The 57,671-nt window shown below is 36.9% G+C and carries 51 protein-coding genes, 1 pseudogene and 1 other annotated feature (2 of these 53 only partly in view); of the genes and pseudogenes, 39 read left to right on the plus strand and 13 right to left on the minus strand.

All coding sequences use genetic code 11. The features are described from left to right. From OR571_RS02970 to OR571_RS02985, 4 genes are all read left to right on the plus strand, one after another. A protein-coding gene (locus tag OR571_RS02970) for a DNA translocase FtsK (RefSeq protein ID WP_282241355.1) crosses the window boundary here: on the plus strand, window positions 1-1,774 show its 3' portion. Its footprint begins 1,178 nt before the window's first position; only the last 1,774 of its 2,952 coding nucleotides appear in the window; the start codon falls outside the window, past its left edge; the stop codon is at window positions 1,772-1,774. 136 nt (window positions 1,775-1,910) lie between these two features. Continuing rightward, window positions 1,911-3,212 (plus strand): UDP-N-acetylmuramate--L-alanine ligase, encoded by a 1,302-nt coding sequence (murC, locus tag OR571_RS02975; protein WP_282241356.1) that lies wholly within the window; start codon window positions 1,911-1,913, stop codon window positions 3,210-3,212. Window positions 3,213-3,358: 146 nt separating this feature from the next. Next, complete coding sequence (locus tag OR571_RS02980; protein WP_282241357.1) at window positions 3,359-3,823, plus strand: DUF948 domain-containing protein; 465 nt, start codon at window positions 3,359-3,361, stop codon at window positions 3,821-3,823. A gap of 14 nt (window positions 3,824-3,837) precedes the next feature. After that, window positions 3,838-4,416 (plus strand): YtxH domain-containing protein, encoded by a 579-nt coding sequence (locus tag OR571_RS02985; protein ID WP_282241358.1) that lies wholly within the window; start codon window positions 3,838-3,840, stop codon window positions 4,414-4,416. A gap of 38 nt (window positions 4,417-4,454) precedes the next feature. On the opposite strand, the gene OR571_RS02990 is transcribed toward OR571_RS02985, so the two are convergent. Next, on the minus strand, window positions 4,455-6,590 hold the full coding sequence (locus OR571_RS02990; protein WP_282241359.1) for a cell division FtsA domain-containing protein: 2,136 nt from the start codon (window positions 6,588-6,590) through the stop codon (window positions 4,455-4,457). 166 nt (window positions 6,591-6,756) lie between these two features. On the opposite strand from OR571_RS02990, the gene OR571_RS02995 reads away from it, so the two are divergent. Together OR571_RS02995 and ccpA are read left to right on the plus strand one after the other, a co-directional pair. Beyond that, entirely contained in the window at window positions 6,757-7,842 is a 1,086-nt protein-coding gene (locus OR571_RS02995; RefSeq protein WP_282241360.1) for a bifunctional 3-deoxy-7-phosphoheptulonate synthase/chorismate mutase, read from the plus strand. A gap of 129 nt (window positions 7,843-7,971) precedes the next feature. Then, the gene (gene ccpA / locus OR571_RS03000; protein WP_282241361.1) at window positions 7,972-8,970 is read left to right on the plus strand and encodes a catabolite control protein A; all 999 of its coding nucleotides are present in this window, start codon (window positions 7,972-7,974) and stop codon (window positions 8,968-8,970) included. A gap of 168 nt (window positions 8,971-9,138) precedes the next feature. Here the strand turns inward: ccpA and OR571_RS03005 are convergent, their stop codons facing one another. From OR571_RS03005 to OR571_RS03015, 3 genes are read right to left on the minus strand one after another with little or no spacing between them, the layout of a single operon-like run. Beyond that, entirely contained in the window at window positions 9,139-10,314 is a 1,176-nt protein-coding gene (locus tag OR571_RS03005; protein ID WP_481900353.1) for an acetoin utilization protein AcuC, read from the minus strand. Beyond that, complete coding sequence (locus OR571_RS03010) at window positions 10,311-10,958, minus strand: acetoin utilization AcuB family protein (protein WP_282241363.1); 648 nt, start codon at window positions 10,956-10,958, stop codon at window positions 10,311-10,313. The genes OR571_RS03005 and OR571_RS03010 overlap by 4 nt, the downstream gene beginning before the upstream one ends. A gap of 35 nt (window positions 10,959-10,993) precedes the next feature. After that, entirely contained in the window at window positions 10,994-11,626 is a 633-nt protein-coding gene (locus tag OR571_RS03015; RefSeq protein WP_282241364.1) for a GNAT family N-acetyltransferase, read from the minus strand. Window positions 11,627-11,810: 184 nt separating this feature from the next. On the opposite strand from OR571_RS03015, the gene acsA reads away from it, so the two are divergent. Continuing rightward, the gene (gene acsA / locus OR571_RS03020) at window positions 11,811-13,532 is read left to right on the plus strand and encodes an acetate--CoA ligase (protein ID WP_282241365.1); all 1,722 of its coding nucleotides are present in this window, start codon (window positions 11,811-11,813) and stop codon (window positions 13,530-13,532) included. Window positions 13,533-13,585: 53 nt separating this feature from the next. Here the strand turns inward: acsA and OR571_RS03025 are convergent, their stop codons facing one another. Then, entirely contained in the window at window positions 13,586-16,504 is a 2,919-nt protein-coding gene (locus tag OR571_RS03025; RefSeq protein WP_282241366.1) for a transglycosylase domain-containing protein, read from the minus strand. A gap of 100 nt (window positions 16,505-16,604) precedes the next feature. Further along, window positions 16,605-16,805: a binding site (T-box leader), on the plus strand. A 49-nt stretch (window positions 16,806-16,854) separates the two neighbouring features. Between OR571_RS03025 and tyrS the strand changes: the two genes are divergently transcribed. Continuing rightward, complete coding sequence (tyrS, locus tag OR571_RS03030) at window positions 16,855-18,120, plus strand: tyrosine--tRNA ligase (protein ID WP_282241367.1); 1,266 nt, start codon at window positions 16,855-16,857, stop codon at window positions 18,118-18,120. Between the two features lie 99 nt (window positions 18,121-18,219). On the opposite strand, the gene OR571_RS03035 is transcribed toward tyrS, so the two are convergent. Next, the gene (locus OR571_RS03035) at window positions 18,220-18,384 is read right to left on the minus strand and encodes a hypothetical protein (protein ID WP_282241368.1); all 165 of its coding nucleotides are present in this window, start codon (window positions 18,382-18,384) and stop codon (window positions 18,220-18,222) included. 222 nt (window positions 18,385-18,606) lie between these two features. On the opposite strand from OR571_RS03035, the gene OR571_RS03040 reads away from it, so the two are divergent. Continuing rightward, entirely contained in the window at window positions 18,607-18,855 is a 249-nt protein-coding gene (locus OR571_RS03040; protein WP_142538810.1) for a DUF3006 family protein, read from the plus strand. 201 nt (window positions 18,856-19,056) lie between these two features. Here OR571_RS03040 and rpsD read toward each other — a convergent pair whose 3' ends face one another. After that, window positions 19,057-19,659, minus strand: a complete 603-nt coding sequence (rpsD, locus tag OR571_RS03045) for a 30S ribosomal protein S4 (protein WP_282241495.1) — start codon at window positions 19,657-19,659, stop codon at window positions 19,057-19,059. Between the two features lie 358 nt (window positions 19,660-20,017). Between rpsD and OR571_RS03050 the strand changes: the two genes are divergently transcribed. Beyond that, a complete protein-coding gene (locus tag OR571_RS03050) occupies window positions 20,018-21,880 on the plus strand; it encodes a sensor domain-containing diguanylate cyclase (protein ID WP_282241369.1) in 1,863 nt (620 codons plus the stop codon). A gap of 71 nt (window positions 21,881-21,951) precedes the next feature. Beyond that, window positions 21,952-23,136 carry a methionine gamma-lyase gene (gene megL, locus OR571_RS03055; protein WP_282241370.1) on the plus strand — a complete coding sequence of 395 codons (1,185 nt, stop codon included), beginning with the start codon at window positions 21,952-21,954 and terminating at the stop codon, window positions 23,134-23,136. Window positions 23,137-23,178: 42 nt separating this feature from the next. Here the strand turns inward: megL and OR571_RS03060 are convergent, their stop codons facing one another. Together OR571_RS03060 and hisJ are read right to left on the minus strand one after the other, a co-directional pair. After that, window positions 23,179-23,658 carry a GAF domain-containing protein gene (locus OR571_RS03060; protein WP_282241371.1) on the minus strand — a complete coding sequence of 160 codons (480 nt, stop codon included), beginning with the start codon at window positions 23,656-23,658 and terminating at the stop codon, window positions 23,179-23,181. A gap of 14 nt (window positions 23,659-23,672) precedes the next feature. After that, complete coding sequence (gene hisJ / locus OR571_RS03065; protein WP_282241496.1) at window positions 23,673-24,452, minus strand: histidinol-phosphatase HisJ; 780 nt, start codon at window positions 24,450-24,452, stop codon at window positions 23,673-23,675. 166 nt (window positions 24,453-24,618) lie between these two features. Between hisJ and ezrA the strand changes: the two genes are divergently transcribed. From ezrA to OR571_RS03115, 10 genes are all read left to right on the plus strand, one after another. Further along, window positions 24,619-26,319, plus strand: coding sequence for a septation ring formation regulator EzrA (ezrA, locus tag OR571_RS03070; RefSeq protein ID WP_282241372.1), 1,701 nt, complete (start codon window positions 24,619-24,621; stop codon window positions 26,317-26,319). Between the two features lie 116 nt (window positions 26,320-26,435). Continuing rightward, window positions 26,436-27,569 (plus strand): cysteine desulfurase family protein, encoded by a 1,134-nt coding sequence (locus tag OR571_RS03075; RefSeq protein WP_282241373.1) that lies wholly within the window; start codon window positions 26,436-26,438, stop codon window positions 27,567-27,569. A 5-nt stretch (window positions 27,570-27,574) separates the two neighbouring features. Continuing rightward, the gene (gene thiI / locus OR571_RS03080) at window positions 27,575-28,777 is read left to right on the plus strand and encodes a tRNA uracil 4-sulfurtransferase ThiI (protein ID WP_282241374.1); all 1,203 of its coding nucleotides are present in this window, start codon (window positions 27,575-27,577) and stop codon (window positions 28,775-28,777) included. A gap of 82 nt (window positions 28,778-28,859) precedes the next feature. Next, window positions 28,860-29,069, plus strand: a complete 210-nt coding sequence (locus OR571_RS03085; RefSeq protein WP_282241375.1) for an alpha/beta-type small acid-soluble spore protein — start codon at window positions 28,860-28,862, stop codon at window positions 29,067-29,069. Between the two features lie 800 nt (window positions 29,070-29,869). After that, window positions 29,870-31,441: an acyl-CoA synthetase MbcS gene (mbcS, locus tag OR571_RS03090; protein WP_282241376.1), complete on the plus strand. Its 1,572-nt coding sequence runs from the start codon at window positions 29,870-29,872 to the stop codon at window positions 31,439-31,441. 198 nt (window positions 31,442-31,639) lie between these two features. Next, window positions 31,640-32,536, plus strand: coding sequence for an EamA family transporter RarD (rarD, locus tag OR571_RS03095; protein WP_282241377.1), 897 nt, complete (start codon window positions 31,640-31,642; stop codon window positions 32,534-32,536). A 78-nt stretch (window positions 32,537-32,614) separates the two neighbouring features. Next, a complete protein-coding gene (gene sppA / locus OR571_RS03100) occupies window positions 32,615-33,628 on the plus strand; it encodes a signal peptide peptidase SppA (protein ID WP_282241378.1) in 1,014 nt (337 codons plus the stop codon). 12 nt (window positions 33,629-33,640) lie between these two features. Next, window positions 33,641-34,222 carry an RDD family protein gene (locus tag OR571_RS03105; protein WP_282241379.1) on the plus strand — a complete coding sequence of 194 codons (582 nt, stop codon included), beginning with the start codon at window positions 33,641-33,643 and terminating at the stop codon, window positions 34,220-34,222. A gap of 36 nt (window positions 34,223-34,258) precedes the next feature. Continuing rightward, a complete protein-coding gene (gene tpx / locus OR571_RS03110; RefSeq protein ID WP_282241380.1) occupies window positions 34,259-34,765 on the plus strand; it encodes a thiol peroxidase in 507 nt (168 codons plus the stop codon). 112 nt (window positions 34,766-34,877) lie between these two features. Further along, window positions 34,878-35,807: a class I SAM-dependent methyltransferase gene (locus OR571_RS03115; RefSeq protein WP_282241381.1), complete on the plus strand. Its 930-nt coding sequence runs from the start codon at window positions 34,878-34,880 to the stop codon at window positions 35,805-35,807. Between the two features lie 69 nt (window positions 35,808-35,876). Here the strand turns inward: OR571_RS03115 and OR571_RS03120 are convergent, their stop codons facing one another. Next, a complete protein-coding gene (locus OR571_RS03120) occupies window positions 35,877-36,329 on the minus strand; it encodes a universal stress protein (RefSeq protein ID WP_282241382.1) in 453 nt (150 codons plus the stop codon). A 378-nt stretch (window positions 36,330-36,707) separates the two neighbouring features. Between OR571_RS03120 and ald the strand changes: the two genes are divergently transcribed. From ald to crcB (OR571_RS03135), 3 genes are all read left to right on the plus strand, one after another. Beyond that, window positions 36,708-37,823, plus strand: a complete 1,116-nt coding sequence (gene ald, locus OR571_RS03125) for an alanine dehydrogenase (protein ID WP_282241383.1) — start codon at window positions 36,708-36,710, stop codon at window positions 37,821-37,823. A 64-nt stretch (window positions 37,824-37,887) separates the two neighbouring features. Continuing rightward, window positions 37,888-38,259, plus strand: coding sequence for a fluoride efflux transporter CrcB (gene crcB, locus OR571_RS03130; RefSeq protein WP_282241384.1), 372 nt, complete (start codon window positions 37,888-37,890; stop codon window positions 38,257-38,259). After that, a complete protein-coding gene (crcB, locus tag OR571_RS03135) occupies window positions 38,256-38,609 on the plus strand; it encodes a fluoride efflux transporter CrcB (protein ID WP_282241385.1) in 354 nt (117 codons plus the stop codon). Before crcB (OR571_RS03130) ends, crcB (OR571_RS03135) begins: the two co-directional genes overlap by 4 nt. A gap of 28 nt (window positions 38,610-38,637) precedes the next feature. Here the strand turns inward: crcB (OR571_RS03135) and OR571_RS03140 are convergent, their stop codons facing one another. Beyond that, window positions 38,638-39,732: a M24 family metallopeptidase gene (locus tag OR571_RS03140; protein WP_282241386.1), complete on the minus strand. Its 1,095-nt coding sequence runs from the start codon at window positions 39,730-39,732 to the stop codon at window positions 38,638-38,640. 112 nt (window positions 39,733-39,844) lie between these two features. Here OR571_RS03140 and OR571_RS03145 point away from each other — a divergent pair, with 112 nt between their 5' ends. Genes OR571_RS03145 through OR571_RS03155 form a run of 3 tightly spaced genes read left to right on the plus strand, consistent with a single transcriptional unit; the run spans window position 39,845 to window position 42,081 of the window. Beyond that, the gene (locus OR571_RS03145; protein WP_282241387.1) at window positions 39,845-40,534 is read left to right on the plus strand and encodes a metal-dependent hydrolase; all 690 of its coding nucleotides are present in this window, start codon (window positions 39,845-39,847) and stop codon (window positions 40,532-40,534) included. 55 nt (window positions 40,535-40,589) lie between these two features. Continuing rightward, a complete protein-coding gene (locus tag OR571_RS03150) occupies window positions 40,590-41,897 on the plus strand; it encodes a DRTGG domain-containing protein (protein ID WP_282241388.1) in 1,308 nt (435 codons plus the stop codon). 1 nt (window position 41,898) lies between these two features. Then, window positions 41,899-42,081: a hypothetical protein gene (locus OR571_RS03155; protein WP_282241389.1), complete on the plus strand. Its 183-nt coding sequence runs from the start codon at window positions 41,899-41,901 to the stop codon at window positions 42,079-42,081. 45 nt (window positions 42,082-42,126) lie between these two features. Here OR571_RS03155 and OR571_RS03160 read toward each other — a convergent pair whose 3' ends face one another. Continuing rightward, a complete protein-coding gene (locus OR571_RS03160) occupies window positions 42,127-42,435 on the minus strand; it encodes a YtpI family protein (RefSeq protein ID WP_282241390.1) in 309 nt (102 codons plus the stop codon). A gap of 105 nt (window positions 42,436-42,540) precedes the next feature. On the opposite strand from OR571_RS03160, the pseudogene OR571_RS03165 reads away from it, so the two are divergent. From OR571_RS03165 to OR571_RS03200, 8 genes and pseudogenes are all read left to right on the plus strand, one after another. Beyond that, a pseudogene (locus OR571_RS03165) lies at window positions 42,541-43,469 on the plus strand (DHH family phosphoesterase). A gap of 15 nt (window positions 43,470-43,484) precedes the next feature. Then, window positions 43,485-46,544 (plus strand): DNA polymerase III subunit alpha, encoded by a 3,060-nt coding sequence (gene dnaE / locus OR571_RS03170; RefSeq protein ID WP_282241391.1) that lies wholly within the window; start codon window positions 43,485-43,487, stop codon window positions 46,542-46,544. A gap of 109 nt (window positions 46,545-46,653) precedes the next feature. Then, window positions 46,654-47,298, plus strand: a complete 645-nt coding sequence (locus OR571_RS03175; RefSeq protein ID WP_282241392.1) for a FadR/GntR family transcriptional regulator — start codon at window positions 46,654-46,656, stop codon at window positions 47,296-47,298. Further along, window positions 47,295-48,164 carry an acetyl-CoA carboxylase, carboxyltransferase subunit beta gene (gene accD, locus OR571_RS03180; RefSeq protein ID WP_282241393.1) on the plus strand — a complete coding sequence of 290 codons (870 nt, stop codon included), beginning with the start codon at window positions 47,295-47,297 and terminating at the stop codon, window positions 48,162-48,164. Before OR571_RS03175 ends, accD begins: the two co-directional genes overlap by 4 nt. After that, a complete protein-coding gene (gene accA, locus OR571_RS03185) occupies window positions 48,158-49,111 on the plus strand; it encodes an acetyl-CoA carboxylase carboxyl transferase subunit alpha (protein ID WP_282241394.1) in 954 nt (317 codons plus the stop codon). Before accD ends, accA begins: the two co-directional genes overlap by 7 nt. Window positions 49,112-49,197: 86 nt before the next feature. Then, window positions 49,198-50,157, plus strand: a complete 960-nt coding sequence (gene pfkA / locus OR571_RS03190) for a 6-phosphofructokinase (protein ID WP_282241395.1) — start codon at window positions 49,198-49,200, stop codon at window positions 50,155-50,157. A 40-nt stretch (window positions 50,158-50,197) separates the two neighbouring features. Beyond that, a complete protein-coding gene (gene pyk, locus OR571_RS03195; RefSeq protein WP_282241396.1) occupies window positions 50,198-51,958 on the plus strand; it encodes a pyruvate kinase in 1,761 nt (586 codons plus the stop codon). A gap of 275 nt (window positions 51,959-52,233) precedes the next feature. Beyond that, window positions 52,234-52,626, plus strand: coding sequence for an FxsA family protein (locus OR571_RS03200; RefSeq protein WP_282241397.1), 393 nt, complete (start codon window positions 52,234-52,236; stop codon window positions 52,624-52,626). Here OR571_RS03200 and OR571_RS03205 read toward each other — a convergent pair. Then, entirely contained in the window at window positions 52,604-53,578 is a 975-nt protein-coding gene (locus OR571_RS03205; RefSeq protein WP_282241398.1) for an AI-2E family transporter, read from the minus strand. The genes OR571_RS03200 and OR571_RS03205 overlap by 23 nt on opposite strands. Before the next feature lie 191 nt (window positions 53,579-53,769). On the opposite strand from OR571_RS03205, the gene citZ reads away from it, so the two are divergent. The 4 genes from citZ to OR571_RS03225 form a co-directional block, all read left to right on the plus strand. After that, complete coding sequence (gene citZ, locus OR571_RS03210) at window positions 53,770-54,885, plus strand: citrate synthase (protein ID WP_282241399.1); 1,116 nt, start codon at window positions 53,770-53,772, stop codon at window positions 54,883-54,885. Window positions 54,886-54,966: 81 nt separating this feature from the next. Then, window positions 54,967-56,232: an NADP-dependent isocitrate dehydrogenase gene (icd, locus tag OR571_RS03215; RefSeq protein ID WP_282241400.1), complete on the plus strand. Its 1,266-nt coding sequence runs from the start codon at window positions 54,967-54,969 to the stop codon at window positions 56,230-56,232. 294 nt (window positions 56,233-56,526) lie between these two features. After that, the gene (gene mdh / locus OR571_RS03220; protein WP_282241401.1) at window positions 56,527-57,465 is read left to right on the plus strand and encodes a malate dehydrogenase; all 939 of its coding nucleotides are present in this window, start codon (window positions 56,527-56,529) and stop codon (window positions 57,463-57,465) included. Window positions 57,466-57,560: 95 nt separating this feature from the next. Further along, window positions 57,561-57,671, plus strand: the start of a protein-coding gene (locus OR571_RS03225; RefSeq protein ID WP_282241402.1) for a MaoC/PaaZ C-terminal domain-containing protein. It continues 336 nt past the right edge of the window; 111 of the gene's 447 nt are visible here — the first part of the coding sequence; the start codon lies at window positions 57,561-57,563; its stop codon lies off the right edge, out of view.

Consider the following 57,671-nt stretch of genomic DNA (forward strand, 5'->3'; position numbering starts at 1 on the left):
GATGCTGAAATCAGATAAACAACATATCGAAAAAGCGATAATTAAAAAAGAGGAAAAAGCAGAAGAGCCAATCGTAGTAGAAGCTCCAATTACTATAGCTCCAAAAGAAATTGCTTCCGAAGAAACTGCGGCGACATTAGCGGAAGAACAACCATTAGCGATGTTGGAGCAAGCAGAGGAAGAGAAACCGGAAGTTCAAAAAGAAATTATTCGACCGTTTAATGTCCTAATGTTGAAATCAGATAAGCAAAAGATGAATAGACTAAATATAAATAATATACAGCAAAAGCCTACAGAGAAAATCGATGTACCTGAAACCTCTCCAAATGCAAATGAAGCGCAAGTGGAGCAGGAAATCGTTCTATCTAATTATACAAGACCATCATTCAGTTATTTGCTCCCTCCGGAAATGAAGGATGAGGACAAAGAATGGATGGAAGAACAGGCATATACGTTAGTAGAAGCATTATCCCATTTTCAAGTAACCGGTGAAATTGTACAAATGGTTCAAGGCCCGGCTGTCACACAATTTGAACTGACTGTAGGGCACGGGACAAAGGTAAGTAAAATCCGTAACTTAGCTGATGATTTAAAACTAGCCCTTGCTGCAAAGGATATACGTATTCAAGCACCAATTCCGGGAAAAAGGTCGATTGGTATTGAAATACCTAATCGGACGTCTAGAGCAGTTCGCATTTCTGAAGTGCTTAATACGGATGTTTTTATACAGTCGGATTCACCTCTTGAAGCAGCGCTTGGACTTGATCTTACTGGAAAACCCGTAACTCTGGATTTACGGAAAATGCCGCACGGCTTAATTGCAGGAGCAACAGGATCGGGGAAATCTGTATTTATTAACTCTTTACTTGTTAGTTTGTTGTATAAAGCAACACCTGAAGAAGTAAAATTACTATTAATCGATCCTAAAATGGTAGAGCTTGCTCCTTTTAATCACATTCCGCATTTGATAAGTCCTGTTATTACAGATGTCAAAGCTGCAACAGCAGCACTTAAATGGGCTGTTGAGGAAATGGAGCGTCGCTATCAACTGTTTGCGCATATTGGAGTGCGTGATATTAGCAGATATAACACGCTTGCAACGGATAAAAGAAAATTTGCTCAAAAACTTCCGTACATCGTGATTGTGATTGATGAGCTTGCTGACTTAATGATGATGGCTCCTGCAGAAGTGGAAGATGCTATTTGTCGTATTGCACAAAAAGCGAGAGCATGTGGTATTCATTTAGCTTTAGCTACTCAGCGTCCATCTGTAGATGTTATTACAGGACTTATTAAAGCGAATATTCCTACACGTATTGCTTTTTCTGTTTCTTCCCAAATCGATTCACGTACGATTTTAGATCAACAAGGAGCAGAACGCCTATTAGGTAAAGGAGATATGCTGTATCAAGGAAATGGCATGTCCAGTCCTGTTCGCATACAAGGTACTTACGTAACTGACGATGAAATCGAAGCGGTTATAGAATATGCGAGAAGTCAAGGGACTCCTGACTATATATTTGAACAAGAGGAATTGTTACAAAGAGCAGAAACTTCTGAGCAAGATGATTTATTTGAAGAAGCATGCCGCTTTATCGTAGAGCAAGGATCTGCTTCGACTTCTTTGTTACAGCGTAAATTCCATATTGGATATAACCGTGCTGCAAGGCTAATAGATGCCATGTACGAGTGTGGTTATATTTCGGAGCAAAAAGGTAGTAAAGCAAGAGATGTGTTACTTACTAATGATAGTTTAGATCAAATATTTAGTTAATATTGTTTATTAAATATATGGATGAAAAAATGATATAATGGGGAGTACGTCTACGCAGATAAATGATAGATGAAATTAAAAATGGATTAACTAGTGGTGTATTTAAGCGGGGATAGCCCCAGGAGGTTTACAACGTATGACAAAGTATCATTTTACAGGTATCAAGGGCTCTGGAATGAGCCCTTTGGCACAAATATTACATGATGTAGGAAATGAGGTACAAGGCTCTGATATTGAAAAATATTTCTTTACAGAAAAGCCTTTACATGAAAGAAATATAAATGTGTTGTTGTTTGATGAAGCAAACATTGATGAGGGCATGACAATTATTGCAGGAAATGCTTTTCCTGATAGTCATCCCGAGCTTATAAAAGCAAAGGAACTAGGTTTGGAAGTCATCCGTTATCATAACTTTTTAGGTGACTATATGAGCCGATTTACTTCCATTGCCGTAACAGGTGCACATGGCAAAACATCTACAACTGGATTGCTTTCTCATGTATTAAGTGGGTATGCACCTACTTCTTTTTTAATCGGTGATGGCACTGGTAAAGGAGAAAAGGATGCAGCTAACTTTGTATTTGAGGCATGTGAATATCGTAGACATTTTCTAGCCTACAGCCCGGATTATGCGATCATGACCAATATTGACTTCGATCATCCAGATTATTTCCAAGATATTGAGGATGTATTTAACGCATTTCAATCTATGGCAATGCAGGTGAAAAAAGGAATTATTGCTTGTGGTGACGATGTCTATTTACAAAAGATTAAAGCACCGGTACCAGTTGTCTATTATGGTTTTGGAGAGCATAATGATTTTGCAGCCCGAAATATCGAAAAAACAACAGAAGGAACTTCTTTTGATGTATTTGTACGAAACGAGTTCTATGAGCGTTTTACGATTCCATTGTTCGGAGACCATGCTGTATTAAATTCACTTGCAGTTATCTCTCTATGCCATTATGAAGAAGTTCCAGCGGATACTATCCAAAGAGGATTAGAAACGTTTGAAGGTGTGAAAAGACGCTTTACCGAGACAATTATCGGGGACCGTATTATTATTGATGATTATGCGCATCATCCAACAGAAATTAAAGCAACGATTCAATCAGCACAGCAAAAATATCCAAAACGAAAAATTGTTGCGATATTTCAACCACATACATTTACAAGAACGAAAAAGTTTTTGCATGAATTTAGCGAGAGTCTAAGTTTAGCCGATCAAGTCTATTTATGTGATATTTTCGGTTCTGCTAGGGAAAATGCTGGCGAATTGTCCGTTCAAACACTTGCCGATTTAATCGAAAACAGTCATATTTTACATGAAGAGACGGTAGAACAATTACTTGTCTATGAAGATGCAGTTTATCTTTTCATGGGAGCTGGGGATGTACAAAAATATCAGCAAGCGTTCGAAGAAAAACTAAATAGCTGAAAAAAATGCTTAATCCTTTAGTGATTAAGCATTTTTTTAAAGGATATTTGAAAGAAACGTAGTATAGTAATATAGAGAAAGAAGTTTAATTTTATTCTTTTAGGGTAAAAATGTTATAGGTCAATGAAAAAAGGGGAGAAGACAAAATGGAAAATCTTTTATACATAGCTGCTATTATAGCTGCAGTTGCATTTTTAGTGCTTTGTATAAGTCTAGCTGTTACATTGTTTTCAGTTAAAAAGACTTTAAATAATGTTGCGGACACATTAGATGGACTTGATACAAATCTACAAAATGTTACAAAGGAAACAGCGGAACTTCTTCATAAAACAAACGGATTAGCGGAAGATATCCAGGAAAAGTCTGAAAAACTAAATACAGTTGTGGATGCTGTAAAAAATGTAGGTACTTCTGTAAGTGGTTTTAACCATTCTATACAGCGCCTAACGTCTTCTGTTACATCCGAGGTAGCAAAGAACGAAGAGAAAATAGCGCAAGTTGTCCAGTGGAGTAATGTTGTATTAGGAATACGAGATAAATGGAAAGAAAGAAAAGAGTTAGAGCAAGCTGGTTATCATGCTTATGAACAAAATAAAAAAACAAATTTATAATTGGAGGAATTTATATGAGCAATCACGAAACAAAAAAACCAAATTATAATGAAGCAACTTATAATCATGAATATTACGCAAATCAGGCATCGTATGATAGACAAGCAACTCCAAATTATCCAGCAGTCCCTTATTACAACGAAACGAGAGATAATGTTTATCGTGAAGAAGAAGTAAATGGAAAAGATTTTATCATTGGGGTATTCATCGGTGGTATTATCGGCGCTGCGACTGCATTGTTGTTAGCTCCAAAATCAGGATCAGAGCTTCGTGGCAATCTCTCTACACAAGCAGGACAATTAAAAGAAAAAACGTTAGATTTTTCTTCAACTGCTAAAGAGAAAACGTCACAAATCTCGAAGCAATTACAAGAGCAATCAGGTCAATTAGTAGATAAAGTGAAGTCGATTAAAGGGCAACCAACGTCTCCTTTAGACGATGGTACCGCTTCATATGAAGGGGAAGAGCCTATGGATTATATGGAGACCATTTCTAATACAACAGACGAGGTAACTGCAGAACAAGAAGATACTACTGCAGTAGCAGAAGCGCTAAAAGAAGCGGTAACAGGTACTAATAACTCGAATAAATAATAAAACACGAAACGAGCATATACTCGTTTCGTGTTTTATTATTTAAGAATTATTTCTAATAGATCCCCACCAAAAATTTCTTCATCAAATCGAGAGGGGCTACCATTTCGAATAATTTGAAACGAACTAGCACCTTCTGGCATATTCCAATTCGTAAAACGGAATACATCCTGGAAAATCCAAGGAGAATGGTTTTCCTTCTTCCATTGAAGGCTTGCTCCACTTGGAATATTATCCGTAGGTGAGATTCTCGTCTCCCCAATTGTTACAACCGCACATTCTCTCGTTAGCTCGATTGCTTCTCCTTGGAAAGTAACTATTAAATGTTCCGTCAATTTCTTTTCCAATTGATCAGCGAGTTGTTGCAAGGTAGGATAGTTCGTTGCACTTACCTCTAGAACATCATTGTCTTGAACAGGATACGAAAGTTTTACTATGTTTCCGTTTAATAATAATTTTGATGACAGATCCGGTATATATTGAATCTTTTCGTTAATGGTAACGGAATAAGGAGTCAACTTTGCTACATAATGTTCTTTTTTAAGAGCTTGTAAAACTTGTTCCACTGTTTGTGGCGTATCGACTGTTATTTTGTCTCTTTCTTTTAATGCTGTGTCAATAGAAATTGTTTTTCCATTAACTTTTACAGTAGGTTCAACTGTATGTACAACACCTTGAAAATAGATTGTTTTGACAGAAGCGTTATCGATTAAATCACGGACAGAAGCGGAACCCTCTTTTCCGTTCTCGCCATCTAATATTTCAATAATATCTTTATTTTTTATCACTGCTTTTGTATTAGTTTTCATGCCATTTAACATAATTACAGCTGGTTTCCCATGTTCACCTGGAATATGTATCGTTTGCCCATTCACTTCCACTGAAAGTGCTGCTCCGGGTTTGCCGTATAATTGTCGCGTAGGGATATTCGCTGCAAGCAGTGCATCCCCTACAGTCATTTCTTTTAGCTCAAATAGGCGAACGACTTGGTTATTAACTTTTACCGACATATATTGTATTGGTGCACGTTTTGCTGCAATCGCAATTCCGATCGGTGTAACCAGTTCAGGAGATACAGGAATATGTGCTTCTTTTGTTAAATTTTGAATAGCATCAATTCCTCGGACTGCCACACGATTTGCAGGTAAATTTAGTTTTTCAGCTAAAATTGTTGTAAGGGAAGGGGTTAAGCTTCCTCCACCCACTAGCATGACCGCTTTTGTTGATCGGTTATTATTTAACCGAAGAATTTCAGTTGAAATAGATGTGGCTAGTTCTAATATTGCCGGTCTAATCGCTGCTACCATTTCTTCTTTCGGAATGTTTTGCTCGCATCCCAAAATATCTTGTATTGGTATAAAATCATTCGTATTAATCGCTCTTTTTGCATCTTCTGCAAGTGGAAAATCAAGTAAGTAATGGTCACTTAATGCTTCTGTAATTTCATCCCCTGCATTGGGCACCATGCCATATGCAACAACTGTACCGAAGTCTGTAATTGCAATATCGGAAGTTCCAGCACCAATGTCTACAAGTGCAACATTAAGTCTCCGCATAGTTGGAGGGATAAGTACATTAATCGCTGCAATAGGTTCTAATGTTAAAGCTTCCATTTCCAAATTAGCTCTCTTTAATGCAGAAAGTAATGATTCGACAACTACTCTTGGCAAAAAGGTTGCGATTACTTCTATAGATGCTTCACGACCTTGTTGGTCTACCAAACTACCGATTTCCTCACCATCTAATCGGTAGTATAAAACGCTATATCCAACACAGTAGTAATGGCTCGATTCCGTTTCAGTGTCGTTTTGTACAATATTATTTTGTGCCTGTTGAACGGCTGAAAGCTCTAGTCGGCTTATATCATCCTCTGAAAAGATTGGTCTATTTTTTATATCCAGTTTAACTTCTGCTTGTTCAGTTTTTAACGCTCGTCCAGCTGCAGCAACGCTCACTTTCTCAAGTGGACCATGTTTTTCCTCCAGTTGCTTTTTTATTGATTGGATTACTTCTGCCACTTTCAGTACATTATGTATTTGCCCGTCGACCATTGCACGTTCTTTATGTTCCTCGACCAATATATCGACAACATGAAAGGTCTCATTGCGCTCTTCTAATATAATTCCAACTACAGATCTTGTTCCTATATCTAATGCAAATAACTTAGATGCCAATTTCCCACGTCCTTTTTCAGGCAAATACTTTAGCGAGTTGAATCGCTAAAATAAAAATGCGTGACATTTTCACAAACATTGATTATAATATGAGTTATACTTAAAAATGTATCATAATTTTCAGTCGATATAAAGTGTCGGTGGAAAGAAGAGAGGAGAAATATCTATGAGTCATATGGATTTAGAAGCTCTACGCAGTCGTGTAGATGAGATCAACGTAGAAATTCTACAGTTAATCAATGAAAGAGCCGGTGTTGTAAAAGAGATAGGAAGAGTTAAAGAAAAGCAAGGTGTGAATAGATATGATCCTCTTCGTGAAAGACATATGTTAGATCACTTAAAAGAAAATAACGCTGGTCCACTACCACAATCAACGGTTGAGCATATTTTTAAAGAAATATTCAAAACTGCTTTGGAATTACAAGTGGATGATCAAAAGAAAGCATTATTAGTATCTCGTAAAAAGAAATCTGCTGACACAGTCGTGGAAATAAACGGTGAGAAAATTGGTACAGGAGCACCTTCTTTCGTGTTTGGTCCATGTGCAGTAGAGTCATATACACAAGTAGCAGAAGTAGCAGCTGCAATCCAAGCAAAAGGTTTAAAGCTAATTCGTGGGGGAGCGTATAAACCACGTACATCACCTTACGATTTCCAAGGTCTAGGATTAGATGGCCTTAAAATTTTAAAACAAATTTCACAAGAATATGGCCTAGCAGTCGTGTCTGAAATTGTCACACCTAGCCATTTAGATGAAGCGCTTGACTATGTAGATGTAGTGCAAGTTGGTGCTCGTAATATGCAAAACTTCGAATTATTAAAAGCAGTAGGTTCTATTGATAAGCCGGTGTTATTAAAACGAGGTATTGCAGCTACACTAGATGAGTTCATACATGCAGCAGAATATATAATGTCACAAGGAAATGACCAAATCATTTTATGTGAACGCGGAATCCGCACATACGAGCGTGCTACCCGTAATACATTAGATATTTCAGCAGTGCCAATTTTAAAACAGGAGACACACTTACCAGTATTTGTAGACGTTACACATTCAACAGGACGTCGTGATATTCTTTTACCTGCAGCTAAAGCTGCTATCGCAATTGGAGCAGATGGAGTAATGGCTGAAGTTCATCCAGATCCAGCAGTTGCGTTATCAGATGCTGCACAGCAAATGAATTTACAGCAATTCGATGAGTTCTATAATTCATTACAAAACTTCATGAAAACACATGAAGTGCATGCATAAGTAGAAAAATTTCACAAAACCGACTCTTCTTATAGAGTCGGTTTTACTATTTGATTGAAAATTATAGGGTATATCAAGTATTATTTATATATAATATAAATAGTAAAAAATGTGAAGGAGGGATATGCGTTGACTATAACCATTTATGATGTAGCAAGAGAAGCAAATGTGTCGATGGCAACTGTTTCACGTGTAGTTAATGGAAACCAAAACGTCAAGCCAGCAACCCGTCAAAAAGTGTTAGCTGTTATCGAGCGATTGGACTATCGACCGAATGCAGTAGCTAGAGGGTTGGCTAGTAAGAAAACAAAAACAGTAGGGGTAATAATACCGGATATTTCTAACGTATTTTACGCAGAACTAGTGCGAGGCATAGAAGATATAGCAACCATGTATCGCTATAATATTATATTAACGAACTCTGACCAGCAGGCTGATAAAGAAGTACAGCTACTTTCTACATTGTTTAGTAAACAAGTGGATGGAATTGTGATGATGAGTGATGAAGTAACGAAGGATATGCTTAGTGAAATGGAAAGATCGAGCGTACCGATTGTTTTAGCAGGCACCGTGGAAACATCTGAATCATTTCCTTCTGTCAATATCGAATATCATGATGCAGCAGTGGACGCTGTAAATCGCCTCATCCAAAATGGTCATACTCGTATTGCATTTGTCTCTGGAAATATGGACTCGACCATCGATCGCGTATATAAACGTTCTGGTTATGAAAAAGCATTAAAAGAGGCAAATATTGAAATTGATGATAACTTGATCGTAGGTGTAGATAATACATACGATGATGGGCTTGCTGCATGGGAAGAATTAGGGCAACTTAACAATCCTCCAACTGCATTTTTTGCAGGCAATGACGAGATTGCAATTGGTTTGATTCATGGGGCACAGGATAGTGGACTAAATGTACCAAATGACATCGAAGTCATCAGTTTTGAAAACTCTAAACTGGCTCGAATGGTTAGACCACAGTTAACAAGTGTCGTATTACCTTTATACGATATTGGCGCAGTTTCTATGCGATTATTAACGAAATTTATGAACAAAGAAAAAATCGACGAACAAATTGTCGTTCTTCCTTATCGAATTGAGGAAAGAGACTCCGTCAAATAAAGGGAAACTTCAATCAGTGGGAGTCATCTCCCACTGATTGTTAGTTAAACCAAACGGGCTTTTACGGGCAGTTGATCTCCGACTTATCTTTTCGCTTTTCTCAAATTTTGAAGTGGGAGCCTTACTGCCCGTTAATGCGGGATAGAAAATCACCAGTAGCCAAAATGGTTACTGGTGATTTTTGTATGACTGCTGATTGCGAAGCGCGTATAGTGCTTTTTCGAGCATTTGTTTATTTTTCTCTGTTATTTCTGCTTTACGTGGAATTGGTTCATACAATGGATTTGGATCCATCCAAGTCGGAATGAATGGAACTGGTGACTCTTTTGACCAACGATCGAGCCAAACTTTTGGTAAGTTGCCTTCAGGTGTTTTTATATCATTCATTTCCATCCAAAGAAGAGACCAAGCACGAGGAACGACACGCCAAATATCATACCCACCGCCACCAACAGCTATCCATCTTCCGTCACAGTATTGATGTGCCAATTCATGGGCAAGTTTAGGAATTTCTCGGTAAATATTCATCGTTCCATATAAATGGGTTAATGGATCAAAATAATGCGCATCTGCACCATTTTGGCTTAAAATAACATCAGGTTTGAATGCTTCTACAATTTCCCGAAGTGCTGTCCGATAAATTTCCAAAAAGGAGTCATCCTCGGTAAAAGCATCTATCGGAAAGTTAAATGAAGTCCCGTATCCTTCACCAGTTCCTCTTTCGGTAATATTACCTGTGCCAGGGAATAAGTATCTGCCAGTTTCATGAATGGAAATAGTACATACATTGGGGTCATCATAAAAACTCCACTGTACACCATCCCCATGGTGCGCATCCGTGTCGATATAAAGAACACGTGCATTGTATTTTTGCTGCATATACTTAATAGCTACTGAACTATCATTATATACACAAAATCCTGAAGCACGTCCTTTAAATCCATGATGGAGCCCCCCACCTATGTTGAGTGCATGCACAGATTTCCCTTCCATAACGTAATCCACTGCGGTTAGCGTACCCCCAACAAGACTTGCGCTCGCTTCGTGCATATGTGGGAAAATAGGGGTATCTTCCGTTCCGATACCATAGCTTTCATAATTGGTTGTTTCACTTTTCTCCAGGCTTGCTTTTTTGACGATTTCAATATACCCAGGATCATGTACTAAACTTAATTCTTCATCTGTTGCAATGCGAGGTGCTACGATATCCGATGGTGATAAAGCATTCATTTCTTTTAAAAGATCGACTGTTAGAGTTAGGCGTTTTTGATTGAATGGATGCGTTTCTGAAAATTTATAGCCTAACTGGTCTTCAGAAAAGACAAACACAGCATTTTTTTTCATAAAATTTTTCCCGGATGATTTGGCCATAGTACTTCGAAGTCATCAGCTCGTAATGCTTCGATGAGTTTGAGTGGATTCATGGTTTTTACACGAAGCACTAAAATTTTATAATCTTCATTTGCTTTATCGGGATATACGAGTACGCTTAATACATTCACTTTTTGTTCATAAAAAACCTTCGAAACTTCAAACAATACACCTGTTTTGTTTGGAACGCGAACTTCAATTTGAGAGCCTGGTTGATGTGAGCCCGTCAGTTCAATAAACTTATACAATAAGTCAGATTCCGTAATCATACCGACTAATTTTCCTTGTGAAACAATAGGTAAACAGCCTATCCGATTATCATAAAAAATAGTAGCTGTTTCTTCTAGAAAATCTAATGGATGGCCCACAATTGGATTTTTTGTCATTATTTTTTCTAACGGTAATTCATACACTTCGGGGTTGTTACTGTTTAATAATGTAGATGGTGTTGCTTTCTTTAAATCGCGATCTGTTACTACTCCTAGTATTTCTTTATTTGCGTTAATGATTGGTATATGGCGGATTCTTTTTGCTTTTAATAGCAATAATGCATCATTAATCGTATGTGTAGGTGTTAAAGTCGGTACCGATGTATTCATAATTTCTTCTACAAGCATTTCCATACACCCCTTAGAAAAAATATAATTTTTATCTAATACATAAACCGGTTCATAAATCGTAATTGATCGAATTGTTGAATGGATTCGTCGTTCACTCGACTGCCTATTTTAGCCATTAAACAATTAGCGGGATGCGAACTGATCTCGGGATCGTCCGTTGCAAAATATTCAAGGCCGCCAGCTTGCATCATTTTCTCCATCACTTTACGGTACTCCCATACATTTAAACCAGTACCCTTTAAATCCCAATGCCAGTAATATTCCGTTGTAATAGTTATATAATCTTCCATTGCATCATCCATCATTGAAACGCGTAATAGTGTTTTACCAATACCAGTTCCGCGAAATTTTGGAATTATTTCAATTGCCCCTAATTCAATCAGGTTTTCCATTTTTCCTTGCGACCATCTTTCCAGTGGATCCGGATAAAGAAATGTACAATAACCAACGATAGTCTCTTGGTCTCGTACAATAATAATTCTTCCTTCAGGCAATTTGGCAATTTCAATAATTGCTTTATGCTGCTGGGCAGGCGCCCGAAAGGCTACTAGATCTTCATGAAACGTTAAATCGGCTATTACATCTGAAGGAATCGGTCCTTCGACAATGACAGCACCATGTTTTGTTTCTATTTCCAACGCATTATACGTCTTTTCGTGTATCACGATTTCACCACCTATAAAAATAAACGCATTTAACACTATTATACATGATTTCTACAAAAAATAGATGGATGTATATGAAACGTAATGGAACATTCGTAAAAATAAAAAGATTGGCAAAACTGTGAACAAGTATTGTAGAATAGAAGTGTATAGTTTTTGTATAGTTATAGAAAGGGTGAATAGGATGAAGGTAGTTGAATTGTTACCAGTCGAACAAGGGGATTATCAGTTAAAGGATTATGAAGAAACAAAAAGAACTTTCAAGTGGGAAGATGCAGAAAAAAACTTTTCATGGTATGAAACTGGAAAAGTAAATATGGCATACGAAGCCATTGATAGACATGCAGAGTCTGACAAGAAAGACAAAGTCGCACTATATTATCAAGATGCAGATAGAAAAGAATCGTATACGTATTCAGATATGAAAAAGTGGACAAACAAAGCTGCAAATGTTTATAAGGAATATTCTAACTTAACAAAAGGTGATCGACTATTCATCTTTATGCCGAGATCTCCAGAATTATATTTTTCACTTTTAGGTGCTGTTAAAAAAGGTGTGATTGTTGGACCTCTTTTCGAAGCATTTATGGAAGGAGCAGTATACGACCGATTATTGGATAGTGAAGCAAAGGCAATTGTGACAACTCCTGAATTATTGGGAAGAGTACCTTTAGAAAAATTACCGAACTTAGAAACGGTATTTTTAGTAGGGGATAACATAGAGGAAACAGATAAGTTTATTGACTTTAACAAAGCATTACATAATGCTTCGGATGCTTTTGATATTGAGTGGGTAGATAAGGAAGATGGGTTGATCCTACACTATACATCAGGTTCCACAGGAAAACCAAAAGGAATTCTACATGTACACTATGCAATGGTTCAACAATATCAATCGATGAAATGGGTTATGGATATTCGGGATGAGGATGTGTATTGGTGTACAGCTGACCCAGGCTGGGTAACTGGTACTTCTTATGGCATATTCGGACCTTGGTTAACAGGTGCTACATCACTTGTTCTTGGTGGTCGTTTTTCACCAGATGCATGGTATAATGCCATTGAAGATTACAAAGTAACAGTATGGTATAGTGCGCCTACTGCTTTCCGGATGCTGATGGGAGCAGGAGATGCTATCGTTGAAAAACACGATTTATCCTCTTTACGTCATATTTTATCCGTTGGAGAACCATTGAATCCAGAGGTGATAAAATGGGGAATGCAAGTGTTCCAATTACGCATACATGATACTTGGTGGATGACGGAAACAGGAGCTCAAATGATTTGTAATTTTGGGTGCCTACCGATTAAGCCAGGATCTATGGGGAAACCACTTCCAGGATTAGAAGCAGCGATCATTGATAATCAAGGAAATATTGTTCCACCATTCACGATGGGCAATTTAGGAATTAAAAAAGGCTGGCCTTCGATGATGCGTCAAATTTGGAATAATAAAGAGAAATATGAGTCTAGCTTTATGAATGATGAATGGTATTTTTCGGGAGATTCTGCTTATATGGATGACGAAGGATACTTTTGGTTCCAAGGTAGAGTAGATGATGTTATTATGACTTCCGGGGAACGTGTAGGACCATTTGAAGTAGAGAGTAAACTACTGGAGCATCCTGCTATTTTAGAGGCAGGCGTAATTGGTAAACCGGACCCTGTACGCGGTGAAATTATTAAAGCATTTGTTGCGTTAAATGAAGGGTATAAGCCTTCCGATGAACTAATTGCGGATATTCAGCAGTTTGTGAAAAAAGGACTCGCTGCACATGCAGCGCCAAGAGAAATTGAATTTAAAGATAAGCTCCCGAAAACAAGAAGCGGTAAAATTATGCGCCGAGTTTTAAAGGCTTGGGAGTTAAAATTGCCAACTGGCGATTTATCTACGATGGAAGATTAATATATAACGAAAAGCCACAGCAACCAAGTTTAGGTTGTTGTGGCTTTATTTTATTATCTTCTTGCAGTTGTAGTATCTACTTCTTCGGCTGGTTCTTCTTCAACAGGAGGAGTAATTATTTCTTCTTCTTCTTCTGTCGTGTCATCCTCTCCATTTTCTGGAGCTGTTGGAGGCACGACTGGTTCTGTTGGTGTTTCAGGTTGTTGAACTTCTAGTGATACAATATTGGAAGCGCCTGATTGTAAACCAGTAATGTCTACAGATACAATAATATATTGACCAGGACCGCTAATTGTATGACTAGGAGATTCGGCTTCCGCTTTAGTTGCCATTAGCATTCTTTGTCCATCCACCACTTGGTACACACGATAACCAACAACGTCTGAAGACGCTGATTTGGACCAAGTAATGGTGTTTCCAGATATCGTAGCATTTACCGCTGAAGGTGGGCTACCATCTGCATTAAATACTTCTTCTGAAACAACATTTCCACCAAAACTAGAATTCTCTGGGAACAGCTTACTAGCATTCCCACCAAATCTTCCAAGCATTCGTGTGATAAAGTCTTGGTTTACACCATAGCCTCCTTGCACAACAAATTCCCTTGGAGTAGCATCCAATGCGCGATATCTATTGCCGTTTATCACCACATAAGAAGAGGAGATTAGACTATCATCTGCTGCGGTTGGTAACATAGCAGCAGCGTTAAACAAATCGGATTTAACTAATCCTGCTTGTGCACATGCATCGGAAGGAGCTAGTCCAGAAATTCCACAGAAAGATCTTGTAACTACACCTTCAGGAACTTGGAAAGCGTTTGGTGCATCGATTAGTTCTGGTGACACATCATACATAGCATTCATCATATTAGACCACAGCATATTGACTCGTACACTAGGATGATTATAGCGATTATTCATATAAAATAAAGATTTTGTATTATCATCGTAACCAAGCCATACACCTAAAGAGATATTTGGATTATAACCGACGAGCCATGAGTCATTATGATTTTGGGTTGTTCCTGTTTTAGCAGCGAAATCGGACTGGAATTTAAGTCGTGAATTTGCTAACTTCGCAGTACCACCGGATAATACGTCACGCATCATATCAGTAATAATATAAGCGGTTGCTGGACTAAAGACTTGCACTGGCTCGATTTCATGTTGATAAATAACTTTTCCATCCACGCTTTCAATCTTTTCGATCATATAGGCGTCGATAAATTGACCATTATTAGCAAAAGTACCAAATGCATTTGTATTTTCTTCCACTGTAGCACCGTTTGTCATCCCGCCTATAGAAAGCGCATGGTTTGCATATTCATTTTCTTCAATATGTTCAAATCCCATTTTTAACAAGAAATCAGTTGGTTTTCGATCCATAATTAAATCATATAATCGAATCGTCGATAAGTTTTGGGAAGTCATCAGTGAACTACGTGCTGAAATAATCCCTTTTTCTTGTGCAATCGTGTAGTTAGCTGGTGATTTAGCCCAAGTCGTCCCTTTTAGGTTGTCCAGTTTAATATCCACAACTGGGCTTCCGGCACCAATGACTCCATATTCAATTGCAGGTGCATATACAAGTAAAGGCTTCATCGTTGACCCAATTGGTCTTACCCCTTGTGTAGCATGATTATATTGTTCTAAATTATAATCGCGTCCACCAAGGAACGATAGAATTTTCCCGGTGTTATTTTCAATTAGCATACTCCCAACTTGAGCAGGGAAATCTTTTGTAACGATCTCGCCGGTATTTGGATCTTTTACTTCTTTCGTATACGTATGTCCATAGTATTCGAATTCATCTTTTACTTTTAACATCGCTTCAAACATGTCTCTATTAATCGTTGTATGGATGCGATATCCATCTGTTCGAATAGAGCGTTCAGCCATTATATTATATTTCTCTAATAATTTAGGTTCTTTTGCTAGTCTTTCCGGGTCAATTCCATCTGCACTAGCTAATTGGACTCTTAAAATCTCTTTTACCCGGTTTTCTACTTCTGCTGTTAGCCATGGATATTTCTCTTCTGCTACCACTTCAGGCTCTCTAAAATCTTGAGTAATATCATAATTTACTGCAGAATCATATTCTGCTTGCGAAATATAACCTGTTTCTTTCATACGGAAAAGCACTGTCTTCATACGCTCGATACCGGCTTGCAGTGCTTCACCCTCTTTTTTTTCTCCACCTTGTCTAAAAGGTGTGTAGGCAAATGGAGCTTGTGGAATACCGGCAATATAGGCGGCTTGTGGCAATGTAAGATCTTTTGCTTTTACATTGAAGATACCGTTTGCAGCTGTTTCAATTCCTGCAATATTTCTTCCGTTTGCATTTCGTCCGTATGGAATGATATTTAAATACGCTTCTAAGACTTCCTCTTTTGTCATGAAATGTTCTAAACGCATAGCCAAGAGGATTTCTTTAGCTTTTCGTTCGTACGACACTTCGTTTGTTAGAATCTGGTTTTTTATTAACTGTTGCGTCAAAGTAGAGCCACCAGTTTGTGTATCCGAATTTGTAACGTCTTGAAGCAAACCACGGAAAATTGCTTTCGGTACAATTCCATTATGTACTTCAAAGTATTCATCTTCTGTCGCCAGTACCGCATCAATAACATATGGAGAAACGGCAGCAAGCTTCGTTTCCGTACGTTCAAGATCCGTTCTTAGCTTTCCTAAATAGACATTTTCTGCAAAATATATTTCAGACGTTTCTTCATAATTAAACACATCCGCTCTCATATCTTCTTTAGCTCGAAGTGGTTCTTCTTTCACTAAAGAAGCAAAATAACCGGCACCTACGGAAGCTGCAAATACTCCGAGCGCAAGGAATGTGACCAAGAATATTAAGCACAAGTTCCATATAACACTAGAAGAAATTCGCAATCCTTTCGCCCATTTAGTAGTTTGCCACTCATTCATTTTCTCTGTATAAAAGTGGATTTTTTCCATCCATTTTTTCATTTATTATTCGACCCCCAAATCAAGAATTATTATACCATAATCGCTCATCTGTAAACGATAGATATTGACATACGGATTAAATTAGGTAAAATAGGTATATAATTTAACTAGGAAGAGTCCGAAGTAGTTGTTGTATTTACTGTTTAGAGAGCTAGCGGTTGGTGAAAGCTAGTCAGTGTGCAAAGAGCGAATTACAGGCTTGGAGTTAGACGTTTTCACAACGATATCGTGATTGAAGCGGAAGGTGAATTCCTTCAAGCTGGGTGGTACCGCGCTAATTTGTTAACTAAGCGTCCCTGCATGATTTATTTCGTGCAGGGACTTTTTTTATTTATAAGGAGGAGATTGAAATGACAAATGCTTTACTAGAAGACTTATCCTGGAGAGGGCTCATTTATCAGCAAACCGATGCAGATGGATTAAAAGATTTATTAAATAGTGAAAAGATTTCTTTATACTGTGGAGTAGATCCAACTGCAGATAGTATGCATATTGGACATATTGTTCCATTACTAACATTAAGACGTTTCCAATTACATGGCCATCGTCCAATTTTATTAGTTGGTGGTGCAACAGGAATGGTTGGAGATCCATCTGGTCGTTCTGAAGAGCGAGTATTACAAACAACGGAGCAGATTGATAAAAACGTAAAAGGTATTAAAACTCAAATGGAGCGCATTTTCGATTTTAATACGGAAAATGGGGCTCAAATGGTAAATAATCATGACTGGATTGGGCCAATGTCCGTTATCGAGTTTTTACGTGATTTTGGTAAGCTTATCAATATTAACTACATGTTAGGGAAAGATTCCATTGCTTCTCGTTTAGATTCTGGTCTTTCTTTTACAGAGTTTGCATATACACTAATTCAAGGAATTGACTTCAATCACCTATTTAATACGTACAACTGTAAAGTGCAAGTTGGTGGATCCGATCAATGGGGTAATATAACAACAGGTCTGGAAGTAATTCGTAAAACGCATGAGGAAGAAACAAAAGCTTTCGGAATTACAATTCCACTAGTAACAAAAGCAGATGGAACAAAGTTTGGGAAGTCAGCATCTGGTGCTGTATGGTTGGATGCGAAAAAGACGTCTCCGTATGAGTTTTACCAATTCTGGATCAACACAGCCGATGCCGATGTTATTAAATACATGAAAATCTTTACGTTCTTAGATCGTAATGAAATTGAAGCATTAGCTGAAACTGTTGAAAATGAACCGCATTTACGTAAAGCACAAACAACATTAGCGGAAGAGATGACTCGCTTAATCCACGGGGAAGAAGCTTTAGAACAAGCAGTTCGTATATCTCGCGCTTTGTTCAGCGGAAATTTGAAAGAGTTATCTGCGGATGAGATGAAAGATGCATTTAAAGATGTGCCGTCAGTGGAAATGTCAAAAGATGCGAAGAATATTGTGGATTTCATCGTGGAAGCAAGCGTGTCTCCTTCTAAAAGACAAGCACGTGAAGACGTAACGAATGGTGCTATATCCGTGAATGGCGAAAAAATTACCGATTTAGCATATGAGGTAGGAGAAAGTGATCGTTTAGAAGATGAATTTATGATCGTTCGTAGAGGTAAGAAAAACTACAAAATGATTAAATTTGTATAAATTAAGTGGGAATCCTATGGCCCGTTAATGCGGGATAAAATGAAAGCTACTTCCCAATAAATAAAGGGAAGTAGCTTTTTACCAAAAAGAGTATATTGGTTAGAATCCACCACGTTCATCTACATGATGATTGTTCTGTCCATCTTTTACTTGAAGTTTTTTCTTTTCGTGATCTGTTAATTTTTCAGGTTCAGTGAAATTTGGGCTAACATGTGTATTTTTCATTTTTTTATTTGTCGATGTATGGCTGTTGTGATTTTTCATATGCTAATCCTCCAATCTATAATCATTTCAGTTCTTAGTATTTACGTTGGTTAGTGAAATAATCATGAAATTATTAAGAAGTTTTAAATTTAATGTGAAATAGGATGATAAATAAGCGTTAAATAGTATAGAATAATAATTGGAGAGAAACTTTCAACTATTTTTAAATAGTAAGTAATTTCATTTTATAGGTTAATTATTTGGATCGAGGGGCTGGGTGCAATGGCTACAAAAAAGTACATATTAGATCGCTTCGACGATTTTTTTGTCATTCTATTTGAGAAAAATAACAAAGCGAACAAGTTAGTTATTTTAAAAGATAAGTTTACGATAGATGCAAAAATTGGAGATTTAATAGAAGTTCATATGAATGAGGACAAATCAGGATATGATTTTAAAATACTAAAAGAAGAAGCAAATGAGACGAGACAGCGGTTATTGGATTTAATTCAAGGAATGAAAAAAGTTTAAACATATGTATCTTGAAAGAAAGCGTTTTTCTATTCGATTAGATTGGCGCTTTTTTTGTTTGCAGAAAAAATATAGAAAAACCTTTTCTGATTATCCCTTAAGAGGGTGTGAAAGCCATTCTAGGATAAACAATAGAATAGAAAAAAGCCTCCAACCCCCTGATTTCGCAGAGATTTGAAGGCTTTCAATACTATTTCTCGATTAACGAGAGTAGAACTCAACGATTAGAGCTTCGTTAATTTCAGCAGATAATTCGCTACGCTCTGGAAGGCGAACGAAAGTACCAACTTTGTTGTCAGCGTCAAATGTTAAGTATTCTGGAACGAAGTTGTTTACTTCGATTGATTCGTTTACAACGTCTAGGTTTTGAGATTTTTCACGAAGAGAAATTTCTTGACCTGGTTTTACGCTGAATGATGGAATATCAACACGTTTACCATCGATCATAACGTGACCGTGGTTAACTAATTGACGAGCTCCACGACGAGTACGAGCAAGACCTAAACGGTAAACAACGTTATCAAGGCGAGTTTCAAGAAGAATCATGAAGTTTTCACCATGTTTACCTTGCATTTTACCAGCTTTGTCAAAAAGATTACGGAATTGACGTTCGTTAACACCATAAGTGTGACGAAGTTTTTGTTTTTCTTGTAATTGCATACCGTATTCTGTTAATTTTTTACGTTGGTTTGGACCGTGTTGTCCTGGTGCGTAAGGGCGTTTTTCTAATTCTTTACCAGTACCGCTTAGTGAGATACCAAGACGACGTGATAATTTCCATGATGGACCTGTATAACGAGACATATATGTCTCCTCCTTTATATTGGTTTTATTTTGTTGTAAAATAAGACCAGATGTATTCAGACTAGCAGACATTTTGTTTTCATGTATCATCGCCCTAGCAGCCGAGGGTTACAGGATACACCATCTATAAGAGGAACAAAATGAGCAATCTAGGCCATACAACTGCTGCATTTATTTTACACAAATTCGATTGTATCGTTTTATGTGGAGAAAGTCAATAAAATTCATTTTAATAGATTGAACAGTTATGAAGTACAAGAAACAATTGACAAATCTAAAGGGATATAGTCAAATAGAATTACAATTAAAGTGTGATAAAAGTATCAAATCCGCTCTTAGAAAACTGAGAGGTGTACTCATGAAAAATGACGCAATAATGACGCATTTAAAAGGTCGTATTCTAGATGTTTATAACGAGAATTTACTTGTAAATGGAACTACTATAAAATGGTTCAATGACTTAAAAGTAATATTGTCAGAATTTTTTGGAGTTGAGATAGCTCATTATTTAATTTTTGACGTTGATTCATTTAAACCATTGAGAGAAGATTATGCTTTTACTAAAAACATGCCTACGATTAAATGGCTTGATATAAAAGCATTCTTTGATGAGAGAAACTTTACCGAAAATCCTATTTGGGATTCTGAAAATGACATGAATAAACTAGTTAAAATTTTACTGAGGGATCACGATGATAAACCAATTGGATTGCTCGCAATGGATTCAACAGTGAAATGGAAGGAATTCTCCGAAACAGAAAATATAAAAGAGTTTGTTTGCACGATTAGTAAGCTTGTGAAAACCATAAGACAATCGATTAGATTAGTCCAGCAAGAAAACCAATTTCGTCATTTATTTAGTGTAACAAAAACATTTAACTCCACGCTAGATTCCGGAGAAATATTAAATGGAACATTATTCGCTATAAATAATGCATTTCCACAAATAGAGCCTACGTTAATATTATCGAATGACCAAGATAGAAAAACTTCAGTTCCTTATAAGTTATTTGACTACACTTCTGAAAGACCAGCCACAGTAGATGCATATGTTTCGGGAGAAATTACTACAGAAATAGAAGAAGATTTAGGAGTACGATTAATAAATGTGCCGATAAAAGGGAAACAAGGAATTTATGGAATATTACAACTTGCTGTCCCAACAGATTATATTTTTTCTACTAGACAAAAAGAATTTGCAACTTCGTTAGCGGAAACAACGGGAAATGCCCTTGAAAACGCAAAATTATATATACAGTCACATAAATTAGTTTCAGATTTGCAATTGATAAACGAAACTTCACATACATTGAATACGAATATTTCTTTAGATGAAATGCTAGTTTTCTTAAGAAACCAATTAATAAAATCTTTCATGCCGGAGCAAATATGCTTTGTTTTTATTGAAAAAGATGAATATAAAATCATTGGTGCGAGTAATGATTATTTCCATACAGATGAAGGTCAGCTGTATATTCAGCATGTATCGAATCATTTTAACAAAGTGAAGGAACCTCTGTTTATAGCTGACTTTAACCGACTAACAAAGTTAAAGTATGGATATCGTTCTCTCATTGCAGTTCCGTTAAAAGAGCAAAATACAATAACGGGTTTTAGTATAGTTTTGCATAAAGAACCTTATTACTTTTCGTTTGATGCCTTTAAATTAATGCAATCACTCATTCAGCATTCTTCACTTGCCATAAGTAACTCTGCACTCCGCAATAAGTTGCAGGAGATGGTTAATCGCGATCATTTGACGAATCTTTTTGCGCGAAATTATTTAGATAAATATGTAGAAAGCTCCATGAAAGTAGATGACTGTGGAGTATTTGTGTTAATCGATATCGATGATTTTAAACAAGTGAATGATAAGTATGGTCATCAAATTGGGGATGAAATATTAAAACAAATTGCATCCATTATAGAGAAAAAAGTTGGAGAGAAAGGAATAGGTGCGAGATGGGGTGGAGAAGAGCTAGCATTATACTACGCTCAAATGCCACTTGAAGAAGGCATCCAAAATTGCTCTCAATTATTGATGATGATACCACTTGAAACAAATCCGAGTGTGACAGTTTCGATCGGTATTTCGAGTTGGAAACAAAGCGAAGATATAGATTATCGCCATCTTTTTCATCAAACAGATATCGCTTTATATAAAGCAAAAAACAAAGGGAAAAATCAGTTAAGTGTTATGGAGGTATCTCAACTTTTGTAGGGAGATGCCTTTTCTTTTTGGTCGATTATGTATAAACTATATGTAAGCGTTTACAAAAGGGGTGTAAATAGATGCAAAATAAAAAAGTACAAAAGGAGACAGCATACATTCATAAAGGCTTTCAATCAGCTGAACATCAGGACAGCCTAGCAGTACCTTTATATCAAACTTCTACATTTGCATTTGAAACAGCTGAACAGGGAGCAAGAAGATTTGCCGGTGAAGAGACTGGAGGAGTTTATTCTCGTTTAGGAAATCCGACTGTTCGCGTATTAGAGGAACGAATGGCAGCAATGGAATATGGAGAAGGTGCATTAGCATTTGGATCGGGGATGGCTGCAGTTAGTGCGATTTTAGTACATTTAACTAAGTCAGGTGATCATATTCTTTGTACCCGTGGGATTTACGGCTGTACATTTGGACTTCTGAACATATTGAAGGAAAAATATAACGTTTCACATGATTTAGCGCTATTAAATACGGAAGAAGCTATTGAGGCAGCGATAAAACCAAATACTGTTTGTATTTATTTAGAAACACCTATAAATCCAACAATGGAAATAGTGGATATTGATTTAATTACGAAAATCGCCAAAAAACATCGTATTCGTGTAGTCGTTGATAATACTTTTTCATCTCCTTATTTACAAAATCCATTAAAACTCGGAGTCGATTTTGTCTTGCATAGCGCGACCAAATATATTAATGGACATGGCGATGTTATTGCAGGAATCATAGTTGGAAGTGATAAAGAAGAAATAGAGCAAATCCGGTTGTCCGTTCAAAAAGATTTTGGAGGCATTATTTCACCATTTGATGCATGGTTATTAATTAGAGGAATCAAAACGATGCATATACGAATGGATCGGCATACAAAGAATGCAGAGGAACTTGTTGCTTATCTAAAAACAGTTGCTTCTGTAGAAAATATTTATTATCCGTTTGATCCAAGTAATCCACAGTATGAAATTGCGAAGAAGCAAATGAGTGGTGGCGGTGGTCTTATTTCATTTACTGTAGGCGGTATGAAAGAGGCACAAAAGCTTATGAATGAATTACAGCTAATAAAAATCGCTGTAAGCTTAGGTGATGCCGAGACCTTAATTCAGCATCCGTCAACAATGACTCATTCAGTTGTACCGGAAAAAGAGAGACTGGAAATGGGAATTACAGACGGTTTACTTCGACTTTCTGTAGGACTTGAAAACTCTATTGATCTAATAGAAGATTTAAAGCAAGCATTTGCAAAACTTTAAAAACAGAGGGAGCATCGACTCCCTCTGTTGTTCTTGCTTTTCTTAAATATGTTTAACTAATACTTGAACAAATTGTTCTAAACCAGTTGCATCTTGCTCCGAAAAGCGTTCTTTGATAGGACTATCGATATCGAGAACACCAACCAATACGCCATCTTTCACTATAGGTACTACAATTTCCGATTGTGAAGCTGCATCGCAAGCTATATGACCTGGAAAAGCATGAACATCAGGAACGATAATAGTTTCTAATTTTTGCGCGGCAGTGCCACATACCCCCCGACCTACAGGGATTCTTACACAAGCGGGCAAGCCTTGAAATGGTCCTAATACCAATTCGCCATCCTCCATCAAATAAAAACCAACCCAGTTAATTTGGTCAAAAAACTGATTTAGTAAAGCAGAAGCATTACTAAAATTTGCGATTGCATTAGTTTCTCCTGTTAAAAGTGCATCTAATTGTTTTGATAACATTGTATAATTTGCTGTTAAATCTTCTGAATAAGTTGTTTTTGTAAACATTATTAATCTCCATTCTACAAATATAGTTTTAATTCCTTATAAAATTGATGCAGATCCTCTGCATTATGGGCATCTGATCCAAAAACAACAGGAACTTCAAGCTGCTTAGCTAACTGAATATAAGGTGGTGCAGGATAGCTCTCAAAACAATAAGGCTTTGCAAGACCAGCACTATTAACATCTAATTGAAGCTGTTGGTTTTTCATTTCAGATAAAATAGAAATGATTTCTTTGTGATCATCTACTTTTTCGGGAAGTGCATGCTGAAATTTATGTACGAGCGTAATATGACCTATTCGTTTCGGTTTATAAATTCCTAAAGGACTCGTTATTGAATCCATTAATGTTTTGTAATACAATTTATACACAGCTTCCTGACTTCCCACATGTTTAATAAACTCTAAAAAAGTAGATTTAGAATAATCTATACATGTGTAGGTGTTTTGGAAAGGTAAAAAATGTACCGATAAAATTGAATCATCCAAATACATACCGTATGTATTTAGAAAAGAAATGGTGTCTTGTTCAAAACCGGAGATAAAGTCTATTTCCAATCCTGTTGATATAACAATATCTTTTTCATATTGTTTTTTCAACCGATTTAAATCGGTGAAGTACGATTCGAGTTGGTTGAAATCCATTCCGCTGTCTTTGTCGGGTGTTGGATCGATAAAATCATTGGGTAATGGGGCATGCTCGGTAAATGTAATTTCATGAAACCCATTTTGAATTGCTTTTTCAATATATAGATGGAAGGGGTCAAGCGTTCCATGTGGGCAATAGGGCGTATGAATATGACCATCCTTTTCAAGAAAATCTGCCTCCTTGTCGTTGAAATATCATTATTTTAAATAATTCATTGCTTTTCTATTGTTTTATGAAACAATAACATAAAAAGCATGGTAATATATAGAGTAACATTTGAATTAGAATTTTTTGATTTGGAACAGGGGGCTTACGATGAAGTATATCATCCCAGCAGTCATTATACTTTTAGTAATTGCAGTTTTTGCGTTTATCATAAGAAGAAAGCATAATACAGAGATTGAACGTTTAGAGCATGAAAAACATCAAATTCAAAACAAACCAATTTTAGAAGAAATGACAAAAGTAAAACAATTGAACATGAATGGCCAAACAGAAGAAATGTTTGAAAGATGGAGAAATACATGGACGGAAGTAATGGATGTTCAAATGCCGAAAATCGATGTTCTTTTGTTTGATGCTGAAGAAAATATAGACAAGTTTATATTTCCCAAAGCTTCTAAAATTGAAAAAGAAATTCAAGTATTAATTTCTTCTTGTGACGAAAAAATGTCTGGGATTCTAAAAGAACTGGAAGAACTAATCGGAAGTGAAGAAAAAAACAGAATAGAAATGGAGCAGTTGAAAGAGCAGCATCGTGCTGCTAGGAAGACATTGCTTGCACATCAATATTCTTTCGGAGATGCACTTCCAGCATTAGAAAGAGAATTAGAATCATTTATACCGGATTTTGAAGAATTTGATAAATTGACAGAGACTGGAAACTATTTAAGTGCACGCGAAATTGTAATTACTTTGCAAGAAAAGGGGAAAGAATTTTTTCCTAAACTACATGAAATTCCAACTATACTTTCAGAAATACAAAATAAAATACCCGCTACGATTCATGAATTACGAAATGGTCAGAAAGAAATGGAAGAAAGTTCTTATTACTTGCAGCATCTTGAAATGACGAAAAAATTAGAAGAAATAGAAGCGGAGTTAGTTGACTTAAAGGCAGCAATTGTGGACCTTGAAGTTGATAAAACAATTATTAGAGTAGAAGAAATCAAAGATGAGATGGAAACATTCTATGATTTATTAGAAAAAGAAGTACTTGCTAAGAAATATGTAGATCAACATAAAGATCATACAGCTAGCCGTCTAAAGGAAGTAACTACGGTTACTCGTGCAGTGAGCGCAGAAGCTGCTTATGTTCAACAAAGCTACCGCTTACCAGAAAAAGAGGCAGAAATTCCACAAAGCTGTTTGAAGGAATTGGAAGATTTAGCGAAAAAGTTCGACTTACTTTCATCACGAGTAGAAGAAGAGCAATCTGCTTATTCTAGCTTACAGGAAGAACTAAACGAAATAGCAGAAGAGCTAGACCGCTTATATGAAGAACAGGATCGTTTTGCGGATCGTTTAAAAAATCTTCGAATTGATGAAAATAAAGCACGTGAAAAACTAGATGAATTAAAACATATTTTGCATGACACAGATCGTATGTTACAAAAAGCGAATATTCCAGGGATTCCTGAAGATATGGATGTTCGATTAGAAGAAGCAGAGGAACATATTTATGTTGCAATGCAAAGCCTTCAAGAAGTACCGCTAAATATGACGTTGGTAGACAATTATTTAGAAAAAGCAGAGGCTTGCATGGAAGAAGTGCATAAACGGGCAAAAGAAATGTTAGAAAATGTATTGCTAACAGAAAAAATTATACAATACGGCAATCGTTATCGTACAAGCCATCCCCATATACATGCGCGCTTATTAGAAGCAGAGGAAGCCTTTAGACAACTTAGATATGCAAAAGCGCTAGAAGATGCAGCTACAGCTGTTGAGGAAGTAGAACCAGGCGCATTAAAGAAAATCGAAGTAATTGTTAAAGAAGAGGCCTGGCGTACATAACTAGAAAGTCTAACGCATTAGATCCTAGAAACGACTAATGGCTTTTGTATACAAACGTGAACCACCTCACTATAAAAGTGATGGTGGTTTTTTTCCGAAAAGGAGTTGGAATTACAGTGATTTATTTTGATAACAGTGCTACGACAAAAGTGCATCCCGAAGTGATGAACACATTTGTGGCAGTAAACGAAAAGTTTTGGGCAAATCCAGCCTCTATACATGAATTTGGTCATCAAACAAACGAATTATTACAAACAGCTAGAAAACAAGTAGCGGAAATTTTACATACTTCTAGCGACAAGATTTATTTTACATCTGGTGGAACGGAATCCAATAATTTAGCGATTTTTGGCTTAGCAAATAAATATAAAAACCGTGGAAGACATGTACTTGTTTCAGAAATTGAACATCCTTCAGTACTTGAAGCGGCAAAACAACTAATGAAAAATGGATTTGAAGTTGAGTGGATTCCGGTAAACTCGGACGGTGTAATAATAATAGATGCGCTAAAAGGCCTTTTACGAGATGATACAGTTTTAGTAAGTGTCATGCATGTGAACAATGAAACAGGAGCGATTCAACCAATCCAGGATCTTATTGCTTATATAAGAAACACTAGTCGAGCGCTAATCCACATGGATGCGGTGCAAAGCTTTGGCAAGATGCCTGTAGATTTTGCAGAAATGGATGTCGATGCAATCACCATTTCTTCTCACAAAATTCATGGTTTAAAAGGTTCAGGTCTTTTAGCATTAAAAACATTTATTGAAGTGGAACCGATGCTTGTTGGAGGCGGTCAAGAATATGGTATTCGCAGTGGAACAACGCCAGTACCATTAGCGGTTTGCACTGCCAAATCTATAAGGCTTGCACACGATCACTTGGAATCAAATGCAAAAAAGATGAAAGAAATAACGGAAGAACTTATTCCTTTTTTAGAGACATTTCCTGCTATTAAAATAATCTCGCCTTCTAATAGAGCACCACATATTGTTTCTTTTTCTGTCCGAAAAATAAAAGGAGAGGTTTTGATTAATGCTTTACAGCAAAAAAATGTTATAGTTTCTACAAGTAGTGCATGCTCATCCAGAAATACAAAAACAAGCCATGTATTAAAAGCAATGCATATACAAGATGAGTATATAAAAGGAGTTATTCGTTTAAGTTTTAGCTCATTCAATACTCCAGAAGAAATCGATCAGTTTAAAATAGTATTTACACATGTAATGAATGTTATTAAAGGAGATTAGTTTTGATGAAATGGGAAAAAATATTAGTAAGATATGGTGAGTTATCAACAAAAGGAAGAAATAGAAAACAGTTTATATCACATCTTCGAAACAACATAAAATTTTCTTTTGTAGATTTACCAAATATTAAAGTACAAGCAGAAAGAGATCGGATGTTCTTAACTTCAACAGACGATAAAGAGATCGAAGCACTAATAAAACGACTACCAAAAATATTCGGCATTCAGTCATTTAGCCCTGTTGCTTCTTGTTCGCAGGATTTAGAGGATATTCAAGCAACTGCTCTTCAAATAATGGAAAGCTTAGATAGTGAAAACAAAACATTCCGTGTAACAGTAAAACGTTCTGATAAAAGGTTCCCACTGGATACGTATGAATTGCAAAAGATAGTAGCAAGTCATGTTTTAAGACAATTTCCATCTTTGCAAGTACAATTAAAAAAACCAGAAATAGACTTACGAATTGAAGTATTAGCGGATGCTGTATATATGATGGCGCAAGTAATTCCTGGTGCTGGCGGTATGCCACTTGGTTCAAATGGTCGCTCGCTTTTAATGCTTTCCGGTGGAATTGACAGTCCAGTTGCGGGATATATGCTTTTGAAACGTGGAGTTAGATTAGATGCCATTCATTTTCATAGTCCGCCGTTTACAAGTGAGCGTTCAAAAGAAAAAGTAATGGATTTAGCAAACCAATTAAGTCATTACGGAGCAACTGTACGACTGCATATCATTCCCTTTACGGAAATCCAACAAAGTATAGCAGCACAAATTCCAGAAAATGTATCCATGACTACTACAAGAAGAATGATGTTAAAGATTGCAGAAATTGTACGTGAAGAAATTGGCGCATTAGGAATTGTAACTGGTGAAAGTCTAGGTCAAGTTGCGAGCCAAACGCTCGAAAGCTTAACTGCTATTAATGCAGTCACGTCCACACCGGTTTTTAGACCACTCATTTCTATGGACAAATTAGATATTATAGATATTGCCCGGGAAATAGGGACTTATGAGACATCTATCTTGCCATATGAAGATTGTTGTACTATATTCACTCCTTCTTGCCCTAAAACAAAACCTAAGTTGGAGAAAGTAGAATACTACGAGAGCTTTAAGGATTACGATGATTTAATAAAAGAGGCTGTAGAAAATAGAGAAGTTCTTTCTTTTCCTACAAAAAAGAAAAATGACTTTGAAAACCTGCTTTAAAAATTAACAAAATATACCTCTCTTCCTCCGTGCATGAAATTCGAAAAAAAGACCATTCTAATTTCACAAGGAGGTGAGAGACATGACAAACAACAACAACAGCAACTCAAATCAACTTTTAGTTCCTGGAGTAAGACAAGCGATTGATCAAATGAAATATGAAATTGCTCAAGAGTTTGGAGTACAATTAGGAGCTGATGCATCATCGCGTGCCAACGGATCCGTAGGCGGAGAAATCACAAAGCGATTAGTGCGTCAAGCTCAATCACAAATGAACGGTTTCAATAAATAATAAAACAGATAAACCGGTAGCTTAGGCTACCGGTTTTTTTGTTGTATGACATGAACGGCTTAGGGAAACTGCGAAGTGAGAAATCTTATTAGGTAAACGCTAGACTTTTCGCTTCAGGAGAACGCTTTCCGCGAGGCGGGCGGTGAGCCTCCTCGGTCGCACATTAAAACTTCTTCAGAAGTTTTCTAACTATTAAATACCAGTAAATGGTATAACACGACATAAGATGCTGTGAATGCGACAAACTCCTCCTCGAACACGAACAGAACACCTGCTGAACGTGACAAAGCCAGTAAAGCTGATGCTTTTTATTAAGAAACCCCAAACGACACACCATTATTATAAGCGTCTCACTCCAAGTAAACTTGCCTTATGAAAAAATGGTTGCTCTCAGGAGTAATTTTGTCGCTTTCAGACTAGAACTAGTTGCTCTCAACAGTCGTTTGGTTGCTCTCAGACTACAACTGGTTGCTTTCGAGATTTTTTGATTGCCCTTATCCATTTATTGGATATATTTATTCTGCAACTACCTAATTGGAGGGATATAGTGCCGCCGCGCGAGACTCCTGCGGGAAAGCGAGACAGACGAGACCCTGCAGTCGCTCGCGACGAAGCGTTTCGTCACTCGCCCGCGGAAAGCAAAGCCCCCCCGTGCTAAATCCAAGCGGTCACTTTCTTCCACTCACTACCACGAAGTTTCCCTAAACCGATAAACACATATATTCAGAAAATTATTTTTATATTTAACAATCTAACTAATTCCTTTATAATTAATTGTATGATGTAAAGGAGGAATAGTATTGAATAAATCAGACCTAATCGCACCAGCACAATATAACTTAGTAAGTGAGTTTGAAAAATTTAGTATAAATGAAGAAAAATTAGCGCTTATTTGGGAGTCCGAAAACGGAGAAACGAAAAAGAGTACATATAAACAATTAATCCAACAAGCGAATAAAATTGCAAATGCATTTACTCGAAGCGGCCTTAAAAAAGGGGATATCGTACTTGTAATGGTACCTCGATTAATAGAAGCGTATGAAGTGTACGTAGCAGCTTTAAAAGCTGGTTTAGTAGTTATTCCAAGTTCAGAAATGCTGCGAGCAAAGGATATAGAATATAGATTAGTTCATAGTGGAGCAAAAGCGATTATTGCATATGAACCATTTTTAAGCCAATTTAACGAAGTATCGAACTTAGACGATAAACTATTATTTGTAATTGGAAATGGCCAAGGTAGTTGGAAATCTTTAACTGATGAAATAGTTAGTGAAGATGATGTGTTCCAAACAGTCGAAACAACAAAAGATGATCTGGCATTCATATCATATACAAGTGGTACAACCGGAAATCCAAAAGGTGTTGTTCATACGCATGCATGGGCATATGCACATTTACGGACATCAGGACCAAATTGGCTAAGTATACAAGAGGGAGATATCGTTTGGGCTACAGCAAGTCCTGGGTGGCAGAAATGGATTTGGAGCCCGTTTCTTGCGGTTCTTGGAAGTGGTGCAATTGGCTACGTCTACAATGGTAAATTTGAGCCGAAAACATATTTAAAAAATATTCAAGAGAAAAAAGTAAATGTGCTTTGTTGTACACCAACGGAATATAGAATTATGGCGAAAGTAGACGGCTTAACCGACTATGATCTTTCTTCACTTCATAGTGCAGTTTCTGCAGGAGAACCATTAAATAGAGAAGTAATTGAAACTTTTGAGCGCAATTTTAATTTAGAAGTGCGAGATGGGTACGGTCAAACCGAAAACACATTACTCGTTGGAACAATGAAAGGAATGAAAGCTAGACCTGGTTCTATGGGGAAACCAACACCAGGAAATACAGTAGAGATTGTTAATGATCTTGGGGAAATTTGTGCACCTGGTGAAGTAGGCGATATTGCAGTGCATATTGAAACTCCAGCTCTTTTTAAAGAATATTTAAAAGATCCCGAACGTACCGCGATGCAATTCAGAGGAAATTATTATATAACCGGTGACCAAGCGAAAAAAGATGAGGATGGCTATTTTTGGTTTGAGGGTAGAAGTGACGACATTATTATCAGTTCCGGCTACACAATTGGACCTTTTGAGGTAGAGGATGCTTTAACAAAACATCCTGCAGTGCAAGAATGTGCTGTCGTTGGTAGTCCACATGAAGTTCGTGGGACGATTGTAAAAGCTTTTGTTGTTTTACTAGATCCTTCGAAGGAAGGTTCGCCTGAATTAGTGAAGGAGCTTCAAGATCATGTGAAAACAATTACTGCCCCATATAAGTATCCGAGAGAAATTGAGTTTGTGAAAGAATTGCCAAAAACAACTTCTGGGAAAATTAGAAGAGTCGAGTTAAGGCAACGAGAACAATTATAGATAATAGGTGAAAATGAAGCACGAAGGACGAATGTTCTTCGTGCTTTTCCACGTCTAGACTCCTGCGGAAGCTCGAAGCTACAGACGGTCGCAAATTTAGACTGTATTCCTCTGACAGAGTTTTGGTGTTTACTTTAACTTGTTAAAGCAATATAATAAATCTATTGTTTTTTGTGGAAAAAATAAGGAGATGGGGAAGTGCAAAAAGAAGAAAAACAAGGAATAATAATAGTCGCAACCGCTTATGTTTTATGGGGATTCATGCCGATTTTTTGGAAAATGCTTGGCCATGTGTCCAGTGATGAAATTTTAGCAGGACGTGTTATTTGGTCATTCGTATTCACATTGTTGCTAGTTGTTATTGGTCGCAATTATAAACAACTTGTAAACGATATACAAGAATTATGGAAGGATAGAAAAGCTTTCTGGAGCTTAGTGCTAGCTTCTTATTTAGTAACAGGAAATTGGTTTATATTTATCTATGCAGTGAATGCGGGATACATAGTTCAAACAAGCTTAGGTTATTACATAAATCCACTGCTTTCTGTGGTACTTGGAATTGTCTTTCTAAAAGAAAAGTTATCAAGAGCTCAAGTGTTAGCAGTAGTTATTGCAGCTATTGGTGTACTCATATTATCCATTTCTTATGGACAAGTACCATGGATCTCCTTTTCATTGGCAATAACATTTGCCTTTTATGGATTGATTAAAAAGACATTAAAAGTGGATGCCCTAAGAGGATTAACGATAGAAACTTTCTTTGTCCTACCAGTAGCACTCATTTATTTTGCTTACTTAGTCGCGACCGGGAAAGCAGTATTTTTTTCAACGGATATTCTGACAGTAATATTGCTTTTGTTGACAGGCGTTGCAACTGCTGTTCCACTTGTCTTGTTTGCTAAAGGAACAAAGAATATTCCATTGTACATGTCTGGATTTATACAATACATAGCACCAACGCTTATGCTTTTAATCGGTGTCATCATCTATAAAGAGCAGTTTAGTAAAATCGAATTTCTATCCTTTTCGTTTATTTGGTGCGCGCTTATATTGTTCACTGTATCGAAAATTATGGAAGTACGGAAACGTAAATAGTATTTATTTTAACGATTTATGAAACATTTGAATTTTTTTTACGTAAGTAAAGAGAGAACAAAAGGAGGAGAATATAAAATGAATATGAAACGTTGGCTTGCTATTTTGGGTGCAGCCGTATTATTAGTCATTTCCCTATTCGTCAATACGATGTCTAGTATATTTTCAAAGGACTGGACTGCTATGTTAGATGAATTTGCTGCTGTTTCGAGTTCCGAGTTTTTCGAGACGGTATTAGAAGAAGGTAGTATGAACGAACGTATCGCACTATTAACGGTTGATGGGGTTATACAAGATACTGGGAGTGCTACTTCCCTTTTTGCAACAGAAGGATATAATCATTCTGTGTTTTTACAGCAATTAGAACAAGTAAAAACGGACGACACGGTAAAAGCAATTGTGCTCCAAGTTAATTCTCCAGGTGGGGGAGTAGTTGAATCAGCAGAAATCTACCGCGAGATTAGGGAAATACAAGAGGAAACAGAAAAACCAATTTATGTGTCGATGGGTAGCATGGCAGCATCGGGTGGATATTATATTTCAGCACCAGCTGATAAAATCTTTGTAAATAAGGAAACGATGACAGGATCTATCGGGGTCATTATGCAAAGTATTAACTACGGAAAGTTAGCTGAAGAATACGGTGTTGAGTTTGTAACGATTAAATCGGGTCCTTATAAAGACATTATGAGTCCTACTAGAGAAATGACAGAAGCAGAAAGAAATATGCTGCAAGAAATGTTAAATGATTCATACGAAGATTTTGTAGACATTATTGAACAAGGTCGAAATATGACAGAAGCTGAAGTGAAAAAAGTAGCAGATGGTCGTATCGTAAATGGTCGCCAAGCTATTGACGCAGGACTTGCTGACGAAATTGGATTTTTAGATGATGCTGTTGCTGCTATTAAAACAGATTACGATTTAGAAAACGCGGAAGTGTTTGAATATGGTTACTCGCAGAGCTTTGGTTCATTATTTGCGATGAAAGCACAATCGTTATTAGGGGTGGACATTGAGACGAAGCTAATTGGTAAGTTAATCGCAGATAATAGTGCACCTAAAATGATGTACTTATACGGAAATAATTAAGGAGGGGTCTAAATGAGTGAGATTATACAGCCAGATGAACAAAATGTGCAAGAAAAGGCACCAGTGTTCGAGCAAGCGGTCGTAAATCGAACAGAGCAATATGAACATAAAGCTGCCGGTTTTTGGATTCGATTTTGGGCTTATACGGTAGATATCCTTATATTATCTTCTGTTGGTATGTTGATCATCAAGCCTGTGTTCCGACTTTTCTCCTTGGAACTTAATGATCCAGTTTGGTACGCGCCTTTTAGCCTTATTACAGCATTTCTTTTTTATGCGTATTTTGTGCTGATGACTAAATTTTGTTCTCAAACAGTTGGGAAAATGATATTTGGTATCCGAGTTATTTCAAAAAATGGAGTTAAACTTACATGGAGTACGGTAATCTTTAGAGAATGGATAGGTAGACTTATCTCAACGATTCCTTTGAGTCTACCATATATAGCGGTCGCGTTTACTCCAAAAAAACAAGCAATTCATGATTTTATCGCAGATACGCTAGTCGTTCATGAAGCAGTTTATGATAAAAAAGAAAAACTGGTACAGGAACATACTTCTGTTGCAAAAGAGTTGCAAGAACAGAATGTATTCTAGTAAGATGAAGATAATGAAAAAGGAGGCTACATAATTATGGCTCAAGTAACATTTAAAAACAATCCAGTAACTTTAGTTGGTCAAGAAGTAGTAGTTGGAGAGAAAGCACCAAACTTTACGGTGTTAGCAAATGATTTATCACCAGTAACGCTACAAGATTCTGCAGGTAAAGTACGTTTAATCAGTGTAGTCCCATCGTTAGATACAGGTGTTTGTTCAACGCAAACTAACAAATTCAATCAAGCTGCTGCTAGTTTAGGTGATGATGTGGTGATTTTAACAATCTCTGCGGACTTACCATTTGCACAAGCACGTTGGTGCGGAGCAAACGCTGCGGACGCTATTCAAACACTTTCTGATCACCGCGATTTTTCATTCGCAGAAGCGTTTGGAGTTGGTATGAAGGAATTACGTTTACTAGCTCGTTCTGTATTCGTAGTGGACAAAAATGATGTTGTTACTTATGCGGAATATGTTAGCGAAGGAACAAATCATCCAGACTATGATAAAGCATTAGAAGCAGTAAAAGAAGCAACAAAATAATAAAAAAACAAACCCACTTATTCCATCAATTTTGTCTTGGACAAAGAATTAGCAGGGAGCTTAAGCTCCCTGCTAATTCTAGTTTAGTGGGTTTTATTTGAGGGATGTATATATGCACACAAATGTAGAACAAATTTTTACGTTTATCGATCAAGAAAGCACCTTTATAGAAGAACAAGAATCAGCTACTTATTTAGAAGGGGTAGTATACGCATTAGAATTGTGGTTAGAACAGAAAAAAGTACCTGCAATAACTAATCCAACAAAAGAACAAATTCGAAAAGCGATTCAATTGGCGATTTTAAAAGGAATGAAAGCAAGTTCTCAAGTAAATCATCAAATGACACCAGATGCCATTGGACTGTTAGTAAGTTATTTTGTCCAAGTAGTAGCAAAGGACAAGAAAGAATTGTCAATTTTGGATGCCGCGTTTGGAACGGGAAATTTACTATATACCGTAATGAATGCATTACCTTTTGAGAATCATGCTTACGGTGTAGAAATCGATGAACTATTAATCCAACTGGCAGCTCAAACTGGAGAATTGCTTAATCATGATATTCAGCTATTCCGTCAAGATGCCTTAAAACCATTATTAATTGATCCCGTCGATATAGTTGTAAGTGATCTACCTGTTGGGTATTATCCAGATGCTGAAACAGCACAGGACTATTTTTTGCATAGTACAGAGGAAATGTCTTATGCACATCATTTATTCATCGAACAATCGATGAAGCATGTAAAACCAGGTGGATACTTGTACTTTTTAGTGCCAAACACTATCTTTGAATCTAAGCAAGCGCCACAGCTTCATAAGTTTATTAAGGAGAACGGATGGATTCAAGCGGTCATTCAATTCCCAACTTCGATTTTTAAAACGAAAGGGCAAGAGAAAAGCTTGTTGATTTTGCAAAAGAAAAGCGAAGAATTGAAAGCCCCACGTGAAGTATTACTTGCAAAAGTTCCGAATATGACCAATAAAGAAGCGATGGAATTGTTTTTCCAAAAAGTGGACATATGGCAAGAAGAAAATGCAAAATAAGAGGGTAGCCCTAAAGCAGGGCTACCTTCTAGCTAATTACGAGTATTTAAAATGTTTGACGTGCTTTTCTTAGTCTGGAATTTCTTCCGTACGAACAACCAGTACGTCACATGTTGCAGACCGTACAATGTACTCAGAAACACTTCCGATTAAAAATCTTTCCATAGCATTAAGACCAGTAGCACCACAAATGATTAAATCTGCTACTACTTTTTTAGCAAGGTCTTTAGAGATCATCGTTTTAGGAGAACCATATTCAACGATGATATTTACATGTTGAACTCCGCCTGCCTGTGCCTCTGTTTTATAACCTTCTAACAATTCTTCTGCAAATGATTGTGCCCGCTCAGCTATAGAACGGTCATAAGCTTCGATGGCAGCAAACGATCTTGTATCAATAATATTAACGAGATTTAATGTCGCACTGTTTCTTGCTGCGATAGAAACTGACTTTTTAAATGCGTATTCCGCTTCTTTTGAACCGTCTACAGCAACTAGAATTTGTTTATATTTTAATGACATAATAAAAACCTCCTTATTCTTTATACATATATATTTCGATATTTATTGACATATTCCTGCTTACTTTCATTATTTAATTTTTCGTCAAGTGAACTTAACGAGTTCTACACCATTACATGGTACTTATCCCTTGGAGATGATGGATTAATTATTCCTGTCTAAGCGTACCAAAAATTAACAAGTGTATAATGAGTTTCTAGAGCGTTTAATGTGAAATTTTAGTGGTATAATTTAGATAATATAAGTTCGTACTTATATAATTTAAATTATTGAAGCATTATGAATATAGAAATGATAGAATGGAATTGTCGAAAGTGATTTATTTGGCTTGTCGAATCATTTATTCAACAATATCGGATTACATAGGGGGATATAGAAATGCGAATTGGAATTCCGAAAGAAACGAAAAACAATGAAAACCGTGTGGCAATGACGCCGGCTGGGGTAGTAAGTTTCACGCATTATAATCATGAAGTATATATTGAAACAGGAGCAGGATTAGGATCTAGTTTCACCGATCAGGATTATATAGACGCAGGGGCAACCATTGTTCAAACAGCGCAAGAGGCTTGGAACCAAGAAATGGTTATGAAAGTAAAAGAACCTACACATGCTGAGTTTGATCTTATACGAGAAGAATCTATTCTCTTTACTTATTTACATTTAGCGCCTGAAGATGATTTAACAAGAGTACTTCTAGAAAAGAAAGTAACTGCTATAGCATACGAAACGGTTCAGCTTCCTAATAATACTCTTCCATTACTGTCACCAATGAGCGAAGTAGCAGGACGTATGTCAACTCAAATTGGTGCTCAATATTTAGAACAAATTAATGGTGGTAAAGGAATCTTACTTGGTGGGGTGCCAGGTGTTCCTCGAGCGAAGGTAGCTGTAGTAGGAGGCGGAATTGCTGGTACAAACGCAGCTAGAGTTGCGTTAGGAATGGGTGCACAAGTGACAATTATTGACCTTAATCCTGATCGTCTTCGTCAATTGGAAGATTTGTTTGGTAGCCAAGTACAAACTTTAATCTCTAATCCGTATAATATCGGAGAAGCGGTAAAAGAGGCAGATTTAGTCATTGGCGCAGTTCTTATTCCAGGAGCAAAAGCACCGAAGCTTGTTTCTGAGGAAATGATTAAATCTATGTCTCCGGGTTCTGTAGTGATTGATATTGCTATTGACCAAGGTGGTATTTTCGAAACTTCTGACCGTATTACAACACATGATAATCCAACATATGAAAAGCATGGGGTAGTACATTACGCTGTTGCGAATATGCCAGGAGCAGTTCCTAGAACATCTACAATGGCTTTGATCAATGCAACAGTACCTTATGCGCTTCAAATAGCAAATAAAGGCTATAAGCAAGCTTGTTTGGATAACCTTGCATTACAAAAAGGTATTAACACACTAGCAGGTCATGTAACATTTAAAGCAGTTGCTGAAGCACAAGGATTACCTTATGTTGATGTTGCAACTCTTTTGAATTAATAGTAGGACATACTATCACCCAACTCTGTTTAAAGATTTGGGTGATTTCTAATTTTGTGGCAAGATGGAGTGGGTGCAATTGATTTATTTATATATTGGTTTAGCTGGAGCTTTAGGGGCCATTTCACGTTATTTAGTAGGAATCTTCTTTTATACAAGTTCATCCTTTCCGTTCGCAACATTATTCGTGAATCTAGTTGGTTGTTATGTATTAGCTTATTTAAGTTCTAGAATCACTAATTTTTCAATTAAGTTGAAGACTGTAATTGGTACAGGTTTTATAGGTTCTTTTACTACCTTTTCTACTTTAAGTGTAGAAACTATCCACTTATTTGAGCAAGGAGAAGTGTTGCTTGCTTTTGTGTATATTCTTGTAAGTATAGTCGGTGGTATTTTCATGAGTAATTTAGGTTGGAAAAAAGAGGTGGTCGAATGAATGTCTATTATATTCTTGCTGTAGGAGCTGGAGGTTTTTTAGGTGCAATCACTAGATATTATACCTCTCAGAAGTTGAACAAAACGAAAGAAGATCGTTTACCTCTTGGAACACTTGCAGTTAATCTGATTGGATCTTTTCTCCTTGGGTTCATTTTGAGTGTAGGATTAAAGGATATTTATACTTTGTTAATTGGAACTGGCTTTCTAGGAGCTTTTACCACTTTTTCTACACTTCATAAAGAGCTGCTCATCCTTCAAAAGTATCCTCGAAAGTGGTTAATATATTTTGTTATTACTTACAGTGGGGGATTAGTGTTTGCATTTTTAGGATATTTGTTAGGAAAGTAAAAAGCACCCATGGAAGAGTGCTTTTTCATCAAGAAATTATTTGTAATTTTTTCGGGAACTTTGTTAAAACTTCTACGCCGTCTGCTGTTACAACAACGTCATCTTCAATGCGAACACCTGTTATTTCTGGGTGGTAAATACCAGGTTCAATCGTAAATACCATACCAGTTTCTAATTTCATCTCATTGACACCTGTAATAGATGGGAATTCATGTACAGAAATTCCAAGCCCATGTCCTAAACGATGAGTGAAATACTCTCCATAGCCTGCGTCTGTAATGACATCCCGAGCTATTTTATCCAGTTCCATCGCAGTAATTCCTGGTTTTACAGCTTGTACAGCAGCTTCTTCTGCTCGTAGAACTGTTTCATAAATTTCTCGTTTATCAGCTGTTGGTTCACCAAAAGCAACTGTGCGTGTGATATCTGAGCAATAACCATTATAAACTACTCCAAGATCGAATAAGATAAAGTCGCCTTTTTGAATTTTACGCTCTCCAGGTGTACCATGTGGAGAAGCAGTTTTTGGTCCGCTTAATACCATTGTATCGAAAGACATTTGAGCAGCGCCTTTTTCTTTCACAGCTAGTTCGATTGCGTTTAATATTTCTAACTCCGTTTTACCTTCTGCAATTTCTTTACATCCAACTTCAATTGCGAAATCAGCAAGTTCAGCAGCCTTGCGCATATTTTCTAATTCCTCTTCGGACTTTATCACACGAAGATCGTTTATTTTCTCATCAATTCTAGAAACTTGTAAGTTGGGAATTCTTTCGATTAAAGCTTCTAATCTTTCTACTGTTAAATGGGCTTTTTCAACTGCTAGCGTTGTAATATCTTCTGCTTTTTCTTTCATTGTTTGGACAACAATATCCCATGCGTTATCTGTATCTTGATGTCCAACAATTTGACCTTTCCAGCCGGAAGCTTTTGCATCTGGGATTTCCATTTGCGGACAAATGATAAACGGCTCTGCTTCTTTAAAAATAGCGACACCAAGTAGTCGTTCATGCGGATTACTGCGGAAACCAGTAAAGTAAAATACGTTATCAGGAGTGGTAATGAAGGCTGCTTCCATATTGTTTGTTTGTAAAAAGTTTTGGATTTTTTCGACTTGATTCATACTAACACCTCTTTTATATTTATAAATTAAGGATAGCAGAATAAAGGAATTATCGCATCTACGTAGAATCAATACTTAAGAAGTATAATAATTTTTAAGGAGAGATGACAACATGAATATCAGTTATCATGGACATTCAGTAGTAAAAATTCAAACAAATACACATACAATATTAATTGATCCTTTTATAAATGGAAATGGACAAACTGATTTAGAGGTTTCGGAAGTAACGGCTGATGTCATTCTATTGACACATGGACATAATGATCATGTAGGGGATACTGTTGAGATTGCGAAAAGAAGCGATGCGTTAGTAGTTGCACCGTTTGAGCTTGCAGAGTTTATAGAATCTCAAGGTGTTAAAGTGCATGCAATGGGGATAGGTGGTTCCAGAGAATTTGAATTTGGTACAGTAAAATTTACACAAGCATTCCATAGCTCCTCATATACGAAGGAAGATGGTCAATCCGTTTATACTGGAATGCCTGCTGGAATACTACTTACAGTAGAGGGAGCGACAATCTATCATGCAGGGGATACCTCTTTGTTTGGAGATATGAAGTTAATCGGTGATAGAAATAACATTAAAGTTGCTTTCCTACCTATTGGAGATAATTTCACAATGGGGCCAGAGGATGCTGCCTATGCTGTGGAATTATTAAAACCAGAAATAGTTGTACCAATTCACTACAATACTTTCCCACCAATTAAACAGGATCCAAATAAATTCAAGGAACTAGTAAAATCAGCGGAAGTTCAAGTTTTAAATGCAGGAGACAGCGTACAACTGTCACGTGATTAGAAAAAAAGGAAAATGTGGTACAATAAACGTATAACAAGCGTTTGGATGTGACTACATGACGACAAAACACGAACAAATATTAGCGTATATAGAAAAACTGCCAGTTGGAGATAAAATATCGGTTAGGCAAATTGCAAAAGACTTAATAGTTAGTGAAGGAACTGCCTATCGTGCCATAAAAGAAGCGGAAACTAGAAGGCTAGTTAGTACAATTGAACGAGTAGGAACTATACGAATAGAGTTAAAGAAAAAAGAGCACTTTGAACGGCTAACTTTCGCAGAAGTTGTAAATATTGTAGATGGACAAGTATTAGGTGGTAAAACGGGTCTTTATAAAACGTTGAACAAATTTGTAATAGGTGCCATGCAATTAGAAGATATGATGCGATACGTAGAGCCTGGTAATTTACTCATTGTTGGAAACCGCTTAAAGGTTCATGAAACGGCACTACAGGCAGGAGCGGCAATACTTGTAACAGGGGGCTTTGATGTTCCAGAGCCTACAAAGAAACTAGCTGATGAATTTGAATTGCCGGTTATCTCAACAAGTTATGACTCATTTACGGTTGCAACGATGATTAATCGTGCAATTGATGACCAATTGATCAAAAAAGACGTACTGCTTATTGAGGATATTTATATTCCTTTAGAAAAAACATCATTTCTACGTACTACCGATCATGTAAAGCAATATCGAGAATTGAATGATGAAACCACACATGGAGGATTTCCAGTGGTGGATAAAGCCAATAAATTAGTTGGAATTGTCACAGCTAGAGATGTAATTGGAAAAGAAAATCATGAACTAATAGAAAAAGTTATGACGAGAACACCAATATCTATTACGATGAAAACAAGTGTAGCCTCGGCAAGTCACCGGATGATTTGGGAAGGAATCGATTTGTTGCCAGTTGTTGGCGATAACAACAACCTAGAAGGGGTTATCAGCAGACAGGACGTATTAAAAGCCTTGCAAGCAGCGTCTAGGCAACCTCAAAACGGAGAAACTATTGATGATATTGTGAAACAACAAATAAAAGCAATTTCATCAGAGGAATTTATCTTTGAATTTGAAGTAACCCCTCAAATGACCGATCATTTTGGTGCTATGTCTTACGGAGCATTTACGATACTAGTCACGGAGACAGGATCTCAAACGTTGAAAATTCGAAAACGTGGAGAAAGTGTTGTCGAGAATATGACGATTTATTATACGAAGCCAATCCAATTAGAGAGTATACTTCGAGTACATGCTCGCGTTTTAGAAATGAGTAGAAAAGTGGCAAAAATGGATCTAGAAGTTTTCAACGAAAAACAATTAGTAGGAAAAGCAATGGTTACGTATCAGTTATTGGAGAGATAAAGTGAAACTTCAATCAGCGGGAGGTCTTCATCCTCCACTGATTGTTAGTTGTGTCGCACACGATGTTGCGTACTTAGTCTGGGATCATTCCATCGGGCGCATGCCAGCAGTTGATCTCCCACTTATCTTTTCTTTTTTCTTCAATCTTGAAGTGGGAGTCTTACTGCCCGTTAATGCGGGATAAAAAAATGATGCAGCTGTTAAAGCTAAAGCTGCATCATTCTAATCCTTATTGATTTAACGTGAGTTCCTCTTGAACAAACTGTCCGTAATGCTTGCTTGCTTTATAATTATGATACATAAAATAACCACCAAGTAAAACAAACAAACCAGTAACAGCATACGTAACAGAGGATTGGTAAATTACTAAAAAGTTAAGACCGAAGAAAAACATGAACGCACCAAGGCATACAGCTGCCCTTGCAGCAAACCATTTTTTTCGAATCGGTAAATTTGTTCGTAACTGTTTTGTTTTAAAATAGAAATACCAAACAAATGAGATAACTATTGCACATATCAATATTCCATTAAGAATCATTATGAACCTCCATTAAAGTGAAACTTCCATCATATCCTTCTATTATTGTAATAGTAAATTTCAAAAAATGCGAATGGTAATCCTGACTAACTGAGGAGAAATGACATGAAAAGACAAATCATCGACACAATCGAACGCTATGACAAAATAATAATTCACAGACATGTGAGACCAGACCCGGATGCTTATGGCTCTCAAATTGGACTGAAAGAGTTAATATCTCTGAACTATCCGAACAAAAAAGTACTAGCAACGGGAAAACATGAACATACTTTAGATTTTCTTGCTCGTCCTGACTCCGTGTTTGATGAGGATTTTAAAAATGCATTAATCATTGTTACAGATACAGCGAATACGGAAAGAATTGATGACAAACGTTATAAGCTGGGTAGCTATCTGATAAAAATCGATCATCATCAAATGATGATGCGTACGGAGATTTACTTTGGGTCGATACAAATGCAAGCTCTGTAAGTGAATTGATCTGTGAGCTTTTCGAGGAAGCAAAAGACTATAAAAACTGGAAGATGGATGCGACTGTTGCAAGACTTTTATATGCAGGGATTGTTGGGGATACTGGTCGATTCATGTTCCATAGTACAACAGAGCAAACGATGAAATTTGCAGGTCAATTAATTTCTTATGGGTTTGATCGCACAGAACTATTTAATGGGATGTATGAAGTAGAAAGCAACCTGCTCCAGTTAAAAGGATATATATATGCAAACTTTGAAATGGATGACAACGGTGTTGGTCATATGAAACTAACGCGGGAATTATTAAAAGAATATAATGTATCCGATTCAGAGGCTTCCTTATTAGTAAGTGTGTTAGCGGATGTCAAAGGCATGAAATACTGGGTATTTTTCATAGAAGATACAGATACCATCCGAGTTCGCTTGCGATCTAAAGGTCCTGTCATTAATACAGTGGCGAAAAAATATGGTGGTGGCGGTCATCCACTTGCTGCCGGGGCCTCTGTACAAACTTGGGAAGAAGCAGATTTGGTAATTGAAGATTTAAAAAAGCTGTAAATTGAGGTGTGTTATATGGAAACAGTATATCCACAAATTGTAACATCAGCGGATATGCTGAAAAGTACAATTCAATTGGAGCCACTTATAGAAAAGTTAAAAAGTAATCACGCAAAGGCAGTCGCCATTACAAATAGTACTTTGTATGGCATAATGCCTTTTTGGCATGCAATGAAAAATCAACAAATTCATCCGGTTATCGGACTATCAATCCATGTCCAATTAGATGATAAAAGTGTTCCACTCGTACTGTATGCCGAAAATATGAAAGGCTATGAAAATCTGTTGAAAATTTCAAGCGGCTTAGAAACAAGGGAATTGACGGAACTCCCTAAGAAATGGCTTGCAGCTTATAAAGAAGGTATCATTGCAGTTTATCGGGGAGATAAACAGTTTTCTGAAGATAGTTTAGGGGAGCTAAAAGACTTATTTAGAGATAATAATTTGTATGTTGGAATAGAACGAACGAATGGAATAAAGCAAGAGTTCGAAGACGAAATAATCAAAGCATCAAAACAATTCTCCACTAATATTACTGTTTTTCATATGAGTCGCTATCTACAAAAAGAAGATGCGTTTGCCTATGAAGTATTAAACGCTATGGATCAATCTTTAAAAATGTCTGATCGAAATCGATTAAAACCTCCGGAAGATTCCTATCATGTGTTGACAGAAAAAGAATGGGCGGAATGGTTCTCCGATGTACCTGAATGGCTTGAAAATACGAAAGCTATGCTAGAAAGATGTTGTGTTAATTTCGACAAAAAATCGCATATTATGCCGAAGTTTCCCTTATCTGAGCAGCAAAGTGCAAAAGATTATTTGCGAGCACTTTGCGAAGAAGGCTTAACCATTCGTTTAGGCGAAGTGACACAAAATTATAAAGACCGTCTACATTATGAACTTCAAATTATTAATGAGATGAATTACGAGGATTATTTTTTAATCGTGCAAGACTTTATGAAATTTGCCAATAGAGCGGGTATTTTGACTGGTCCGGGTCGAGGATCTTCCGCAAGTTCACTTGTCGCCTTTTCCCTTTTTATAACGGACGTGGACCCTCTTGTATATGGTCTTTTATTCGAACGATTTTTAAATCCTGAACGTATCACCATGCCCGATATTGATATTGACTTTGCAGATTCAAGAAGAATGGAAGTTATTCGATATGTTGCCGAAAAATACGGAAAAAATTATGTTTCGCAAATTATTACATTTGGTACATTATCCGCAAAGTCAGTAGCGAGAGAAGTTGCGAGAATCTTTGGTTTTGAATCGTCTACATTAGAAGCTATTTCTTCTTTTATCCCAAATAAAAACGGCATAACTTTAAAAGAAGCGTATGCACAATCACAAAAGTTACGTGAGTTTATACAAACAGAAGAAATACGAAAAAAGTGGTTTGAAGTTGCATTGGCGTTAGAAGGATTGCCTAGAAATGCCTCTACGCATGCCGCGGGGGTTGTACTATCACCGGTCCCATTAGTAGACGTAGTTCCTATTCAAATGGGGCATGACGATCTATTTTTAACACAATGGCCGATGAAAGAAGTGGAACAGGCAGGCTTGTTAAAGATGGATTTTCTCGGGCTAAGAAACTTAACGATTATTGAACGAATTTTAAAGATTATCCATAAGAATAACCGTCAATCTTTCTCGCTGGATACTATTCCTTTCGATGATAAGCGTACCTTCCAGCTATTACAAAACGGCGATACGACGGGTGTCTTTCAACTAGAGTCGGAGGGTATGCGACAATCCTTAAAGCAAATCCAACCGACAAAGTTTGAAGACATTGTAGCAGTAAATGCTCTTTATAGACCAGGTCCAATGGAAAGTATTCCACTTTATGCGAAACGAAAACGAGGACAACTACCGGTGACATTTGAACATCCGGTTTTACAGCCGATTCTACAAGAAACATATGGGATAATCGTCTATCAAGAACAAATAATGCAAATCGCATCCCAAATGGCAGGCTTTACTTTTGGAGAAGCCGATTTACTCCGTCGAGCAGTAAGTAAAAAAAATCGAGAAATCTTGCAAAAAGAAAGAACGCATTTTGTGCAAAAAGCAATTCAACTAGGTCATTCTGAACAGGCTTCTTCATCTGTATATGATCTGATTGTTCGCTTTGCAGATTATGGTTTTCCAAAAAGCCATGCGGTAGCATACAGCGTCATCTCCTATCAAATGGCTTTCTTAAAAGCACATTTTCCAGAAGCTTTTTATTGTGCGTTACTTAGCACAGCAACGGGCAATCAAGACAAGATTAATCAACTAGTAATGGAAATGAAGCAAAAAGGAATTCCTATACTACCGCCTTCTATTTTTAATAGCAGCAACTTTTTTACTGTGGAAAATGATGGAGTAAGATTCGGTTTGCAAGCGATTAGAGGTGTTTCACACGCATTTCTCCAAAAATTATTACAACAAAGAAGGAATGGAACAAGGAAGTGGGAGGATCTTTTTGACCTTGCTGCTGATTTATCAGCGATTCATTTTACTAGAAAAAATATGGAGCCACTTATCAAAGCAGGTGCCCTCGATCATTTTCAAGAAGAGCGATCTACCCTACTGGCAACACTGGACGCAGCAGTAAAGTACGCAGAACTTGTTAGTCCTACGGAGGATACTGACTTATTTGAAGGAAATGCGACTCATTTTGGAAAGTCAAAGTATATTCGAACGGATGAATTGCCGCTTATGGTCAAACTTCAATTTGAAAAAGAAGTATTAGGTCAATATTTTTCAGAGCATCCTACAGTTTCAAAGAAAAAGCATATGACTCAACAAGTTATGAATATTTGGGATGTCGTCCAAGCTTCGAAAGATTGGAAAGTCACCATAGTTGGATTAATACAAGAAATAAAAAAAATTCGAACGAAAAAAGGCGAATCGATGGCTTTTGTCACGATACAGGATGAAACGGGAAGTGTTTCTGTCACGCTATTTCCAGAGGATTATGCAAAGCATAATTCTTTGTTAGAAGAGCTAGCAATCATTGTAGTGGAGGGGAAATCGGAGCGTCGTAATGGTCGAACTCAAATAATAGGAAAAATAGTTTCAAGATAAACTGTACATTCCTCGTACAGTTTTTTCTTTACGTGACTCTCATTTTTTTGTATGCTATTAACTATGAGTGGTCAGACCACTTTGTAATTAATGGAAGAGTGAGGCTTGAATGATTCCAAATAATAACTCCAGGAAAATGTTTTTAGAAATAGTTAAGCAACTAAGACAACTCATTCATGATGAAAATATTGCAGTTGGTGGAAAACTACCGTCTGAAAGAGAGCTTGCAGAAAGACTACAGGTTGGCCGATCCACTGTAAGGGAAGCGCTTAGAAGTTTAGAATTGCTTGGAATAATAGAAACAAGAAGAGGAGAAGGAACTTTTCTTTCTGATTTTCGCAAACATCAGTTAGTGGAATTATTATCTACTTTTATATTACAGGATGTTAAATCCAAAAAAGATGTTCATACTACGATGCAAGCATTAGAAAAAGACGCAATTCGTACAATATGTATGACAGATGTACTTCATAAACAATCCATTTGGGATGCTTTCTTAGATAAATTACATGAGGAAGTACTTCAAGAAGATATTATTCGAGAAATTATCATTATATCTAATAATCGACTAGCCTTGAAAATATGGTTTTTATTGAAACAGTTTGCTGATGAACCTTATCACAGTTTTATGAATGTAGAAGAGAAGAAAGCCTGGAAGCTACTTTTGACCAATTTAAAAGTTGGAAATGAGCAACAAGCAATATCCTATTACAATGAATGGAAATTGTTAACGAATAGGGGAGAAATAAAATGATTCGAGATATATTTAGAAAAAACCAAAAAAAGAAATATGCAACAATACCAACTGAAAAAGCGAAAAATGATGTGCCGGAAGGAATTATGATGAAATGTCCGGAATGTAGAAAAAATGTCTTCACTAAGGACTTGATGAAAAATTTAAAAGTCTGCCCTACTTGTGACCATCATATGAAAATGACTGCACATGAACGAGTAGAAATCTTTTTAGACGAAAACACATTTGAATCAATGGACGACCATTTAGAAACAGTAAATCCATTAAATTTTCCAAGCTATACAGAAAAAATTAAATCGGATGCAAAAAAAACTGGTATAAATGAAGCCGTCCTTACTGGTGTGGGTCAATTAGAAGGACAAAAAGTAGTTGTAGCAATTATGGATTCCCATTTCAGAATGGGTTCTATGGGATCTGTTGTTGGAGAGAAAATTACGAGAGCTATTGAAAAAGCAACGGAGCTTCAAGTTCCATTTATTATTTTCACTGCAAGCGGTGGGGCTAGAATGCAAGAAGGTGTTCTATCTTTAATGCAAATGGCGAAAACTTCCGTAGCGTTAAGAAGACATAGTGATCACGGTCTTTTATATATTTCCATCTTAACGCATCCAACTACAGGCGGTGTTTCTGCAAGCTTTGCTTCAGTAGGTGATATTAATATTGCAGAACCAAAAGCATTGATAGGATTTGCTGGTCGTCGAGTAATTGAACAAACAGTGCGTGAAAAACTTCCGGAAGATTTTCAAACAGCAGAATTTTTAATGGAGCATGGCCAGTTGGATGCAGTAATTCATCGAAAAGATATGCGTGAAAAAGTGACAACACTGGTCCAAATGCATATGAGTAAGGAGGTTTCTACATGGTAAAAACATTGCCCTTTGAAGAACCAGTTGTTCAGCTTAAAGCTAAAATAGAAGAGTTAAAAGAGTATACTGTAACTGCAGACGTGGATATGACTGCAGAAATAGAAAATCTAGAAAAAAGATTACAAAGATTAGAAAAAGAAATCTATGAAAACATGGAGCCATGGGATCGTGTGCAGGTTGCTCGTCATCCTAGCCGTCCGACTACAAGAGATTATATTCAATTATTATTCACGGATTTCATCGAGCTACATGGCGACCGTCTGTACGGAGATGATGCAGCAATCATAGGTGGAATTGCATTGTTCGATGGTAAACCTATTACGATTATTGGTCATCAACGTGGAGCTGATACAAAAGAAAATATTAAACGTAATTTCGGAATGCCACATCCGGAAGGCTATCGAAAAGCATTGCGTTTAATGAAACAAGCTGAAAAATTCAATCGCCCGATTATTTGTTTTATTGATACAAAAGGGGCTTATCCAGGTAAAGCAGCAGAAGAGCGTGGACAAAGTGAAGCGATTGCTAGAAATTTAGTAGAAATGGCTGGTTTAAAAGTACCGGTTATTAGTGTTGTCATTGGAGAAGGTGGAAGTGGTGGTGCGCTTGCACTTGGCGTTGCAAACCATATTCACATGCTGGAAAACTCCACTTATTCGGTTATTTCTCCAGAAGGTGCAGCATCGATTTTATGGAAAGATGCATCACTTGCTAAACAAGCGGCAGAAGCGATGAAAATAACTGCACCTGATTTGAAAAAGATGAATATCATTGATGGAGTTATTCGCGAAGTATATGGCGGTGCTCATAGAGATTCAGAGGCACAAGCAACGTATATGAAAGAAGTTCTTCTCAACTCTTTACGTGAGCTTTCCAAGCTTTCTGCTGAACAATTAATCGATGAGCGTTATAATAAGTTCAAACATATTGGGGAATTCACCGAGTAAAAAAATGCGTCTATAGTGACGCATTTTTTTTGACTCCATTCATGATAAGATGAAATTAATAAATATAAAAGTTTGGAGGAACCATTGTGAAGCGTATAGGTGTATTAACGAGTGGTGGAGACGCGCCTGGGATGAATGCTGCAATACGTGCTGTTGTAAGAAAAGCAATATATGAGGGACTCGAAGTAGTAGGAATTTTTCATGGGTATCAAGGGTTAATCGATGGAAATATGGAAGAGTTAAATTTGGGCTCGGTAGGGGATATTATTCAAAGAGGTGGAACCAAGCTTTATTCCGCGAGATGTCCAGAGTTTCGAACAGAGGAAGGCCAACAAAAAGCGATAGAACAATTAAAGGCAAACGGTATTGAAGGGCTTGTTGTTATCGGTGGTGATGGTTCTTATCGTGGTTCGATGACGTTAACGAAAAAAGGATTCCCTTGCGTAGGAATACCTGGCACGATTGATAATGATATTCCAGGAACAGATTATACGCTTGGTTTCGATACTGCACTTAACACAGTAATTGATTGTATCGATAAAATTCGTGATACAGCCACTTCTCATGATCGAACTTTTATTGTCGAAGTAATGGGGAGAGATGCAGGAGATTTAGCTTTGTGGGCTGGTTTAGCTGGCGGAGCAGAGACAATTATCATACCAGAGGTAAACATGAATATGGAAGAAGTAGTGGAACGTTTAAAAAGCGGAACATCTCGTGGTAAAAAACATAGTATCATTATCGTTGCTGAAGGAGTTATGAGTGGATCAGAATTTGCAACTAAATTAATGGAGCAAGCAAATATTGAAACCCGTGTTTCCGTTCTAGGACATATTCAGCGCGGGGGATCTCCGACTGGTCGTGACCGAGTGCTTGCAAGTATGTTCGGTGCAAAAGCTGTTGAAGTTTTAATGGCAGGTAATGGGGGACGTGCAGTTGGCATACAGAACCATGTAGTGGTAGACTATGATATGAATGAAGCATTTGAAAGAAACGAAGTATTCGATAAGGATATGTATCAATTATCGAAAGAATTATCTATTTAAGACCAGATAATAATTCTTTTACATAGAAAGGATTTGGACAATGAGAAAAACAAAAATAGTTTGTACAATAGGGCCTGCAAGTGAATCAGAGGAAAAGTTAGAAAAATTAATCGAGGCAGGGATGAACGTAGCTAGATTAAATTTTTCACATGGAAGCCATGAAGAACATGCTGCAAGGATTAAAACAATTAGAAAAGTGTCCAAAAAAGTAGGGAAAATTGTAGGGATTTTATTGGATACGAAAGGGCCAGAAATTCGTACACATAAAATGGAAAATGACGCAATTGAGCTTGAGTCTGGTCAAACAATTGATATTTCTATGACAGAAGTTTTAGGAAATACGGAACGTTTTTCTATTTCATATGAAAAACTAATAGAAGATGTACAAGAAGGTTCAATTATTTTATTAGACGATGGCTTAATCGAGTTAATCGTTACGAATATTAATATGTCAGATGGCATTATTTCTACGTATGTTCAAAATGCTGGAACATTAAAAAACAATAAAGGTGTAAATGTACCTGGAGTTTCTGTACAATTGCCGGGAATTACAGAGAAAGATGCAAAAGATATACTATTTGGAATAGAGCAAGATGTAGATTTCATCGCCGCATCTTTTGTACGTCGAGCTAAAGATGTACTCGAAATTAGAGAGTTACTTGAAAATAATAAAGGCTCTCATATTCAAATCATCCCGAAAATCGAAAACCAAGAAGGTGTCGATAACATTGATGAAATTATTCAAGTTTCAGACGGTTTAATGGTTGCAAGGGGAGATCTTGGTGTAGAAATTCCAGCAGAAGAGGTTCCTTTAGTACAAAAAAGCCTTATTCAAAAATGTAATGAAGCCGGAAAACCAGTTATTACAGCAACCCAAATGCTAGATTCTATGCAACGTAACCCAAGACCAACTCGTGCAGAAGCTAGTGATGTTGCAAATGCTATTTTAGATGGAACAGATGCTATTATGCTATCAGGTGAAACTGCAGCAGGTACCTACCCTGTTGAAGCTGTTCAAACAATGGATAAAATCGCTAAAAGAACAGAAAACGCAATCGATTATCGTGGACATGTATCCAAGCTAAGTAAAGCGCGTGACGTGAATTTAACGGATGCCATTGGGCAAGCTGTCGCACATACTGCGATAAACTTAAAAGTAAAAGCAGTAATTGCACCTACAGAGAGCGGTCATACGGCTAAAATGATTGCTAAGTTTAGACCAGGAGTTCCAATCATTGCAGTGACGTCTTCTGATTTACCATCTAGAAACCTAACCCTCGTATGGGGTGTTTACCCAATTGTTGGGAAAAAAGCTTATTCAACAGATGAAGTGCTAGAAACAGCAATTGAAGAAAGTATCGCCCATCAGTATGTAAACCATGGGGAGCTTGTTGTAATTACTGCAGGAGTTCCAGTTGGTGAAGCGGGTACAACAAACTTGATGAAAGTTCATGTAATTGGTGACAAAGTTGCTAAAGGGCAAGGAATTGGGAAATCCTCAGCACATGGAAAAGCCATTGTAGTAAATAATGCAAGTGAGTTGGCAGGACAGGACACTACAAATAGTATTATTGTTACGATTGGTTCTGATCGTGATATGGTTCCAAGCATTGAAAATTGTAAAGGGCTTATTACAGAAGAAGGCGGATTGACTAGTCATGCAGCAGTTGTTGGGCTAAGCTTAGGAATTCCGGTCATCGTTGGTGTTGAAAATGCCACCAAATTAATAAAAGATGGTCAAGAATTAACAATAGATGCTATTAGTGGGGCTATTTATAACGGTCACGCAAGCATTATTTAAAAAATTGCCTCACCATTTAAGGTGGGGCAATTATTCTAGGAGATCTAGCTCCAGCGCCTTACCCCTCGGGTTCAAATGTGAAAAAGCTGCTCCTGCGCACAGCTCGTCGCAAACAAAATCGCTTGTGGTGGCTGAGGAGCTGCCTCCTTGGCCCGCACGATGCGGGTTATGTCTGCTATGCCACAGGATGTGGCGTACTTTGCAGACCCACCACGTCCCCATTTGCCTGTCGGGGCAGACATAGGAGCTTGCGCTTTTCATAGGAAGGTGAATGTATGAAATGGATTATAGGCTTAATCATAGTTATCCCAGCAATAGAGTTATATATATTGTTGCTATCTGGTAAAACAATTGGAGCAGGATATACATTACTCTTGATCTTAGCAAGTGGAATAATTGGTGCATATTTTGCAAAGAGACAAGGAATGAGAGCCTTTCGAGAAGTCTCGGACAATATCAAAAATGGTCAAGCACCAGGAGAGGTTGCTATAAATGGAATTTTCATCTTTATTGGTTCTATCTTAGTAATACTTCCTGGTTTTATTTCGGATCTTCTTGGGTTTATGTTGTTATTTTCTCCTACAAGAAACCTATTTAAACCGCTACTCTATCGCTGGATTCGTAAAAAGATGAAAAATGGTCAAGTTATTGTGATGAAGTCTTCGTAAGGTTTTCCCACTTGTTTGCGATTAAATAAATAAACGGACTAAATAGTATTCCTATAAATCCAAAGATTAAAATGGCTGCCGCGCTTAGAAAGAATACGTGGACGGCCTTTATTTGCATAGAGGAAGACCACAAAACATTTTCTACAATATGCCTTGTTAACTGAACAAATATATATAGAAGTAAAACGATTATCCCAGCCATTCGTTGCTCCATTAAGAAAAAGTAAACACTAAGCGGTATTAATAGTATTCCTGTACCTAAAAAAGGGATACTATCAACTAGCGATACGAGAAACGCATATTTTACAGGATTATGGAAACCTAATAATTGAAACCCTATAGCTAAAAGAACAAAGGTCAAAAAAAACAGTTTTAACTCTACAGAGATAAATTTATTCATGACGCCAGATGATTTTCTTAGCGCTCTTTGAGAGAAATTTCGTGTTTTTTTAGGAAAGTAAACGAGAAACCACAGACGATCTTTCGTAGATTCGTATAAAGAAAAAAATAAACCAATACTAAATAAAAAAAACTTCAAAAAATAAGAAGGTAAATTTGTCAGATTTAATAATAAATCATTCAGTAGTTTGTTTAATAGATTTTGAAACTTTCCTTCAAAAAAAATGAAAATAGGATGCTGCTTCAATTCTACAAATGGTAATAATAAAATATGTTCATGAATAAGTGGAAGAATATCTAGAAGAGCTTGTACTATTACAAACAAAAATAATATAAAACTAGACAATATAACTGCTTCTGTTAACAGGACACTAACAGTAACAGGCAGCTTAATATTTTTATAAAAGAAATTTGTAATAGGGTATAAAAAATAACCACATAAAATTGCTAAAGATAAAGGATAAGCAACAAGCGAAATAAGTATAATAATTCCAAATGGTATCCAAAGTGACCAAAATTCTTTCTTATTTATTTGTAGAGTAATCATTTTCATCCATTCTTTTCAAAAAATTAGGATATACACACATTATTTTTTAATAATTTTAAGCGTTTTCATTCACAAAATCGCCAAATATGATTATACTAGAATTGTAAGGCTTAAAAGGTACATAATATATACAGGTAATCTTTCGTCCGGCGATTAAGTGGAGCGAATTATTATACTGTAGAAGGGGAGATTTCGAAATGACAACAACTCGTGGTTTAGAAGGTGTTGTAGCTGCGGAGACTGCCATCAGTTCTATCATTGATGACACACTTACATACGTTGGCTACAATATTGACGATTTAGCAACAAATGCAAGTTTTGAAGAAGTAGTATATTTACTATGGCATAAACGCCTTCCAAAAGCAGATGAGCTAGCAGAACTAAAACAACAATTAGCTGATAATATGGCTGTTCCTCAAGAAGTTTTAAATCATTTCAAAACGTATCCAATTAATAATGTTCACCCCATGTCTGCTCTAAGAACAGCAGTATCTATGCTAGCATTATATGATGATGCTGCAGAAGATATGTCCGACGAGGCTAATTACTTAAAAGCAATTCAATTACAAGCAAAACTTCCGACATTAGTAACAGCATTTTCACGTGTTCGTAAAGGCTTAGAACCAATTGCACCTAAAACAGATCTAGGGTATGCTGCAAACTTCTTGTACATGTTATCTGGTGATCTTCCAGACGACATTGAAATAGAAGCTTTTGACAAAGCACTTGTACTTCATGCAGATCATGAGTTAAATGCATCTACATTTACTGCACGTGTTTGTGTAGCTACGCTATCAGATATGTATTCAGGTGTAGTAGCAGCACTAGGTGCCTTAAAAGGTCCACTGCACGGTGGTGCAAACGAACAAGTTATGAAAATGTTGACAGAAATTGGTTCACTAGATAATGTGGACAAGTATATTAATGAAAAACTAGATAACAAAGTAAAAATTATGGGCTTCGGTCACCGTGTATATCGTAAAGGAGATCCACGTGCGAAACACTTACGTGAGATGTCTAAAAAATTAACTACTCTTCGCGGTGAGTCAAAATTATATGATATGTCTGTTCGCATTGAAGAAATCGTTACTGGACAAAAGAATTTACCACCTAACGTAGATTTCTACTCTGCTTCTGTGTATCATTCATTAAACATTGACCATGATTTATTTACACCTATTTTTGCAGTTTCACGTGTGTCTGGTTGGACTGCACATATTCTCGAGCAATACGCTAACAACCGCTTAATCCGCCCTCGTGCAGATTATGTTGGACCTGGTTTGCAAACATATATTCCGATTGAAGAAAGATAATTTTATTGCCCTAAAAAATTTTTGTTCAACAACTTAATATGAGTTGATAGCATTATAGATATAGTAGGAGGAAATAATAACATGACAACTGGTAAAATCACTGTAGAAAACGGAGTACTTAACGTACCAAACACAGCAATTATTCCTTTCATCGAAGGAGACGGGACTGGTCCTGACATTTGGGCTTCTGCTTCACGCGTTCTAGAAGCAGCAGTTGAAAAAGCATATAACGGTGAAAAGAAAATTGAATGGAAAGAAGTACTTGCTGGTCAAAAAGCGTTTGATCAAACTGGCGAATGGTTACCACAAGAAACACTTGATGTAATCAATGAATATTTAATCGCTATTAAAGGACCACTTACAACACCGATCGGTGGTGGTATTCGTTCTTTAAACGTAGCATTACGTCAAGAACTTGATTTATATACTTGCTTACGTCCAGTTCGTTATTTTACTGGTGTTCCTTCTCCAGTAAAACGTCCTGAAGATACTGATATGGTGATCTTCCGTGAAAACACAGAAGATATCTATGCAGGTATTGAATATGCTAAAGGTTCTGATGAAGTGAAAAAGTTAATCAGTTTCCTTCAAAACGAAATGGGCGTTAATAAAATCCGTTTCCCTGAAACTTCAGGTATTGGTATTAAACCAGTTTCTGAAGAAGGTACGAAACGTTTAGTTCGCGCTGCACTTAACTATGCTATTAAAGAAGGTCGCGAATCTTTAACACTTGTTCATAAAGGAAATATCATGAAGTTCACTGAAGGAGCTTTCAAAAATTGGGGCTATGAAGTTGCTGAATCAGAATTCGGTGATAAAGTATTCACTTGGAACCAATACGATCAAATTAAAGAAGAGCAAGGAACTGAAGCTGCTGACAAAGCACAAGCAGACGCACTTGCAGCTGGTAAAATCTTAGTAAAAGATTCAATCGCTGATATCTTCTTACAACAAATCTTAACTCGTCCGAAAGAGTTCGATGTAGTTGCTACAATGAACTTAAACGGAGATTATATTTCTGATGCATTAGCTGCTCAAGTTGGTGGTATTGGTATCGCTCCAGGAGCTAACATTAACTATGTAACTGGACATGCTATCTTCGAAGCAACTCACGGAACAGCTCCAAAATATGCTGGTCTTGATAAAGTAAATCCATCTTCTGTAATCCTTTCTGGTGTATTAATGCTTGAACACCTTGGTTGGACTGAAGCAGCAAAATTAATCATGGATTCTATGGAAAAAACAATTGCATCTAAAGTAGTAACTTACGACTTTGCTCGACTAATGGACGGAGCAACGGAAGTTAAATGTTCAGAGTTCGGTGATGAACTTATCAAAAACATGTAATTTGAAATGAATTTTGGTCTTAAAGGAAGGGATTTTTCCCTTCCTTTTATCTTCATTCAGTAGAAGACCCCCACTTATTTGGGTGGTGAGATGAATTCGGTTTTGTTTACTGTTCAGTGGATGCTCAAAAGCTTACTGAACGAAGATAAAGCCTTCGGCGGATGTCACAAATTTTGAAAGAAGTCAGGGCAGGCAGTCTAAGTTCGAGACATACTGTAGGCCTCATGCTTGATTCAAAATCTGTAGGTAACTATGCCAAGGCGTAATTGATTTAAACAAAAGGAGAGTTTTCTAATGACATTGAAAAGAAGTAAAATCTCAGTAATCGGTGGCGGATTTACAGGAGCAACAACTGCTTTTCTACTTGCTCAAAAAGAACTTGGTGATATTGTCTTAGTAGATATTCCACAAGTAGAAAATGCTACTAAAGGGAAAGCATTAGATATGGCACAAGCTGGACCAGTACAAGGATTTGATGCGGAGATCATTGGTACTTCTAACTATGAAGATACAAAAAACTCGGATTTAGTAATTATTACGGCTGGTATTGCACGTAAACCTGGAATGAGCCGTGATGATTTAGTTCAAACAAACCAAAAAGTAATGAAAGCAGTAACGAGTGAAATAATAAAGTATTCACCAAATACTACTATCATCGTATTAACCAATCCAGTTGATGCAATGACCTATACGGTTTATAAAGAGTCAGGCTTGCCAAAAGAACGCGTAATCGGACAATCTGGTGTACTTGATACAGCTCGTTTCCGTACGTTTGTGGCACAAGAGTTAAACTTATCTGTTAAAGATGTTACTGGTTTTGTTCTTGGCGGACATGGCGATGATATGGTTCCATTAGTAAGATACTCTTATGCCGGGGGTATTCCATTAGAAAACCTTATCGACGCTAGCCGTTTAGAAGAAATCGTGGACCGCACTCGAAAAGGAGGAGCTGAAATCGTTAATCTTTTAGGAAATGGCTCTGCTTATTATGCGCCCGCAGCATCGCTGGTTGAAATGGCTGAAGCAATTCTTAAAGACCAAAAGCGTGTATTACCCTCTATTGCTTATTTAGAGGGTGAATATGGTATGGATGGTATATATCTTGGCGTTCCGACCGTACTGGGTGCAGGTGGTATTGAGAAGATTGTTGAGCTTGAACTAACGGAGGATGAAAAGGGTTTACTAAGTAAATCTGCTGATTCTGTTAAAGCAGTTATGAATGTTTTAGCATAATTCACGATAATATTAATCGAGTGTGGGAAACCTGCTCGATTTTTTTTGTACTTATTGTTAAGATAGATATAGCTAATTGATGGGAGGATGAAATCTTGTTATTGGGAAAGATACAGAAAAAGGGTAAGAATATAAATGATTTATTTATTGGTGAAAAATTAACAATTACTGAGAAAATAGAAGATAAGGATTTACTTCTATACTTA

Origin of the sequence: Psychrobacillus sp. NEAU-3TGS (genome assembly GCF_029955155.1) — a bacterium.
Taxonomy (GTDB): domain Bacteria; phylum Bacillota; class Bacilli; order Bacillales_A; family Planococcaceae; genus Psychrobacillus.

Bases quoted from the DNA above. Each gene is read 5' to 3' on its own strand.
- ezrA (WP_282241372.1), top strand. From the start codon at position 24,619: ATGAAGTATATCATCCCAGCAGTCATTATACTTTTAGTAATTGCAGTT.
- OR571_RS03050 (WP_282241369.1), top strand. From the start codon at position 20,018: ATGAAAAATGACGCAATAATGACGCATTTAAAAGGTCGTATTCTAGAT.
- OR571_RS03205 (WP_282241398.1), bottom strand. From the start codon at position 53,578: ATGAAAATGATTACTCTACAAATAAATAAGAAAGAATTTTGGTCACTT.
- OR571_RS03060 (WP_282241371.1), bottom strand. From the start codon at position 23,658: ATGTTTACAAAAACAACTTATTCAGAAGATTTAACAGCAAATTATACA.
- OR571_RS03150 (WP_282241388.1), top strand. From the start codon at position 40,590: ATGACGACAAAACACGAACAAATATTAGCGTATATAGAAAAACTGCCA.
- OR571_RS03025 (WP_282241366.1), bottom strand. From the start codon at position 16,504: ATGAAAAAATGGATGGAAAAAATCCACTTTTATACAGAGAAAATGAAT.
- OR571_RS02980 (WP_282241357.1), top strand. From the start codon at position 3,359: ATGGAAAATCTTTTATACATAGCTGCTATTATAGCTGCAGTTGCATTT.
- megL (WP_282241370.1), top strand. From the start codon at position 21,952: ATGCAAAATAAAAAAGTACAAAAGGAGACAGCATACATTCATAAAGGC.
- rpsD (WP_282241495.1), bottom strand. From the start codon at position 19,659: ATGTCTCGTTATACAGGTCCATCATGGAAATTATCACGTCGTCTTGGT.
- tpx (WP_282241380.1), top strand. From the start codon at position 34,259: ATGGCTCAAGTAACATTTAAAAACAATCCAGTAACTTTAGTTGGTCAA.
- OR571_RS03105 (WP_282241379.1), top strand. From the start codon at position 33,641: ATGAGTGAGATTATACAGCCAGATGAACAAAATGTGCAAGAAAAGGCA.
- OR571_RS03160 (WP_282241390.1), bottom strand. From the start codon at position 42,435: ATGATTCTTAATGGAATATTGATATGTGCAATAGTTATCTCATTTGTT.
- OR571_RS03035 (WP_282241368.1), bottom strand. From the start codon at position 18,384: ATGAAAAATCACAACAGCCATACATCGACAAATAAAAAAATGAAAAAT.
- thiI (WP_282241374.1), top strand. From the start codon at position 27,575: ATGAAATGGGAAAAAATATTAGTAAGATATGGTGAGTTATCAACAAAA.
- ald (WP_282241383.1), top strand. From the start codon at position 36,708: ATGCGAATTGGAATTCCGAAAGAAACGAAAAACAATGAAAACCGTGTG.
- pyk (WP_282241396.1), top strand. From the start codon at position 50,198: ATGAGAAAAACAAAAATAGTTTGTACAATAGGGCCTGCAAGTGAATCA.
- OR571_RS03085 (WP_282241375.1), top strand. From the start codon at position 28,860: ATGACAAACAACAACAACAGCAACTCAAATCAACTTTTAGTTCCTGGA.
- sppA (WP_282241378.1), top strand. From the start codon at position 32,615: ATGAATATGAAACGTTGGCTTGCTATTTTGGGTGCAGCCGTATTATTA.
- dnaE (WP_282241391.1), top strand. From the start codon at position 43,485: ATGGAAACAGTATATCCACAAATTGTAACATCAGCGGATATGCTGAAA.
- acsA (WP_282241365.1), top strand. From the start codon at position 11,811: ATGAAGGTAGTTGAATTGTTACCAGTCGAACAAGGGGATTATCAGTTA.
- tyrS (WP_282241367.1), top strand. From the start codon at position 16,855: ATGACAAATGCTTTACTAGAAGACTTATCCTGGAGAGGGCTCATTTAT.
- crcB (WP_282241385.1), top strand. From the start codon at position 38,256: ATGAATGTCTATTATATTCTTGCTGTAGGAGCTGGAGGTTTTTTAGGT.
- OR571_RS03040 (WP_142538810.1), top strand. From the start codon at position 18,607: ATGGCTACAAAAAAGTACATATTAGATCGCTTCGACGATTTTTTTGTC.
- OR571_RS03145 (WP_282241387.1), top strand. From the start codon at position 39,845: ATGAATATCAGTTATCATGGACATTCAGTAGTAAAAATTCAAACAAAT.
- murC (WP_282241356.1), top strand. From the start codon at position 1,911: ATGACAAAGTATCATTTTACAGGTATCAAGGGCTCTGGAATGAGCCCT.
- OR571_RS03010 (WP_282241363.1), bottom strand. From the start codon at position 10,958: ATGCTTGTAGAAGAAATTATGAATACATCGGTACCGACTTTAACACCT.
- mdh (WP_282241401.1), top strand. From the start codon at position 56,527: ATGACATTGAAAAGAAGTAAAATCTCAGTAATCGGTGGCGGATTTACA.
- OR571_RS03115 (WP_282241381.1), top strand. From the start codon at position 34,878: ATGCACACAAATGTAGAACAAATTTTTACGTTTATCGATCAAGAAAGC.
- citZ (WP_282241399.1), top strand. From the start codon at position 53,770: ATGACAACAACTCGTGGTTTAGAAGGTGTTGTAGCTGCGGAGACTGCC.
- OR571_RS03175 (WP_282241392.1), top strand. From the start codon at position 46,654: ATGATTCCAAATAATAACTCCAGGAAAATGTTTTTAGAAATAGTTAAG.
- OR571_RS03005 (WP_481900353.1), bottom strand. From the start codon at position 10,314: ATGAAAAAAAATGCTGTGTTTGTCTTTTCTGAAGACCAGTTAGGCTAT.
- OR571_RS03120 (WP_282241382.1), bottom strand. From the start codon at position 36,329: ATGTCATTAAAATATAAACAAATTCTAGTTGCTGTAGACGGTTCAAAA.
- OR571_RS02995 (WP_282241360.1), top strand. From the start codon at position 6,757: ATGAGTCATATGGATTTAGAAGCTCTACGCAGTCGTGTAGATGAGATC.
- OR571_RS03200 (WP_282241397.1), top strand. From the start codon at position 52,234: ATGAAATGGATTATAGGCTTAATCATAGTTATCCCAGCAATAGAGTTA.
- accA (WP_282241394.1), top strand. From the start codon at position 48,158: ATGGTAAAAACATTGCCCTTTGAAGAACCAGTTGTTCAGCTTAAAGCT.
- crcB (WP_282241384.1), top strand. From the start codon at position 37,888: ATGGAGTGGGTGCAATTGATTTATTTATATATTGGTTTAGCTGGAGCT.
- icd (WP_282241400.1), top strand. From the start codon at position 54,967: ATGACAACTGGTAAAATCACTGTAGAAAACGGAGTACTTAACGTACCA.
- OR571_RS03140 (WP_282241386.1), bottom strand. From the start codon at position 39,732: ATGAATCAAGTCGAAAAAATCCAAAACTTTTTACAAACAAACAATATG.
- OR571_RS02985 (WP_282241358.1), top strand. From the start codon at position 3,838: ATGAGCAATCACGAAACAAAAAAACCAAATTATAATGAAGCAACTTAT.
- accD (WP_282241393.1), top strand. From the start codon at position 47,295: ATGATTCGAGATATATTTAGAAAAAACCAAAAAAAGAAATATGCAACA.